Origin of the sequence: Candidatus Nitrotoga sp. M5, assembly GCF_927904885.1 — a bacterium.
GTDB lineage: Bacteria > Pseudomonadota > Gammaproteobacteria > Burkholderiales > Gallionellaceae > Nitrotoga.
The window spans coordinates 1-56,564 of sequence record NZ_CAKMNW010000079.1 but is presented as its reverse complement, the minus strand read 5'-3'; the positions used below and the strand labels follow the sequence as shown (position 1 = coordinate 56,564).

The following is a 56,564-nucleotide window of genomic DNA, read 5'->3' as shown; positions in this document are numbered from 1 at the left end:
ATAATACGATTACAAGCAATAAAGATTCTTATTTATCCCGTATTTTTTTAGCAGCTTACCAAACGCGCGTCGCTCTTTACCCGCTAATTTTGCAGCTTTGGTCACATTACCGTGCATTTTAATCAACATTTCAACAAGATAATTCTTCTCGAATTTTTCAATCTCATGATTTTTAGCTTCATTAAAATCCATGGAAGTCAGGTTTTTTCGGCGACGGTCAATCCCGGTACGCCGCTCTCCGTTTACAAGCGCCGGGGATTCAAAACGAATGACAGTACTATTTTCTAGAAGGTACTCGCGGTAAATCATATTTTCCAACTCACGAACATTGCCTGGCCAACAGTATTGATCAAACCAAGCAAGCGTTGCAGGGTGCAATGTCTTATCTCCACGACTAAATTTCTCTACACAAGCATGCAAAAAGTGAACCGCCAATAATGCCGCATCGCCCTGTCGTTCTCGAAGTGGCGGTAGCTTAAGATTTAAAATCTTGAGACGGAACAGAAGGTCCAGCCGAAATGCGCCCCGCTCCGTCAGCTTGCCCAAGTCCGCATTACTTGCGACAACTATCCGTACATCCGCGCAATGCATCTCACCCGCACCGATTGGTCGATATGAATGATCTTGAAGAAACCGTAGCAGTGTAACTTGTGCTTTTGGAGATAGTGAGTCAACCTCGTCCAGGAAAAGCGTGCCGCGATGCGCTTGCGTGATAAGACCAGAATTAGCTGATTGGGCACCCGTATAAGCACCCTGTGTATGACCGAACAGTTCATTTTCGACCAAGTCATCTGGGATAGCGCCGCAATTAATTGCGACAAATGGATATTCACGTCTGGGACCGCCATAGTGAATAGCACGTGCCACCAGCTCTTTTCCCGTTCCCGTTTCACCCTCAATTAATACCGGCGCATTACAATTAGAAATTCTTTCAACAAGCCCAAGCGTTTCCAGGAAAATTCTCGATTGCCCAATCATATTCCAACACCTTGAAATAAAATTAATTATTTTTATAATCGTTAGGCTAAAACTAGTATATTCCGTTGTGCTTTAAACCCAGAAAATCAACTCATGCACCTAATCCAAAATTGCAAAGAATTGATATATTCATCTACAACGCTTCAAATATCCCAGCCGCTCCCATGCCGTACTTCTATTAATGTATTAATTTAACTGGAAGTATAGTCTCAATCCATTGATTACCGTCAAACTTTATTAATTCCCGCTAAAATTTAGCACAAATTATTCCAGTTCAAAATTATTTTTTAATTTTATACATGAGCTTTTTTCAGGGGGAGCAAAGCCATCTAGCTTATGTCAGTTTTAACGTGGAAGAAGCATTTTTTTTACGGCTAACAAAAAAATGCAGAATTTCGTTTAAACAATTATTTTGTAGCGCTAGCTAAACATGTTCCTGACCAATTCTTTGCAAGCCACGCAATACTAGATTATCCACTCGCACCAACGGTAACTTGAGATACAACTGTATATCATCTGCTGCACCACCGCTTAACAGGCAACGTGCACTCCCTCGCACTGTTAACGCCTCATACTGCAAACGAATAGCGCCAATGGTCGCCCGAATTGAGCCACTGAACGTGGCATCGGCGGTATTGCGCGGAAACTCCTGCCAGACACCCTTTGTCTGTACTAATTGGGCAGCGCCTGCGGCCAAGCTGCTTCGCATCATGCCCACACCAGGCAGGATTAGCCCGCCCAGAAATTCGCCCTCGGCCGAAAGTGCATCCACAGTCGTTGCTGTGCCACAATTTATCACGAGACAAGATGAACGCTCATGGTGCCAGGCCGCAATTAGCGCTGCCCAACGGTCGCTGCCAAGCTGCGCAGGATGTTCATAAGAGTTACGGACTCCACTTAGCGATACTTGGGCCACGATGAATTGGATAGGACAATGCCATGCGGCACAGGCTGCGGAAATCAGTTGCGCCATATTTTCGCCAGCAACATTGGATACGAGGATTCTGTCCGGTGGCGGCAATTCCGAAAATGCCATGCACAATGCTGACGCATTCGTATTCTCAAGCACGTTTTGATGCAACCACATGCCATCTTCTACCGTGGCCCACTTGACACGACTATTGCCGGCATCAATCAGTAACATCTTCATGGCGCGCGTAAACCAATCTCTCCCGCATTAAATATTTGCATTCCACCCACCGTTTCCAGAATAAGCGCGCCATTCTCAGTTACGCCTCGCGCCATTCCAACTTCAGTTCTGCCATCCGGCAGCATTAGTTGTACCGTCTGGTTATGCAAAGCATGATGGCTTTCCCACTCCGCGCGCAGAGCCACAAAACCATAGCTGGCAAATTCATGAAGTATTGCCTGCAACTCACGTAAAATTACCGCGAACAAGTAGTTCCGTTCCGGCACACTAACTCCCGACACGCCAGCCACCATATCTTCCACGCTCGACACTGGCTGATCTATCTGCGGCAATAAGTGTTTAGGTGTTGACAGATTGAGTCCAATACCGATCACTACAACACTCGGCCCCAACATATCACCCTGTGCCTCCAGCAGAATGCCGGCTAGTTTACCTTCGTTATCATCCAGCACATCATTCGGCCATTTTAACCGTGCGCTTGCTATACCAAGCGCACGCAACGCACGGATTAGCGCCACTCCTATTGCCAAGCTCAAGCCCGATAGTGCCGACAAATCAAGTTCAAAGCGCCACAACAGCGAGAACGTAAGCGCGTTGCCCAAGCCTGAATGCCATGTCCGTCCTAATCGCCCACGTCCGCCGCTTTGAAATTCCACCGCCAGCACGTTTCCGCTGGATGCGCCCTGTGCTGCACGCTGCAGCAACAGCGTATTGCTAGAGGGTAAGCTGTCTAATATTTCAATCTGGAATTGTCGCGCCTGCTCACCTAAATGGCGAGCAATGAGTGCAACGTCAAGCCATTGCGGCGGATTACTCAGGCAATAACCACGACCAGGCACGCTGTATAAAACCAAGCCGTAATCATCCACCCCATGCAAGGCATTGCTCACACTGGCGCGTGATATACCCAAACGCTGCGCCAGCATTTCTCCGGAATGAAATTTTCCATCCACCAACAGGCGCAACAGGGAAAAAGTAAGCGGTTTCATCTTGGCGCACGGAGGGAGGTGCCCATGCTGGTCATTTTCATTGCAACGGGCTTTCCACCGTTTCCTCACTCTGATTTATAAAAGCCAGAATTTCTTGCTTTTGTTTCAGTGCATCCTGATATCCCAGCTCAATCATCGCGCGACAAAAGTTTTTTTCGAACAACAGGTAGCTCACCAGATTTGCCCCGCTGCGGCGCATCGCACCTATCCCGCGTAACAGAAAACGGATAGTCCATGGCAAGTGCATGGCATAACGCTGAGCAATTGTTTCAATAGCCTGACTGGGCTCAATTACCAGCACATCGACATGACGCAAATTTAGTTTTTGCTGAGCATCTTTTGTCAACATTCCGATCGAATGATTGATACGCTGCACGCGTTCCAAATCCACTTTGAGACTATCAAGAAAAATGCTATCCATAACATAGCCAGCAATCTGTGCTAGCGAAGGATAGTCACACATCTTGCTACGAATTTGTCCCTTTTCACTATGACGGCCTAAGCCAATGATCAGCAAGCGAGTAGCGCCCAGATGTAGCGCAGAACTAATAGGTGCGATCTGGCGCATCGAGCCATCGCCAAAATATTCACGGTTTACAAGTACAGCTGGAAAGATGAAGGGGATGGCAGACGAGGCCAATAAATGCTTGAGCTCAATCTTAGTTGGAATACCGATACGATGCGCCCGCTTCCAAGGTGGAATATCCTCCACTCCCTGGTAAAAACTCACCGAGCACCCTGAGTCATAGCCCGAGGCAGTGACACTCAACGCGTGCAGAAGTCCTGAATCAATATTTTCCTGGATTTTTTCATAGGGCAGTGCTGCTTCCAGCATTGTCGCCATCGGCGCATTATCCAGCAGCGATACATGGTTCAACTTATTGATCCCCATACTACCCAAGATCAGCCCTGCGAACCAGCGTGCACTGTTTTTTAATACGCCAACGAAATCGGTTCGATAAATATGAGCAACGTGAGCATTTTTCCAGATATTAAGCAGATGTTGCACACCTTTACGAAAGGAACGGGCATTCACTGCAAGCGTAACTGCGTTAAGCGAACCTGACGAGGTTCCGCATATAACTGGAAAGGGATTCTGCGCGTGACGCGGCATAAACTCGGCGATGGCCTTCAGCACGCCCACCTGATAGGCGACGCGCGCACCACCTCCTGACAGAATCAAGCCAAGCTTTTTTGGCGCACTCATTTGGTCGCCCCCATCATGGATCTACAAATCGCCGGGGGCAACCTCAGCATGCACAATTTCCAGTGCATCTTTCAGTGTTTCCTCGGACAGATCATTTACGCACTGCGACAACATCTCTGCCGCTTCAGCCGCTTCCGGCGGCATGTTGCGACCATCGGTATTGGCCACTAGTACAGCGGCGGCTCCTGCCACTTTCAGTAAGCAGGTGCGCTCATTCATCAATATTTCCAGTTCTTCGCGCAGCATCGCTGCTTCTTGAGTATTTAATTTGTCCGGCATATAACCCCCTTACAATGAATTTCAACTCCCCGTTACTGCCAGCGCACTCATATTTACGATACTACGCACAGTGGCATTTGGGGTCAGGATATGAATGGACTTCGCTGCACCAAGCAAAATCGGCCCAATGCTGATGCCTTCGCCCGCAAGCATTTTTAAAAGACCGAAGGAAATGTTCGCCGCCTCCAGATTCGGCATGATGAGCAAATTTGCCTCACCCTTCAAGCGTGAGTTGGGAAAAATCTTCGTCCGTAAACTTTCAGAAATGGCAGCTTCACCATGCATTTCACCTTCCACTTCGAGCTCGGGCGCTAACTGCTCCAGCAATTCGCGCGCCCGACTCATCTTGTGCGCGGACACGTCATCGAAACTGCCGAAATTGGAATGCGACAGCAGCGCCACTTTGGGAACAATGCCAAAACGGCGCACTTCATCTGCCGCCAGCAACGTCATTTCCGCAACTTGTTCAGCGCTGGGATCAAGATTGATCTGCGTGTCGCAGATGAACAATGTGTGATTGGGGAACAGCAAAATATTCATCGCGGTAAATACGCTGACACCGGATCGCAGGCCGATCACATTGTTGATGTGACGCAGGTGGTTGATGGGCTGCGACAAAGTACCACACAGCATGGCATCTGCATCCCCCATGTGTATCAGCATGGTACCTATCAACGTATTGTGGCGACGTATTTCGCGCTTGGCGTCCTCAGGGGTTACGCCTTTGCGATGCATTAATCGGTGGTATTCTGTCCAATAGGCGCGGAAACGCGGGTCATTTTCAGGGTTTACCAGTTCGAAGTGCTCTCCCTCACAGATCCGAAGACCAAGTTTTTGAATTCGCTGCTCCACCACTGACGGGCGACCGATAAGGATGGGTTTGGCCAAGCCTTCGTCCAGCACCATCTGCACTGCATGCAGTACGCTTTCATCCTCGCCTTCAGCATATACCAATCGTTTTCGATTTTTTTTTGCCAAGTCGAATACCGGCTTCATCAACAGACCAGAATGATAAACAAAATTCGACAGATGCTCGCAATAGGACGCCATATCGGCCAATGGTCTTTCCGCTACTCCGCTATCCATGGCAGCTTGAGCTACTGCCGCAGCGATCTTTGTAATCAGGCGTGGGTCGAACGGCTTGGGAATCAGATATTCCGCTCCAAATTTCAGGCTCTCCTCGACATACACTGATGCCACCGCATCGGACTGCTCGGCCTGTGCCAACTCTGCGATGGCAAACACGGCGGCACGCTTCATTTCTTCGTTAATGATAGTGGCGCCGACATCCAGCGCACCGCGAAAAATGTAAGGGAAGCAAAGTGCATTGTTAACCTGGTTGGGATAGTCCGAACGCCCAGTGGCCAGAATGGCATCCGGGCGTACCACCTTCGCCTGTTCTGGCCAGATTTCCGGCGTGGGATTGGCTAGTGCGAAAATCAGAGGATTCGGGGCCATCTGCTCCACCATTTCCGGTTTAAGCACACCGCCTGCAGATAAACCCAGGAATACGTCCGCCCCGACGATCACTTCAGCCAAGGTACGTGCCGAAATATCTACGGCGTAACGGGTCTTGTGGTCACCCATATCCTCTATGCGCCCTCGAAACACCACACCCTTTGAGTCGGTGACGATAATGTTATCCATACGCACACCCAAGCTCACCAGCATATCCAGACAAGCCAGAGCCGCAGCGCCCGCGCCGGATGCCACCAGCTTGATTTGATCAATTTTCTTGCCGACTACTTTAAGTCCATTAAGCAAGGCCGCTCCGACGATGATGGCAGTGCCGTGCTGGTCGTCGTGGAACACTGGGATTTTCATGCGCTCGCGCAAACGCTGCTCTATATAGAAACATTCCGGTGCCTTGATATCTTCCAGATTAATGCCGCCGAAGGTCGGTTCCAGCGCGGCGATGATGTCCACCAGCTTGTCTGAGTCGCGCTCGTTAATCTCCAGGTCAAATACGTCGATACCGGCAAATTTCTTGAACAATACACCCTTACCTTCCATCACAGGCTTGGCTGCCAGTGGGCCGATCGCGCCCAATCCCAGCACCGCTGTGCCGTTGGTAATCACCGCTACCAGATTACTGCGTGCAGTAAGGTTGTGTGCTTCATTTACGTCAGCCACGATGGCTTCGCACGCCGCTGCAACGCCGGGTGAATAGGCCAGTGACAAGTCACGCTGGGTTAACATGGGCTTGCTCGGCACAACGGAAATTTTGCCCGGCATGGGCAAGCGATGGTATTGCAGCGCAACTGCCCGCAATTTTTCGTCAAGCGTGTTATCAGTAACCATAATTGTGCGGATTATACCTGACAGCCCTTTCTTTCCAGATCCCCATTGGGAGGCCTGGAACCAAGGAGAAAATATTTGGCAGCGCTACATCGTCTCCCACAATTTTTCCAGCCGCTTCACTGAAACAATCACGGGCGTTTTCAATTCCTGCGCAAACAACGACACGCGCAATTCCTGCAAAAGCCAACCAAACTCTTCCAGCCGTGTATCGATATTGCCTTGTTGCGCAGTTAATTTGCGTTGCCACGCCTGCTGCAAAGATTGCATTTGCGTGTATTGACGCGCATCACGTGCCGCATCGACGTGCAGTTTTTCCAAGCGCACATTGATCGCTTTAAGATAGCGTGGCAGATGCTGTAAGCGCTCGTAAGGAATGCGTGCAACAAAATCCTTGTGCAACAGCCATTCGTACTGCAGGCGCATATCCTGGATGGCCTGCCCGTGTAGTTTGGTCGCTTGAATTTTTTTATGTAAGAGTTGATATTCACTCAGGATTATGCCGATCAGCCGCGCAATTTCTTGTGCCACTAAGGTCAAACGGCTCTTGGCTTCCTTGCAACGTGCTGTGAATTCGGTTTCATTTGTTGGCCAAGTTTCATTCATGCAGCAGCGATCAAAGGTCACCGCCAAAATCTGACGTCGCAAATCCTGAATGTTGCCGAAGGTCAAGTACTGCATTGCCATTGCTTGCAAGCCAAGATTTTTTTCCAGAAATTTAACCTGATCCTTAAGCGCCAGCATAAACAAGCGTCGTAACCCGACACGATGGGCACTCAGTGCCTCATCGCGCGTATCGAATGTTCGTAAAGAAACCGCATTGTCTTCATCCACCAATGCGTTGAATAGCGTTACAACTTGTCCGGCGCGGTGGATTTCTGAAGTTTCCTTGAATTCACCCAAACCATCGTCATTCATACTCCAACCGGTAAAATGCACTTGCTTTTGTTCTGTTGATGCACCTTTTGCAGCGGTCGGCATAAGCTTGGGCGCAAGCTCGGCACGCAACTGAATAAAATTACGCGACACCCCCAACTGTCTGCCATGCTCGTCTACCACATAAAAATTCATGAGCAAGTGAGCCGGTAACTGCTCTAATCGAAATGCGTCCAATAGCACTTCGAGTTGTTTTTGTTCACGAATATAACGTGCTAATGCCTGTAGCAATGGTATATCCGAGGGGGGCACATCACGACAAAACAAGGCGGCAAATTCCGGCACCGGCACCATATTGCGGCGCAGCTTCTGCGGCAAAGTCTTGATCAATTGCGTCACTTTTTCTGCCAGCAAGCCGGGCACCAAATACTCGCAACGTGGAGCGGACACCTGATTAATCAGTGCCAGCGGCACCGTGAGATTCACACCATCGTCGCTCTTGCCCGGCACAAAATGATAAGCCAGTGCGTAGCTAATATTGTTCATCACCAGTTGCGGTGGGAACTGATCGGTGGTGATCCCTTCTGCCTCGTGGCGCATCAGGTCATCACGTTGAAGATACAACAGGCGTGGACTGACACGTTCCGCCTCCTTGCGCCATGCCTCAAATGCCGCACCATTGTGAATGTGAGGCGGGATAATGCTATCGTAAAAGGCAAAGATCAGTTCGTCATCTACCAACACATCTGGTCGGCGTGACTTATGCTCCAGCGCCTCAATGTCCTGAATTAATTTCTGGTTGTGCGAAAAGAAGGGAGCATGCGTATGAAATTCGCCCTCCAATAAAGCTGTGCGAATAAATATTGCGCGCGATTCTGCCACGTTCATCGGGCCGTAATGCACGCGCTTTTTCGGATTGATAATCAGTCCATACAAGGTGCTGCGTTCAAATGCCACGACCTGTGCCGCTTTCTTCTCCCAGTGCGGGTCAAAATAGTGGCGCTTAATCTGATGCGCACCCACTTCTTCCAGCCATTCCGGTTCGATGCGCGCCACACAACGGGCATACAATTTCGTCGTCTCGGTTAATTCAGCTGCCACGACCCATTTTGGGGTCTTTTTAGCCAGCACCGAATTGGGCACGATGAAAAATTTTATTTCGCGCGCGCCCTGATAATGTGCCTCGCGATCCACGCTCTTGCAGCCGATACTACCCAGCAAACCCGTTAGTAGCCCCTTGTGGATTTCCTCATAGCTGGCAGGCGTTTCATTCAACCGCATGCCCATCTCGACAACTTGCGCGTGCAACTGCTGATACAACTCATGCCAATCACGCAGACGTAGTGGTGACAAGAATTTTTCGCGACATTCATTTGCCCACAAACGTTTGGATTTTTTATGCTTAACCGCCTTTTGAAACCACGCCCATAAATTCACATAGGCCAGAAAATCCGAACGCTCATCATTAAAACGCTGATGCGCGTCATCCGCCGCTTTGCGCCACTCTGTCGGACGATCACGTGGATCCTGCAATGATAGTGCGCTGGCGATAATGAGAATTTCCTGCAGGCAGTGATATTGCTTCCCTGCCAGCAGCAGACGTGCAATTTTTGGGTCGAGCGGGAGCTTTGCCAGCTCGCGTCCCAGCGGTGTCAGCTGCCGCGTTTCGGTTATTGCATTCAATTGCGCCAGCAACTGATAGCCATCGGCAATTGAACGCGATCCGGGCGGCTCAATGAACGGAAATTGTTCTATTTCGCCCAGACCCAGCGCACTCATACGCAAAATTACGGTTGCCAATGACACACGAAAGATTTCCGCATCTGTATATTCTGTGCGCGCCAGGAAATCCGGCTCGTCATACAAGCGCACGCATATCCCGCTCATCACACGCCCGCAACGCCCAGCACGCTGATTGGCGGCGGCACGTGCGATTTTCTCCACGCGCAATTGCTCGACTTTTTGCCGTATGCTGTAACGATTTATGCGAGCCAGCCCGCTGTCGATTACATAGCCGATATTCGGTACGGTTAAAGAAGTCTCCGCAACATTGGTGGCCAGCACAACACGGCGTGTGACGGAAGTTTTGAATACGCGATCCTGCTCAGCCGCAGACAGGCGCGAATACAACGGCAAGATTTCTACGCCCTTGGGATGATGCTTGCGCAAAGCTTCCGCCGTGTCGCGGATTTCGCGTTCGCCCGGCAAGAAAACCAATATGTCGCCGCGTAAGCCCTTAACTGCCAACTCGTCCAGCGCGTCACTCACCCCATGTGGGATATCCTGCATCTCTCCTTCGGCATTCTCTTGCAACGGACGGTAACGCACCTCCACCGGATAACTGCGGCCACTGACCTGAATGACCGGTGCACCGCTGAAATGTTTAGCGAAACGTTCCGCATCCAGCGTAGCAGACGTAATGATGAGCTTGAGATCACGACGACGTGGCAACAACTGCTTGAAATACCCCAACAGGAAATCGATATTCAGGCTGCGCTCATGCGCCTCGTCGATAATGATGGTGTCGTATTTTTTTAGCAGCCGATCGCTTTGGATTTCCGCCAGCAAAATACCATCGGTCATCAGTTTGATGGAGGTATCCGCCGACACCTTGTCATTAAAGCGGATCTTATAGCCAACTAACCCGCCCAACTCGGTTTTCAGTTCAAACGCAATGCGCGCTGCCACAGATCGCGCCGCGACACGGCGGGGCTGGGTGTGGGCAATGACGCCTTGCACACCCCGGCCCAGATTCAAACAAATTTTAGGTAACTGCGTGGTTTTACCAGAACCAGTCTCACCACATACGATAATCACCTGATTGGAAACGATAGCTTGCGCCAATTCCTCATGCCGTAATACTACCGGCAGGTCAAGTGGAAACTCGATTGGAGCAAGCAATTCAATACGTGCGGCACGACGGGCTTGAAGAGATCCAGCGCGAATGGTGTGAGGTAGGCGGTCAGTCATTGCGCAGGATTGTACCCGAAATTAATCGGTGTAGAAAAACTGGTGCGAACAACGAAGTAGCAGGGTTAGAGGATGGTTCATCAGACTATTTTCTGTCCGGTTGCATGTACCTTCCGCAATAGCATAATCTGTCATGATTTTGATGATATAAATCGGATTAGCGATGGAATGTAGGCCGGAGTAAGTTTGACTCGTGTGTTTGAATTTTCTATCCTTCCAAACATTGGCAATTAGCGGCCTGTTGAAAAACTGAAACTGGAATATGGATAAAACAATATCGCCCGATTGGGTAGACTGGATCAAGCTTAATATTCAGCGCGGCTGCGACAAAGATGGTATTTTCAAAATACTGTTAGACGAAGGTTTCAGTCGCGATCAAATTGTTGCAGAGATGAACTATGAGCCAACCGTTGATCCTGCACATATAACGAATCCATTAGCACATCTAAAGCATCAAACCAGCCAGGAAGGAGAGGAATTTTCACAAAAAATTGCGCTAAACAGCGAAAATATTTATTTGCCGAATGCACAAAAAGTGGCTACCGATCTGGCCGAAATTTATCTACTGGATGATTTTCTTAATCAGCAGGAATGTGAACAATTGACGCTGCTGATTCAATCCAGCTTAAGGCCCTCTGAAATCGCGACATCCAACGAGAGTAATATTGATAGCGGCTTTCGGACCAGCCGCACCTGCGACCTGGGTAATTTGAGTAATATATTTACGCAGGAGATTGATTCTAGAATTTGCAAAATGATAGGCATTGACTCTTCTTATTCCGAAGTTATCCAGGGCCAGTATTATGAAGTTGGACAAGAATTTAAAGCACACACTGATTATTTTGAAGCAGACCAGTTTCAACGGTTTGCTGCGGCTCGGGGACAGCGTACCTATACCTTTTTTATCTATTTAAACGATGTTGAAGAAGGTGGCGAAACCGAGTTTTTGAAACTGGGTCTCAAAATAAAACCGCAGCGGGGCCGCGCTGTGATTTGGAATAATCTCACCCCGCAAGGCATACCAAACCCAAATACCATGCATCAGGCACATCCCCTTTTACAGGGTTATAAATGTGTCATTACAAAATGGTTTCGCGCCAAAGGCTCCGGCCCGATGTTCACAAAAGAGCCTAACGAATTTATTCCAAACTTTACCCGAACAGGGTTTAAAAAGTCTCATCTGGACCCAGAGTTATTCAAGAAAGTTGCCGAGTTTTACCGGCAACATCGGCAACACTCGCGCGATGAACATGTTGACGGTGGTTATATCTATGCTGACAATCCGCTCCAGATGGCCAGCACTGTGGTGGAATTGCCGCAGGAAATGCGCACCGAGATACATACTTCACTACAGAGTGAATTGACTGAGTGGAGTGGAATAAACCTGAAGCCAACTTATGTTTATGGTATTCGCACCTATCACCGTGGCGCAATTTTGAAGCCGCATCGAGACCGGCTGGACACCCATATCATAAGCGCCATTATTAATATTGACCAAAAAGCCAACAAACCGTGGCCACTGATCATTGAAGACAATTACTATCGGACTCATCAAGTTTATCTGCAGCCTGGAGAAGTGGTTTACTACGAGGGTGCACGTTTGATTCACGGCCGCCCGGAAGCCTTCGATGGCAAGCGGTTTGCCAATATATTTTGCCATTACATGCCGGCGTGAAGTTGTAATGAATGTACTCGACATGTCGCTATGAACGCAAATGAGGCTATTGCGGTGGCACCAATCAATCCGAGCACCATTCAGCCAAATTCACAGTGAAAAAATATGTACCTCCCGCTGCATCAGCACGTCGGTAGCGATGTATTTATCCACATACTGCTGTGATGTTTGGCTTCATTTCATTCAACCCAACCTTGTATCTTTCTTTTCGTGATGGTTAGCTACCATCACACGAAGCAGAGGAAGCTTGAGCCCAACCTTAAGGCTCGACCTTGTAACGTAGATCAAGCCCTCTGCTTCACCTTTCGCCAGCATAGACACTGAACGGTATCCAAGGGGTGAACCCTGCATGCACAAGGCAAATGGGCGAAGTTGGCAACATTGAAACAGGAGGTCATCATGTTCTATCTCGGTATGGATGTAGCAAAAGCCAAATTAGATTGCTGCCTGTTGCTGGATGAGGCCAGCGGCAAGCGCAAGATCAAAGTAGTGAAAAACACCCAGTCAGGCATCATTGATTTGCTGGCTTGGGTTGCCAAACAAAACGTATCTCCAGAAGCATTGCATATCGTCATGGAAGCTACCGGCGTCTATCACGAACAAGCTGCCATGGCGCTCGCGGATGCTGGTGTAATAGTTTCCATCATCAATCCGGCACAGGTTAAAGATTTTAGCCGTGGGCTGGCCGTGCGCACCAAGACCGATGGCGTGGACAGCGTGGTGCTGGCTCGTTATGGCGCATTACTCAAACCCAAAGCTTGGGTGCCGCTTCCACCGGAAGCACGGGTATTGCAAGCGTTGTTAGTACGCCGAGAAGCGATTGTCCAAGATTTACATCGTGAGCGTAATCGCCAGGAGAAAGCCGACGCCACAGACACGCCAGCGTTGATTCATAAATCACTTGATGAGGGCATTGCTCCAGAGTATTCCAGCAGTTGGCCCGCAAATGGGGAACAATTTACTCTCTGTGATGCACAACCATAATTTTGGTTCGGCTGAACAGTTGGCGGCTTATCTGGGACTCGTTCCGGTGGAACGACAGTCGGGTAGTTCGGTGCTGGGACGCGCGCGTATGTCCAAGGCCGGTCCCGCCAGAATACGCGCCGTGCTATATATGGCGGCCGTCGTGGGAACACGCTGCAACCCACACGTCAAAGCTGTTTATGAACGCCTAGTTGCTCGAGGCAAGTCCAAGATGTCCTCTCTCGGTGCCGCAATGCGCAAGCTGGTGCATTTGTGCTTTGGCGTACTCAAAACTCAACAGCCATATCAATACAATTATCTGAAAAATGTTTGACGTTAAAGACGGTATCTACCAGACTAGCGTTTTAACGTAGCGGGAAACAGATAGCCAAGTTGAGACATGACAATAACATTAAGCTAGACCACATCCATTTTGCACGGCATCGATGCGGCGAACGATATCCTCCCGAGAAACTAATGCGACTAACTCAAATGTCAGGCGGAGGACTGTAGTGCGAACCAGGATTTATCTTGAACTCCGTAAATACAGCGTTGGAATACTCATCCGCTATAGCCAAATCAAGCTTGCGCAAGGTCTGGTAAATTTCCCGCACTTTTTCTCGTTTATCTTGGTAATAATAAGCCACGCCCATATTAAACCAGGCGCCGGCCTTCTCTGGCTCAATACGCACCGCTTCCTCATACGCTAAAATCGCTAAACCGTGTTTTTTAAGGTTGCCGTAACTGATGCCCAAGTTATACCAAGCATCGGCATATTCTGGTCGCAGACGCAGCACTTGCCGATATGCCTCAATTGCCTCTTCGTATTTGTTTTGATTGTCATAGGATATGCCTTGGGCAAACCAAGCGTTAACATAAAAGTTTTCTGCATTCATGTTATCTTCGTCCGAGGCTTTTTCGTTCTTGGTTTTTTCGTTCATGGTTTCTCCTAGATAGTTCTGCGATATGAGTTCGTTGTTTCAGGGCAAACAGATCTAGTCAGTTTGCATATTGCCACCCTTTATATTTCCATCATTCGCAATCAAAAAATAATCCCTATTCAATATGTTATTTTTTATATAAAAATAACTATGTGTTAGCAATAAAAATATTGTGGCATGAGTAGCCAAAGTTAGATTTTTAGCATTTTATATTAAATTTTTAACTGAATTCATCAAAAATTTACCAACCACTCACTACATTTCGCCTAATAAAAATAGCCTACATAGCTAATTCATATATTAGCTACCAACAAACATTACTAATAATGGTGTCTTATTCATGTCATTTCAAGAGGAGACAAACGCGAAGACATATAGTTTGAATAATTGCCGCTAAAGAAGAATGGGGTAAGTATTTACCCATGTGCGTAGTCGTTATAATTGGGTGGTTCATGCATATTGCCAGATGAACAATTATTATCATTTTGGTAGGAAATGACTGATGCTATGCACACGAAAAATAGCTGGATATTGATTGCTTGCCCAGTTTGGCCAGCAGCGTAGATCTGGCAGTGCAACTGGTACCAACATATCACCACATACCAAAAATTAATAACTGAACAATAATTTGTAAGGGTATCGCCATGACACAAATACTTAATGCAATTGTCCGCGCCTTTCGCGACCTGTTCCAGTTTAAGGTGCTGTGGATCGTTATCTGGCCGATGTTGGTAGCGGCTTTCTTGTGGATGATTCTGGGCGTGGTCTTCTGGAGTACTTTTTCAGGATGGATCGCAAGTGGTCTCACTTTTATCGGCATCCAAGAATGGCTGGAAGGGCTGGAGCCTCGCTGGGTGGCTAACGTTATTCAGGTCACCGCGCATTTGATACTGTTCATTCCTCTGGTATTTACTACTGCGCTACTGATCACGGCATTTTTTGCCATGCCAGCACTGATTCGTTTGGTGGCAGATCGTGATTATCCACAACTGAAACGTGAAAATGGTGGCAACAATATCGCCAACCTATTAAACGCAGTACTTGCTATTGGTGTATTTATCGCGATCTGGGTGCTGAGTTTGCCGTTATGGATAATCGGCATTGGCGTGATTGTGCCCTTCGTCGCAGCGGCCTATCTTAACCAGCGTTTGTTTCGATTCGATGCGGTGGCAGAACACGCCACTAGCGAGGAGATGAAGAGCATGTTCTCCACCTATCAGTCATCCTGGTGGGGGTTGGGATTGTTGACCGGATTGTTGCAGTTCGTACCTATTCTAAATCTTTTTGCACCAGTACTCACGGCCTTGGCCTTCATACACTTTGGCCTGGCCAGACTCACCAGTTTGCGCCAAGCTTCCTAGTGCAGCATAGGTGCGACATTTGATTTAAGCTTGCGGTGAGGCCTCATAAATGACTGATAATTAATTTTGAACACAAATAGAGTAAAGAGCAGGCTCTCGCTACGGCCTGCTCTCTTGCTGTTTGGAAACTCATCGCAAGAAGTTGCCACAATACCGATTGCACATGCTTCCAAGGCGCACAGACACCCCCCAGTCAGAACTCCTACCCTTTGGATTTACCTCGGCAATTGCAAACTCTCAGGCCTAACATTCCAATAAACTTTTGCAAAGTTAGACCTGGCACTGCGGGTTCTTCATTGAGCTACGTGGCCACATGTTCGGCACTTCTAGTACCGCATCCTATTGGGATCGAGTATTCAGCCCGTTGACCGCGGGCGGCAAACTGATGTTATCTGGTTATACAGGTGCTAGTCTGGGTTTTCTTGTGGTACTTTGATGCTATTTGCACTGGGCTTTTTGGACGCCCCTCCGGGTGACCCGGCAACGCATGAATGGAGCACTAGCAGCGAACCTGCCCATGGGCAGCCACCATCCACAACTGGAGACTCTTAAATGCTTAATTTAGCCAAGTTGACCCTACTGGTATTGTTATTGTCCTTTCCTGTCTATGGCTTCTCTCAAGCTGCGACAACAGAGCCCGTCGAATCGGAAGCTGCCACGGTGGCCGTTGAACACGACAGCGGTAAAGACGAACGCATAAAGAAAAGAATTGAGGGTATCTTTGGTGAGATGGATTCCCTGGCTGCTGTTCAGATACAAGTCAAAGAGGGTGTGGTGACACTTGCTGGCGAAACCGCTAATCAAGCCGATGCTGCAAAAGCTCAACGGTTATCCAGTCGCCTAGAAGGTGTGGTGGCGGTTGAAGATAAAATCGACCGAACACTCAATTTACGCGAGAACGTCGAACCTGTGATTGACCGTTTTAAGCAGCACTCTAAGACTTTGCTCAAGGCTTTCCCTTTGCTGGTGTTGGCCCTGATAGCTGTAATTCTTTCAACCATGGCCGGTGCATTCTTGAGCCGGCGTAAAACCTTTCTTAACAAAATTACGCCCAATGCTTTTCTCGCAGAATTGCTGGGCCAAGCCCTGCGCATTCTGGGATTTGTGTTAGGTTTAATTTTCGCATTGAATCTGCTTGGTGCCAGCAAGATTGTGGCAACTTTATTAGGCGGTGCAGGGGTGATTGGCCTGGCCATCGGCTTTGCAGTGCGCGACACCATAGAAAACTATATCGCCAGTATTATGCTCAGTTTGCGTCAGCCCTTTCGTGTCAAAGACCATGTTTTTATCAACGAGCATGAGGGCATAGTAGTGCGGCTGACTTCGCGATCTACCTTGCTGATGACGCTGGATGGCAACCACTTGCGCATTCCCAACTCCACTGTTTTCAAGGGCATCATACTCAACTTCAGTACCAATCCAGAGCGCAGATTTCAGTTTGAGTTAGGTGTAGACGCTACGGATGATCCCGTTGCTGCAATGCAAACCGGTCTTAAAACTATCAAATCACTGGACTTTGTGCTGACAGACCCCCCTCCGAGTGCGATCATAGAGACCGTTGGTGACTCCAATATCGTGATCAGTTTCAGAGCGTGGGTGGACCAACGCACAAGCGACTATGGTAAGGCGCGCAGTCTCTGTATCAGAGCCGTAATGCGCGTTTTGGAAGATCAAGGCTTTACCCTGCCAGAACCCATTTATCGTCTGCGTTTTGACCCTGGCCTGGACAGCGCGCTTCAGAAGCGCATTGGGGCGCAGGCTGCACCTGAAGCCGATAGCGCCAAGCCCAAGCCACAAAGAGAAGAAATGCACCCTTTAAAAATTCAACCTACCGTTGATGAATCCTCGTTAGATGTTTCACCCGATACGCATCTGAATGAAAAGGTGGATGAGGAAATTATGGTGCAAGGCGAAAACGACCTGCTCGATGATGAGCGTCCGCGGGAGTAAGATCGAACAGTTAGTAAACATAGTTAAGGGTTTTCTATTCCTCGATCGAATAGGAATACAAAAACTGTCGCCGCCAGAACAAGCTTTTATCCACTTCGCTCAATTCCACAATTTCGTATACCTTGTCCCAAAGCTGTTCAATGACATCGTTGATGCGTGTAAAAATAGCGCGGGCATCGTTTTGTGAAAGCAGAAAGTAATTCGCACTTTGGCGACAAGTTTCAAGTTGGGTAAAGTTGTTGCCCGAGATAAGCATGGCTTGTGAAGTCTCATAGACTGTGCGCCCTTGAGGGTTAATATAATAGGTAAGTGCAAGAGTCAGTTCGCTAACACTCCAGAATGGCGCAAACAGCAAAATCAGGTCTAATAAAATATCAGTCTCACCCGCATCTATTTCCCGAGTCGTATTTCTATACCGTGGTAAACTCACTGCGAAGCTGGCTAGACAGTCGCCGCGCCCACAAATAAGGGCGGGGAGGAAAGTCCGGGCTCCATAGAGCAAGATGCCGGTTAATGGCCGGACACCGTGAGGTGATGACAAGTGCCACAGAGAATAGTCTGCCTAAGTTCCGCAAGGAAACGGCGATGGTGAAACGGCGGGGTAAGAGCCCACCGCGGACGTGGTAACACGGACGGCACGGTAAACTCCATCTGGAGCAAGACCAAATAGGCAGGTAATGACGTGGCTCGCGTCGCCTGCGGGTAGGTTGCTTGAGCGTAAGGTAACGAAACGCCTAGAGGAATGACTGTCCACGACAGAACCCGGCTTATCGGCTGGCTTCACTTTATTCGATAAATATCTAACGTAACGATCCTTCTGGTGGGGACGGTTGTAGCATAGATTGGCATCAACGACATCACTGCCGAAAGCGTAGCTTCTAGCAAGTTTTTGTTTTTTCATTTAAATAAAAATAAAAACAACCACAGCCACCTTATTTAATTTCACATTTCCTCCAGCATCACTCAAATCCTCCGCAAGTCCAATATCCCCCGCAAGCTGCAAAAAAAAACCATAAACAACCTTAGCGTTTTTGTGCAATCCATTCTTTATTAAAGAAATTAATACAACATCAATTTTTAAGCTCTAACTACTTGTCGCGCAAAGAAAAATCTAATTTTATTGCTTGACCCAGCCTGTTTTTTTCAATATAGTGAAGCGAAGTGGGGAAAAGTGGGTTTTTGTGGGTAAACAAGAACAGGATTGCAATGATGTTTCAGGGAGCAGCACAACTCAATTTGGATAGCAAAGGCAGGCTCGCGATACCAGCTCGGCATCGTGACGTATTGCTTGTCCATTGCACAGGTCAGTTAGTGCTAACCGCTGATGCAGATGGTTGCTTGCTCTGCTATCCGCAGCCCGAATGGCAGCCAATACGTGACAAGCTGCTCAAGTTATCCTCCCTTAACCCACGTATCCGCGCGTTACAGCGCCGCCTGGTTGGCTACGCCGAAGATGTCGAAATGGATGCAGCGGGACGCGTACTCATTTCTCCTGCCTTGCGCAGCTACGCGATGCTGGATAAGCGCGTAATGCTGATTGGCCAAGGCAATAAGCTCGAATTATGGGATGAGGCAAAGTGGACAGCGCAGCAGGAATTGGCGTTGTCCTTTGCCGATGGCGAACTTCCCCCAGAGCTGGAGGGGTTCACGTTGTGAGCGGTTGCTTATCTCACGCACCAAATTTGTTTCACGAAACTGTTTTATTACACGAAGCCATTGAAGGATTGCAGATAAAACCGGACGGCGTCTATGTGGACGGCACATTCGGGCGCGGTGGGCACAGTCAGTTGATACTGCAAAAATTGGGCGAGATAGGTCGTTTGGTTGCCTTGGACAAGGATCCTGCGGCGGTTGCTGCGGCGCAGGCAATTAATGATCCGCGCTTTGTCATGGTGCATAGCGGATTCGCGCACTTGGCTGAGGTGTTAAGCAAACTGGCGATTGAAAAAGTGGACGGAGTGTTGCTCGATTTGGGGGTGTCTTCGCCGCAACTGGATGATGAACAACGTGGTTTCAGCTTCCGTTTCGACGCGCCGCTGGATATGCGTATGGATACCAGCAGCGGTCGAACCGCAGCGGAATGGCTTGCTACCGTAGATGAAAAATTGCTTGGAGGAGTAATAAGTGACTATGGCGAGGAACGGTTTGCTACACAGATTGCAAGAGCGCTTGTTGCTGCACGCCAAGAGAAATCTATTGCCACGACACGTCAGCTCAGCGAAATTGTTGCTCAGGCCGTGCGTACCCGTGAGCCAGGGAAAAATCCGGCGACACGCACCTTTCAAGCTATACGGATTTACCTCAACCAAGAACTCGAAGAAATTGCGCGGATTCTCCCGCAATGCGTGGACTGCCTAAGACCAGGAGGGCGTATCGTGGTTATCAGTTTTCATTCGCTGGAAGATCGTATGGTAAAGCACTTCCTGCGCGACATGGCGCAAGGCGACAAGCTGCCGCGTAATTTGCCGATTCGGGCTGCGGACATACCAAAAGGCAGGCTGCGCCTGATTGGCAAAGCGATTCACGCCACCTCACAGGAGGTGGCAATTAACCCACGGGCGCGCAGTGCAGTGATGCGCATAGCCGAACGTGCAGGAGAAGCGGGTGACTAAGCTGCACCTATTGCTCTTGCTTATGGTGATCGTTAGCGCACTGAGCGTTGTGACCTCACAAAACAAGGCGCGCAAATTGTTTACGGCATTACAAACAGAGGATGACCGCGCACAGCAGATGGAAGTGGAATGGGGGCAGCTACAACTTGAGCAAAGTACTTGGGCGATGTCGGCACGGGTGGAGAAAATCGCTGTCAATCAATTGAAAATGCAACAACCGGAAAGTCAACAGATCCAATTTATTTACACCGAAGATCTGAACAAATCATTAACGCAACCATGAATTATTCCAACAAAATACAGGCCGCAAAGCTTACACAATTACCGCAGTGGCGATCACAACTGCTATTTGTGCTGTTGGTACTTGGCATGGCTATATTGGTCGTTCGCGCTATGTATTTGCAAAGCATCCACAATGGTTTCCTGCAACAAGAAGGAGATGCACGTTCCAGCCGCGTCATAGCAATTAACGCGCACCGCGGCATGATTGCCGACCGCAATGGGAAACCGCTCGCGATTAGCACGCCAGTGGAATCTATTAGTGTTAGTCCACAGGATGTGGAAGCGACACAACAACAAGTAAACCAGTTAGCGAAAATTCTGGGCATGAATATAAATGAAGTGAAACGTCGCATATTCGACACTACGCGTAACAACGTTTATCTCAAGCGCCAATTACCACCCGAGCAGGTGGAAAAAATCGTTGAACTGGGCATCCCTGGTATATCGCTACAGCGTGAGTATCGCCGATATTACCCAGGCGGAGACGTGACAGCACACTTGATCGGCTTCACTGACGTGGATGACAACGGTCAAGAAGGACTTGAGCTCGCATTACAAAAACAACTGAGTGGCAAAGCGGGTAGTCAACGCGTAATCAAAGATCTCAGAGGTCATATTGTCGACGACGTTACTAGCATTCGCGCACCCAAGCCTGGCAGCAATCTGACACTTAGCATAGATAGCCAAATTCAATATTTGGCTTACCGGGAACTAAAGCAGGCGGTCAAGCAGCACCACGCCAAAGCCGGTTCTATTGTAGTGCTGGATTCTCAAAGCGGCGAAGTGTTAGCACTAGCCAATTGGCCAAGCTACAACCCTAATAATCGCGCCAAGCCTAACCTTCAGGTGCTGCGAAACCATGCTGTCATTGACCAATTTGAACCGGGCTCCACGCTCAAGCCATTCACCGTGGCAGCGGCACTGGAGGCAGGTAACGTGACGCCACAAACTATTATCAATACCGAGAATGGGGTAATGCAAGTCGGCAGACACAAAATCAATGACACCCATGACGAAGATACACTCACAGTGGCACAAGTAATTCAGAAGTCCAGTAACGTAGGTGCGGCTAAGATTGCGTTATCGTTGCCACCGGAAACAATGTGGCAAGGCCTGAACGAAAGTGGCTTTGGTACGGAAACCGGCAGTGGCTTCCCCGGTGAGGCGGTCGGAAAATTGCGCGATTACGATATGTGGCGACCTATTGAGCAGGCCACCCTTTCCTATGGCCACGGCATTTCCGTCAGCCTGTTACAACTGGCGCGCGCCTATACCATATTTGCAAACAATGGTGAATTGAAGCCAGTGTCATTGCTTAAGTTGGATGCACCCGTATACGGCAAGAAAATATATTCGGATGCCACCGCACGCGAAATACGTGACATGCTGGAACTGGCGACCCTGCCAGGCGGCACTGCCCCTTTGGCACAGATCAATGGCTACCGTGTAGCTGGCAAGACTGGCACAGCGCATAAGCTAGCGAAGGGGCGCTATATCAATCGTTATATTTCTTCATTTGTCGGATTGGCACCCGCGTCCAACCCACGATTGATCGTGGCAGTAATGATAAACGAGCCCAACAACGGTCAATATTACGGCGGTTTGGTCGCAGCACCTGTATTTAGTAACGTGATGGGCGCGGCACTACGCCTGCTCAACGTGCCTAACGATACACAGTTCGGCAATATATTAATGCCGAACTCTCTCGATGCTGTGAAGGAGGAAGTGTGAACCTTCATTCAGACCTGATTGCATCCCTAGGTGTTACGGTCACGCGGCTAGTAACAGATAGCCGCGCGGTTGCGCCAGGCGATACATTCGTCGCCTATCCAGGCAGCAAAACGGATGGGCGTCAGTTCATCAAGCAAGCTATAGCAAATGGCGCCAATGCAGTAATCTGGGAGGCCCACGGTTTTAGCTGGAGCGAAGCGTGGCAGCTGCCCAATTTGGCAGTAATCGATCTGCGTCATCATGCCGGAGAGATAGCTGATCATGTCTATGGCAGCCCTTCGCAAAAATTGTGGATGGTCGGTATCACCGGTACCAATGGTAAGACCTCCTGTTGCCACTGGATTGCACAATCATTTTGCGCGCTAGGCAAAAAAACCGCGATGATCGGGACCTTGGGCAACGGTTTCCACCCTGCTTTGCAGCCCACTCTGAACACTACTCCCGATGCCATCCACCTGCATAAATTATTAGCTGATTATCTCGAACAAGGCGCACAAGCTGCGGCAATGGAAGTGTCTTCTCATGCTTTGGAACAGGAACGTGTGAATGGGGTGCAATTCGATGTGGCACTACTTACAAACCTCAGCCAAGATCATCTCGATTACCACGGCGACATGCATGGCTATGCGGCGGCCAAGCGCCGTTTATTCAATAAGCAACAGCTTAAGTACGTTGTACTCAACCTGGATGATGCATTTGGTGTCGAGATTGCCGAGCAACTGCAGGACGAGGAAGTCGAGGTGGTGGGCTACGGTCTGAATGATTCCGCTTTGGCCTTGGCCGAGCGTCTCGGTTTACGCATGGTTTACGGCGGCGCATTACGCATGGATGCGCATGGATTTAGCCTGCCAATACATTCCAGCTGGGGCGGGGGCGAGCTGCATAGCGCACTGATCGGACGATTTAATGTTTCGAATTTGTTGGGCGTTATGGCGGTGTTGCTGGTGAGCGGAGTGACGTTAAGCAAAGCGCTGCACGAATTGTCGCATATCACTGCGGTGCCTGGACGCATGCAGACTTTTGGTGATGACTTTCGCCCAACTGTAGTAGTGGACTATGCACATACCCCAGATGCACTGGAAAAAGTGTTGCAGGCTGTACGTGAAGTGGTTGGCCGGAAAATTGCAGGGACTTACGGCGGCAAACTGATTTGTGTATTCGGTTGTGGTGGCGACCGCGACCGCGGTAAACGGCCGATGATGGGGGCTATCGCCGCCAAATTGGCAGACATCTCTATCATTACCAGCGACAACCCGCGCAGTGAAGCGCCACTCGACATTATCGCAGCCATTGTGTCCGGCATGACATCTGAAAGTGAGAAAGCAAACAGCACATACCAAATCATCGAAGATCGTGCCTCGGCCATCGCACAAGCAGTACTCAACGCGCACGCGACAGATGTCGTGCTGATTGCCGGAAAAGGACACGAATCATATCAGGAAATCAGGGATGTGAAATATCCGTTTAGCGACGCCGAGATTGTACAGCGGGCATTATTGGCGTGGCGCAATGTGGAGCAGCGGGCATGATGCTGCTATCGCAGGTCGCGCACGTGCTGGGCTGCAAGCTTGTCGGCCACGATACATCATTTACCTCCGTCTCCAGCGATAGTCGAGCGATTAAAGCAGGCGATCTTTTTGTAGCATTGCAGGGGGAAAATTTCGACGGTAGCGCATTTGTTGCCGGCGCTACTGAAAGCGGCGCAGTCGCTGCATTGATAAATACTACAAGTTATCGAGAAGCTGCGTCACCGTGCCCACTGCTGCTGGTAGAAGACACGCGCCTGGCATTAGGCCATCTGGCAGCTTATTGGCGTACGCAGCTCAACATCCCCGTGATAGCAATAACCGGCAGCAACGGCAAGACTACGGTAAAGGAAATGTTGGCAAGCATATTGCGTACGGCGACAGATGATGATGACGCAGTGTTAGCAACACTTGGAAATCTCAACAATGACATTGGCGTACCACTTACCTTGCTTAAGTTACGAGCCGCGCATCGTTATGCGGTGATCGAGATGGGTATGAACCATCAGGGAGAAATTGAATACCTGACCCGGATGGCTCGGCCGGATGTCGCTATCGTCAACAATGCGGGCAGTGCACATTTGGCTGGACTGGGTTCGGTGGCCGCGGTGGCACGCGCTAAAGGAGAAATTTTCACAGGATTGTCGCCTCAAGGCACTGCGATTATTAATGCCGATGACGTTTATGCACCACTTTGGCGCGAGTTGGCAGACGACCATAAGATTATTGAATTCAGTCTGGAAAAAAATGCTGCGGTACATGCGCAATGGCAAGTAAAGGATAAGGGCATGTATATAGAAGTGAGCACGCCGCAGGGTAACTTCAATGCTCAGTTGCAAGTACCGGGTGCGCACAATGTACGCAACGCGCTAGCCGCTACTGCGGCAGCGCTGGCCTTGCACGTGCCCTTGTTAGCGATTGCGACAGGACTGGAAGCTTTTTCTGGCGTAGCCGCTCGCTTGCAGCGAAAAACTGCACTGCATGGTGCGATGTTGATAGATGACAGCTACAACGCCAATCCGACTTCATTGCACGCCGCACTTGAGGTATTGGCGCAGCGCTCCGGCAAAAAAATTCTTGTGCTGGGCGACATGGGAGAGTTGGGAGAAAACGCCGTACGCCTGCATAGCGAAATTGGCACAGAAGCTCAACGTTTGGGGGTAACCCAGCTATTAGCACTGGGCAAATTGACAGTTCATGCGGTACATAAGTTTGGCACAGGCGCTCATCACTTTGAACATATTGAAGATTTATTCGCTGTGCTGGATAAGATTCTGGATAGTGATAGTACGGTATTAGTTAAGGGCTCGCGCTTTATGCGCATGGAAAGAGTGGTGCAGCACTGCACTGGAACAAATGAATTAAAAGAGGAAAAAAGCAGGGAAGATCCCATGCATAAGCGTCACCATCCTTCATTAACCCATCCCTTTTAACCGACCAGCCGAAAGAAACAAAAATGTTACTTCAATTCGCGCAATGGTTATCGCAATATTTCAGCGTATTCAGTGTATTCAATTACATCACGCTGCGCGCTGTGCTGGCAGCAATGACTGCATTGTCTATTTCTTTCCTGGTTGGGCCGATGATGATACGCAAGCTGACCGCCTATAAAATAGGACAAGCTGTAAGAGATGACGGCCCTCAGACACATCTGATAAAAGCTGGCACGCCAACCATGGGGGGCGCGTTAATTCTTACCTCGATAGCCATCACCACGTTATTGTGGGCCGATTTGAATAACCAGTATGTATGGGTGGTGTTGCTCTCCACATTGGGATTTGGTGCAATCGGTTGGGTCGATGATTACCGCAAGGTGGTACACCGCAACCCCAAGGGGCTGTCTGCCAAAGCCAAAATATTCTGGCAATCCATCATTGCGCTGATCGTAGCGGCGTACCTGTGGCAGACCGCCATCCTGCCTGCACATACTGAACTTATCGTGCCCTTCTTCAAGTATCTGGTATTTCCGCTAACTGCATTCACTTTCATTATGCTCACCTACCTCGTTATCGTTGGCACCAGTAACGCAGTCAATTTGACCGATGGTCTGGACGGTTTGGCAATCATGCCCACGGTAATGATTAGCAGTGCACTGGCAATTTTTGCATATGTTGCAGGCCATGCTGTGTTCTCCAAGTATCTTGGAATGCCACACATCCCTGGCGCGAGCGAATTGGCAGTGTTCTGCGGCGCAATTGCGGGCGCGGGGCTCGCTTTCTTGTGGTTTAACGCTTATCCGGCAGAAGTCTTCATGGGCGACGTAGGTGCGTTGGCGTTGGGCGCTGCACTTGGCACGGTGGCGGTGATCGTACGTCAGGAATTTGTACTACTTATCATGGGTGGGGTGTTCGTACTGGAAACGTTGTCAGTGGTCATCCAGGTGGTTTCTTTCAAGCTTACTGGCAAGCGTATTTTTCGCATGGCACCGCTCCATCATCATTTTGAGTTAAAAGGCTGGAAAGAGAATCAAGTGGTTGTTCGGTTTTGGATTATTTCGATGATGTTGGTATTAATTGGATTGACTACACTTAAATTACGATGATCCAAATATCAAATAAATCTGTGCTAGTACTTGGACTCGGAGAGACTGGGCTATCTCTGGTCCGCTGGCTTATTGTGCAGGGCGCGCGCGTGCACGCTGCCGACAGTCGTGACTGCCCTCCCTCTCTGGATGCATTGCGCACTCAATTTCCCGAGATGGAATTGCATTGTGGTACGTTTCGTAACGAATTGCTCAATGGTGTCGATTTGATTGCCATCAGTCCTGGCATACCATTAAGTAGCCAGTTCGTAGTACAGGCTACGGCACGTGGCATTCCAATAGTCGGGGATATTGAATTGTTTGCGCAATCAGTGCCGCAAGATCAGCGCCCGAAAATTATTGCCATCACCGGTGCCAATGGCAAGACCACGGTAGCCAGCATGGTCGGTGCAATGTGCCGAGCGGCAGGTTTGGACACGGAAGTTGCTGGCAATATTTCGCCCACTGTGTTGGATGTGCTATTACAGCGCCAAGGACAACAGCCGGACGTTTGGGTACTTGAACTTTCCAGCTTCCAATTGGAAACCACTTCCTCGCTAAATGCTGATGCAGCAACAGTGCTCAATATCAGCGAAGACCATCTCGATCGTTATCCCGGCATAAACGAATATATAGCCGCCAAGGCGCGTATCTTCCACAACAACGGACAACGAAGCGCGCAAGTACTTAATCGCGATGATGAAATTAGTGCTGGCATGGCGTTATCAGGCTGCATACAAAATACATTTGGATTGAATACCCCGCCTCTCACCGATAGTGACTGGGGTATAGATAGCAGCAGTGAGGGTGCATGGTTAATGCATGGTCAGCGACGTGTCATGAACGCCAATGAGCTGCGAGTGGCGGGATTGCATAATGTGGCTAATGCATTGGCTGCTCTAGCCTTGTGCCATGCAGTGGGTTTGCCGATAGAACCGCTACTGAATGCGTTACGCGCTTTCGAGGGCTTGCCGCACCGCGTGCAACCCATAGCGGAAATCAATGGCATCGTTTATTACGATGACTCAAAAGGAACTAATGTCGGCGCCACTATAGCTGCACTGCAGGGTTTAAGACGGCCTGTCGTTTTAATTGCGGGCGGAGAGGGCAAAGGACAGGACTTTTCGCCGCTCTATCCGGCCGTGACGCAGCATGCGCGTGCTGTAGTACTCATCGGACGCGATGCCGACAAGATTGTAGCGGTACTACAAAATTGCAGTGTGCCTGTGGTTAATGCGCGGGATATGGACGATGCTGTGCGTCAGAGTGCCTCTCTGGCACAACCAGGTGACGCAGTGCTGTTATCACCTGCTTGCGCCAGCTTTGATATGTTCCGTAACTACAGCCACCGTGCTGAAAAATTTATCGACGCAGTGCAGGCATTACAAAGGGATATGGCATGCTCACCGCAAGTCTGACCAGACGCCACAATGCATGGGTTGAATACGACATGATACTGTCGTGGATAACCATCGCGTTGCTGTCGTTCGGGCTAGTAATGGTGTATTCGGCTTCTATCGCCACTGCCGAAGCAAGCAAATATACGGACTTTCAGCCTGCTTATTACTTGATGCTGCATGCCCTGTATATTTTCGTAGGGGTCGTAGCCGGTGCAATGGCGTTCCAAATATCTCTACAGCACTGGCAAAAGCTGGCGCCCTATCTGTTTCTGCTTGGCGTGGCACTTTTGATTCTAGTGCTTATCCCTGGCATTGGGCGCGAAGTTAATGGCAGCCGCCGTTGGCTTTCATTGTTCGTCATTAATCTCCAGCCATCTGAACTCATAAAATTATTTGCCGTCTTATATGCGGCTGATTACACCGTGCGCAAAGGTTTAGTCAAAGATCACTGGGGCCAGGCATTTCTGCCGATGTTTGCAGTGATGGCACTGGTTGGAGGTTTATTGTTGCTAGAGCCAGATATGGGCTCTTTCGTGGTGATTTGTATTGTCTCAATGTGCATTCTGTTTCTTGGCGGGTTTAATATCAAGGTGTTCGCCGGATTGATGATTGCCCTGCCTGTCGCATTTGTTTCTCTTATTTTCTCATCAGAATACCGCACGGCACGTGTATTCGGTTTCTGGGATCCATGGTCTGACCCTTACGGCAAGGGATACCAGTTAAGTCATTCGTTAATCGCATTTGGTCGCGGCGAATGGTTCGGCGTGGGATTGGGTGGCAGCCTCCAAAAATTATTCTATTTGCCTGAAGCACATACGGATTTTTTACTCGCGGTTATTGCTGAAGAGCTTGGCTTCGTTGGTGTATGCATGGTTATCCTGTTATTTGTTGGGCTGATCATTCGCGCCTTCGCCATCGGCCGTCAAGCTGCCAATCTCAATCGCCTGTTTTCCGCACTGGTGGCGCAGGGTATTGCTGCGTGGCTGGGCGTTCAGGCGATGATAAATATTGGCGTAAACACAGGCATATTGCCCACTAAGGGGTTAACCCTGCCCTTTCTAAGTTTTGGCGGTAGCAGCATAGTGGTGAGTTGCATTGCGGCAGCGCTGCTACTTCGTATCGATTGGGAAAACAGACGAATGTTGAGAGGCCTGCCTAAATGACTCGAAATATTCTGATCATGGCTGGTGGAACAGGTGGCCATATATTTCCGGCTTTGGCTGTAGCTGACTACCTGCGCTCAAAAGGTTGGCGCATCATTTGGTTAGGAGCACCTAGAAGCATGGAAGCAGAATTAGTGCCCCAGCATGGCTATGAAATGGCACATGTACGATTTTCCGGGCTGCGCGGGAAGGGGCTGCTACGCAAATTGATGCTACCACTCAATCTGCTGCTGGCATTAGGACAGAGCGGTGCTGCATTGTTACGTCATCGCCCCGACGTAGTGTTAGGCATGGGGGGGTATATCACCTTCCCTGGCGGAATCATGGCTGCATTTATGCGACGTCCATTGTTGATTCACGAACAAAACTCTATTGCCGGACTGAGCAACAAAGTATTGGCGCGATTGGCTGCAAAAGTGCTGAGCGGTTTCCCGTGCGTACTGCCAGCAGCTGAATGGTGCGGCAATCCAGTACGCGATAGCATTACCAAACTATCCGAGCCGGATGTACGCTACGCTGCACGTAGTGGAGTGCTTAACCTATTAGTGCTGGGTGGCAGTTTAGGTGCAAAGGCAATTAATGAATGCGTACCACAGGCATTGGCATTATTACCAGCGGCTACGCGCCACAATGTACTGCACCAAACTGGCAAGCAACATTTGGAAGCAGTACGAACCGCTTATCGGCAGGCGGCAGTCAACGCCGATTCTCAGCCATTCCTGGATGATATGGCGCAGCACTATGCCTGGGCGGACGTAGTGATCTGTCGTGCCGGAGCCTTGACTATCGCCGAACTGGCGGCAGCGGGCGTAGCCAGCATACTGGTGCCATTTCCGTTTGCGGTGGACGATCACCAGACCGGCAATGCACGTTTCCTTAGTGAGCGTGGCGCGGCCACTCTGCTCCCACAGACCGAATTGAAGCCACAATTCTTGGCAAATTTATTACAGGGGATAACCAGAGAACACGCTCTGACCATAGCGCAAAATGCACGCAAACTGGCCAAACCAGAAGCAACACAGTGTGTTGCACAGGCTTGTATGGAGTTGGCCGGATGAAACATAAAGTTAAACACATCCATTTCGTTGGTATAGGTGGATCCGGCATGAGCGGAATAGCCGAAGTATTACTCAACTTGGGTTATCAAGTGAGTGGTTCTGATCTAGCTGACAATGCGATCACACAGCGTATGAAACAACTCGGCGCGACAGTGTATTTGGGACATGCCGATAGTCATTTGGCAAACGCAAATGCAGTGGTAGTGTCTTCCGCAGTGAATCCAGACAACCCGGAAATAATAGCCGCGCGCGCACGCAATATTCCAATAGTGCCGCGCGCAATGATGTTGGCAGAACTGATGCGTTTACGCCAAGGAATCGCGGTGGCAGGCACACATGGAAAGACCACTACCACTAGCCTGACCGCGAGCGTGTTAGCTAAAGGGGGTTTTGATCCAACCTTCGTCATTGGCGGCAAACTTAACAGTAGCGGCACCCACGCCAAACTGGGAACGGGTGAGTTTATCGTAGTGGAAGCTGATGAATCGGATGCTTCGTTTTTGTACTTGCAACCCATCTTGGCTGTCATCACCAACATCGACGCCGATCACATGGAAACATATGAGCATGATTTCTCGAAGCTGAAGCAGGCATTCGTAGATTTCGTCGAACATTTGCCCTTCTATGGCATGGTCATTTTGTGCTTGGACGATGCCAACATACGCGACATTCTGCCCAATATTAGCAAGCAAGTTACTACTTACGGCTTTACTGAAGATGCACAAATACGTGCGGTGAATGTTCGTCACCAAGATGGAAAAATGCGCTTCACTGCGTTATGCCGACAAAACGGACAGCCACGCGATCTGGAAATAATACTCAATCTGCCTGGACAGCATAACGTACTGAATGCACTGGCAGCAATCGCCGTAGGCCTTGAAGTCGGTGTAGCAGATGACGCCATCATTAGCGCACTAGGTGAATTCGAGGGTGTTAGTCGGCGTTTTCAGCGGTATGGTGAGATTCCACTAGTGGGTAGTGGCACCTTCACTCTGATCGATGATTACGGCCATCACCCGATCGAAATACAGGCGACAGTAAATGCCGTGCGTGGGGCATTTCCAGGGCGACGTTTATTGTTGGCGTTTCAGCCCCATCGCTACACCCGTACACGTAATTTATTCGAAGATTTCGTCAAGGTATTAAGCGGGGCGGATGTATTACTTCTAGCTGAAGTATATGCCGCTGGCGAGTCACCCATCGTTGCCGCAGACGGACGAGCAATGGCACACGCGTTACGTATAGCCGGACAAAATGAGGTTTTGTTTGTGGAACATATTCTAGATATGCCACAGGCCATTCTGAACATGGCACAGACCGGTGATGTGGTCGTAACTATGGGAGCAGGCTCTATTGGTGGTGTAGCGAGCGTGCTAAAAAATATAGCCACAAATATTGGCGCACCTACTAAATGAATATGATCGAACCAACACAGTTTATTTCAGAAGAGCTGCGCGGAACGCTACGCCGCAACGTAGCCATGAACCGCCACACCAGTTGGCGTGCTGGTGGCTATGCTGAGAAAGTCTATCAACCCGCTGACTTGGCTGACTTAATGGTTTTCCTGCATACCTTGCCAGCAGATGAGTTAGTAATCGCGGTGGGATTGGGCAGCAATCTATTGGTGCGTGATGGCGGTTTTCACGGCACGGTACTGCTATTACATGCAGCACTTACCGAAATGCATATCGAAGCGGATGGATCGCTCTATGCACAGGCTGGAATATCTGGTGCCAAGCTGGCCCGCTTCGCTGCTAAGCATAACCTGATTGGAGCGGAATTTTTTGCCGGAATTCCCGGCACGTTGGGTGGAATGTTGGCAATGAACGCTGGCTGTTACGGTAGTGAAACTTGGGGGCTGGTAAAAAATGTGCAGACGTTAATGCATAACGGAAAACTATTGGAACGTGAGCCGAATGATTATGAAATTGGTTATCGGCATGTTGCGTTGAAAAAGCAGAGTAAATTCTTAGAAAACAACGACGCCTGCAACTCTATTTCATTACTTATTCACCAAGAGGAGTTTTTTGTCGGCGCGAGACTGCACATGCCCTCTGGTGATGGCGACTTCGCTCGCCGCGAGATTAAATCGCTTCTATCCAAACGCATTACCTCTCAGCCCTTGAACCTGCCGAATGCCGGTTCAGTGTTCCGTAATCCACCTAATGGTTATGCGGCACGTCTGATCGAGCAGTGCGGGTTAAAAAACTTGCAAATTGGCGGCGCGCGCGTCTCTGAACAGCATGCCAACTTTATCGTGAATGTGGGTAGTGCCACAGCGGCAGACATTGAAAATCTGATTAACGAGGTGCAAACCAGCGTGCAACACAAGACAGGTATTTACCTGCATCCGGAAGTGCGCATTATAGGCGAGTACGCAAGCAATCATGAATAAGCAATATATATTTCCACACTCCCGGCCCCCTGCACAACATGGAAAAGTTGCAGTACTGTATGGCGGGTGTTCCGACGAGCGAGAAATCTCGCTCAAGAGCGGTTCAGCCGTACTGACAGCACTACTTAAAAGTGGCGTTAATGCCCAGCCATTTGATCCTGCCGAACAAGATTTGCATAAGCTGCTTGAGTACGGTTTTCAACGCGTATTCATTGCATTGCACGGACGTTTGGGCGAAGACGGCACGGTACAAGGTGCTCTTGAATTGATGAATATCCCATATACCGGTAGCGGCGTATTAGCTTCGGCGTTAGCCATGGATAAGTGGCGCAGCAAATTGGTGTGGCAGGCTGCGGGGCTGCCTATTCCAGCTTACGAAATGCTCGATGCATCCAGCGATTTGGTTGCGATAGCAAATCGACTCGGGTTACCACTTTTCATCAAGCCAGCAAATGAAGGCTCTAGTGTGGGTATCAGTAAAGTTAAAAAGGTCAGTGAACTGCAAGCTGCATATGTAGAAGCAGCAAAGCACGACAAACTGGTAATGGCGGAGACGTTTATCAGCGGGGGCGAATACACCGTCACCATCCTTGGCAGACAGGCACTGCCAGTAATCAAGATAGAACCCGCTAATGAATTTTACGACTACGAGGCAAAATATTTGCGCGACGACACACGTTATCTATGCCCCGCTGGCTTGTCGCAAGAACAAGAATCCGAGATGCAACGTCTGGCAATACAAGGCTTTGAATTGATAGGTGGCACCGGCTGGGGACGCGTAGATTTCTTGATGAGTGCAGCTGAAAAGCCTTATTTGCTAGAAATCAATACCGTACCTGGCATGACCGACCATAGCTTGGTACCAATGGCAGCACTTCAGGCAGGAATGAGTTTCGAACAACTGGTATTAACCATATTGGAGTTATCCCATGTGGAATAAGCCGGAGTTGCTGCACATGATTTCCAGCACGCTGTTCGGCATTTGTTTCGTACTGGTTTTATATGGCGCGTTGCACTATACGTTGCACTTGCCAGTATTTGCGTTACGCGTTGTATCTATTAGCACTGCGCCCCACCAAGTGCTCCCTGCTCAAATTGAAGCAATCGCACGTAATGAATTGAACGGTAATTTTTTCACTATCGATCTGGAAAGCACACGGCAGGCTTTAGAGAGCATCCCCTGGGTACGCAAAGTAAGCATGCGGCGACATTTTCCCTGGCGACTGGAGATAACTCTGGAAGAGCATGTAGCGCTGGCAAATTGGAACGACGCCGGATTAGTGAACACCCACGGTGCAGTGTTCTGGGCAGAAACAAGCCAGCAATTGCCCAATTTCATCGGGCAACCCGATAGTGCAGCCGAAATTACCCAGATGTATGCCGAATTGACTAAGCAGCTTGCACCGCTTAAGCAGGGAATTGCAGAAATCAGTTTGTCTCCGCGCCGTTCCTGGCAGTTGCGCCTGAACAACGGCACGTTGCTGAAATTAGGTCGTGAGCAGTCAAAGCAGCGTCTGGCACGCTTTGTGGCAGTGTACCCATACAGCCTGATGACCATGAAACAAAATGACGAATTTTTTCATGCGGGGAAAGCTCCGCATGAAAATGGACAACAACACAGAGTAGCGTATGTGGATTTACGCTATAGCAATGGATTCGCAGCTTACCTATCAGATACAACAAACGATCTGAGCATGACCGGGAAAAAACGAAATATAGGGCGAAGCTAAAAATCTCATAGAGGGTTTATCTCAAGATGGGACGCGTATCTAGTACCTGCATCGTCCATACAACTAAAAAAAAGTTTTGGCAGTGGAGAAATGCAATGAGTAATAGCAGGGAAAACAAGAATTTAATCGTAGGGTTGGACGTCGGCACTTCCAAAATTGTGACGATCGTCGCTAAGGTCAAGTCCGAAGGAACTATGGAAGTAATCGGCGTTGGAATGTACGAATCCTCCGGCATGAAGAAAGGCATGGTGGTCAATATTGATGCAACCGTGGTAGCCATTCAGCGTGCACTTGGTGATGCCGAATTAATGGCCGATTGCAAAATTCGTGAGATTTACACCGGCATCGCGGGCAGCCATATTAAAAGTGCCAATGCCAATGGCATGGTCAAAATTAAAGATCGAGAAGTTGCGCAGGCTGATATTGACCGAGCAGTTGAAACTGCCAGCTCATTAAGCATGCCTAGTGACCAGCAGATATTGCATATTTTGGAACAGGAATTCAGCATCGATGGACAGCGGGACATCAAGAAACCGCTAGGTATGAGTGGTATGCGCCTTGAGGTCGAGGTGCATATCGTTACTGGCGCAGTAGCAGCGGTACAGAACATCATGAAATGCGTGCACCGTTGCGGACTTGAGGTGCGGGAAATGATTCTGCAACCCTTGGCATCAAGTAAGGCAGTATTGTCGGACGATGAGAGAGATTTGGGCGTGTGCTTAGTGGACATCGGCGGAGGTACAACTGATGTGGCGATTTTTACTGGTGGTGCAATTCGTCATACCGCCGTAATTCCAATTGCAGGCGACCAGATTACAAATGATGTCGCAATGGCTTTGCGCACCCCGACATCGGATGCGGAAGACATCAAGATTAAATATGGCTGCGCTCTGCGTCAGCTCGCTGGTGATGGGCCGATCGGTGTCCCTGGAGTCGGTGAGCGTGATGTCCGTATGTTGTCGCGGCAAACTTTGGCAGAAGTCATTGAGCCACGCGTAGAGGAACTGTATTTGCTGGTTCAGGCTGAGTTGCGCCGTAGTGGATTCGAAAATTTGCTGTCCTCAGGCATCGTTATCACGGGAGGCAGCAGCTCTATGCAGGGCATGGTAGAACTGGGGGAGGAAATATTCCATATGCCGGTGCGTTTAGGTCTGCCACGTTATATAGGGGGGCTAGCTGATGTAGTAAAAACACCTCGTTACTCCACCGGTGTTGGCTTGCTTCTCTATGGATTGGAGCAGTACCAGCACAATCAGGCTACGCGTCAGCATTCGAATTCTTTTAACGATGTGTTGAGCAGTATGAAAGCATGGTTCAAAAGAAATTTTTAGGGGAATAATTTCTGGCTGAACCAGGCCAAGTGGATTATTCAGTGTTTGAGTTTATATTGTAAATATCAAGGGGAAAATAATGTTTGAAATCGAAAATGTACAACTTCAGGACGCAGTAATTAAAGTTATAGGCGTGGGCGGCTGCGGCGGAAATGCAGTGGATCATATGATTGAGAAAGGCGTTCAGGGTGTAGAGTTCATTGTCATTAATACCGATGCCCAAGCACTCAATCGCAACAAATCTCACACTAAATTACAGATAGGTTCCACTATTACCAAGGGGTTAGGTGCGGGCGCAATTCCGGATATTGGACGAGCATCTGCTGAGGAAGATCGCGAGCAAATAGCAGACTTGATCCGAGGAGCCAATATGATATTTATCACTGCGGGAATGGGTGGTGGCACCGGCACGGGCGCGGCACCTATCGTGGCCCAAGTAGCCAAGGAAATGGACATCCTTACCGTGGCCGTGGTAACCAAACCATTTCTGCACGAAGGCAAGCGCATGCGTTTGGCTCACGCTGGTATCGAAGCTCTGTGCGAATCTGTGGATTCACTCATCATTGTGCCAAATGAAAAGCTGATGAGCGTACTGGGCGAAGACACTAGCCTGCTGGATGCGTTCAGCGCTTCTAATAGTGTATTGCAGGGCGCGGTGGCGGGAATTGCGGAGGTAATTAATGTACCCGGCCTGATGAATGTGGATTTTGCAGATGTGCGCACCCTTATGTCTGAAAACGGCATGGCTATGATGGGATCGGCTACCGCTTCTGGATCTGATCGCGCTAAACTTGCAGCAGAACGCGCCATGTCCAGCCCTTTGCTAGAAGACGTAAATTTAGCAGGCGCGCGCGGAGTGCTGATAAATATTAGTTCCAGTAGCAAACTTACCCTGAAAGAATTCAGAGAAATTACCAACAGTGTGCAATTTGCCATTGAAGAAGCAACCGTAATAGTTGGCTCTGTATTTGATGAAAGTATGGGTGACGAACTGCGAGTGACCATTGTGGCAACTGGCTTGGGTTCTCCACTGGAACGCAAGCAAATTAAACCTGAGCTTGTGTATGGGCAACGTACAGGAACACATAACGAACCAATTTTCGCGAACAATTATAAAGAGCTTGAAATGCCTGCTGTGATTCGTAACGGCCGTAACCGTGAAGCAGTCGAAGCAATGAAGCAGTCCGGTATAGACACACTGGACATTCCGTCCTTTCTGCGCAAGCAAGCAGATTAATACCGATCTGAGAGACCGCTCATTCCAACCTTTCAGACCTTTCTGAAAGGAGATTTGATTCAATGAAAGGTGCTTCACCTTAGGTAATTTTCATGAGTATATGATTCATATTAGATATGGAATTAACACGCCACAATATGCAAGCAAATTGTTTAACAGCTCTTCTGTATAGTACTGACATAAACTGGGGCCAGAATGAACTATGTTAATATTTAAAAAAACTTATAAATGTTTTAAAACAGCATGGTTAATCAACGCACATTAAAAAAATCGGTGCATGCTACTGGAGTAGGCCTGCATACTGGTGAGCGGGTTAATCTTACCTTGTCTCCTGCACCAGCAAACAGTGGCATAGTATTCCGACGGGTAGATGCAGTGCCGATGGTGGCGATTCGTGCTGAAGCACATGTAGTGCACGACACACGCTTATCTACCTGCCTGGAAGTAAACGGTACGCGTGTAGCCACTATAGAGCACCTAATGTCAGCCTTTGCCGGACTTGGCGTGGACAATGCTTTTGTTGACCTGAATAGCGCTGAAGTGCCTATTATGGATGGAAGTGCTGGAACATTTATTTTCCTTTTACAATCTGCAGGCATCATCGAACAGTCTACGGCAAAGAAATTCATCCGCATAAAAAAAATTATAGAGGTAAAGGATGATGATAAGTGGGTGCGCTTCGAGCCATTTAACGGTTATAAACTTAACTTTACTATTAGCTTTTCACATCCAGTGTTTGCTTCAACAAAACAGCATGTAACGATAGATCTGGGCGAACATTCTTACATCAAGGAAGTAAGCCGTGCCCGCACCTTCGGATTCATGCACGACGTTGAAAACATGCGAGCGCAGGGATTGGCGCTGGGTGGCAACTTGGATAACGCCATCGTGATGGATGAGTACCGAGTCATCAACCCAGACGGACTAAGATATGAGGACGAGTTTGTCAAGCACAAAGTACTAGATGCAATTGGCGACCTGTATTTGCTTGGACACCCCTTGATCGGTGCTTTCTCTGGTTATAAATCGGGCCATGCTCTGAACAATGCCCTACTACGCGCCTTGCTGGCTGATGAACAAGCTTGGGAATTTGTGACATTCAAAAAGAATGAGGGAGCACCAGCATTCTTGCGCTTACAATTGCAGACCACCTGATCTTCATCAGGCAACAACTCCCAAATCAAGTCTGCGCCGAGTGGATGAGAATTAGGAGAAGTTAAATACAGCTACACAACTGTAAGGATACATACTTTGCTCATAATGCGTCTGCTGCTCATCTTGGCCGCTCTTTTCATTCTTTTTTCAGGCGGAGCGTATTTTGTTACACGTAATCGCCGCTATCTGAATCTAGCTTGGCAGATAGTGCGTTTCATGATGTTTATGCTGTTAGTATTTGTCGTGCTGATTTTACTGGAGCGTTACGCTTTGATAGGCTGGGGAATTTTTGTTTAAAACAGGTCTAATGCAATTTATTATTAGCTTCCGCTGAACAACGAGTTAAGTGGCATATTTATTTTTAATGGGTATATTGCAAAGTTTCAGCCTGTCAAACACAACACCTGCAAAAATAAAACAACTCAAATTTGAGCAAGTATCCCACAGAAATTGAACACTATCGCCTGAATCATTTCTGCTGCCAAGCGAACGATTCAGGTGATGGCCCAAAGCGCCAAACACGTTAGTATTACACTATATCAAAGCTACTTTACTTTCTCATATCGTATCAGAGTAATAATTGCTTCAGATAAGAGGCTGAATAAATAAAATCTAACCGACGCTCAACTCGGCAGATCAGGCTTTACAAAGCTCAATGTATTGAATTTCCAGAATCTTTGTCAAGGTGTTGCACTAACTTCGTAGCAGCCTTAAGCACGTCGTCTAAAGGAATGATAAATGTTAGTTCAACGTCACCCATAAAAACCCGTACTGCACATTCAGTAGGGGTTCGACCCATGGCTAATTCAATATGCTGTGCCGGGAGCGCATTTTTAGGACCAGACCAAGATTCCACTTTTAAACCCGATTCTTTTGACCATTTTGATGCAAGTCCAAGAACCGGATATATAAGAGCATTCAATCCTTCTGGATTAATAATAAACTCTGTTTCAGAGCCATTAGTATCAGTCAAAGCAAGACAAATTACGTTATCTACATCGGTAGGGTATGTACGGACTGAAGCTATTGGTCTTAATGTTTTTTCGTTTGACATGTTTTTCTACGATAGGAGTATTAGTTTAAAATCTGATATTTAGCGGGACAACACCTCACCAAGAACTTAACCTAGAAGTGGTATCATTTTGATGACGGACATATTCCGGCCAGAATTGAATCGTTAATGTAGCCCTCATTAATATTATATTGTGTCTAAGTTAGGCACGCAATGCCTTACTTAGACAAATACCTTGCGCAACGAATACCTTTTAGATACACTCATCGTGAGAGTAATAATGTTTATTCTAAATAACGTTAAAGGAGTATTACCATGGAAGTATTTGTTCCCATAATTATCTTCGGCGCTGGCATTATTATCGCCACAACCTTGGCTGGAATGGGCATTGCACGAATGATAGAGGGCGACAAAAAGAAGTAAATATTACGCAGCTTCTGTTAAAAATTTGCAACGCTCAAAACGATAAAAAATCGTTGTCCAGTTATCCGCGAAAGCACGGTCGTATTACGGCCGTGCTTTCGTTATTGAAGCATCATACACCATACTACTCATGCGTTTAAATAACTCTGAATTTCCACATTTAATTAAGTTTTTTTTAATTTCCACCATTTCATTTTTTGTCGGTGCGATGCACGGCATGTCTCAAGTTATACCATCCATACGAGCTTGGCTGGATTCAATCGGCAGCCCTTACGGTGGCCCTGGGCACATGATAGATCCCTTAGCACATGCACACATAAACTTAATCGGAGGACTAGTGATATTTGCAATGGGAACTATGTATTATTTGCTACCCATTGTTAGTGGAAAGGCGATTTACTCTTTGCGCCTGGTAAACCATTCGTTTTGGTGGACAGCGATCGGGGTGTATTATTTTTATACTACACAAATGGTATTTGGCATCCTGGAAGGAAATTTATTGCTGGACAATAATCTTCAAGCTATGACAGATGTGCATGCCTATTATGGTCCCATCGTCGCCAGCTCTGGAATAATAATGGCGACAGGTTTTTGTATCTATCTTGCAAACGTCGTGCTTACCCTTAAAAACAAAGACCGGAATTCTTAAGCACAACTTATTGCTCAATAGATAAATTTAACGGGAAGCGCAAAACTCCTTCAGCGCCACCATTACGTTTTATTTGTACCTGTAACACGGATCTGGTGCCTGGCGCAACTTGCGCCGCCCTTCGGAAAACGCCTATATCCCCATCTTGTATTGCCTGCACCCAAGGATCTTGGTCGTCAGTGCGTATTGAAACCATAATGTCATGGATCGGCCCACCCTTGCCAGTCACTATCACCAAAAACTCGTTCATCCCAGGTCGTGGTGGGCTGGGTCTGGATTCAACTTGCACCGCCGCATCTTGCCACGTTTGTGGTTGCGTATCAGCAACTCGGTCCCCACCACATGCGGCTAACAGCAGCAAAAAAAACAACTTAATATATTTTAGATTTGCTCTTCTAAATCGGGCAATCGGAGTATGCAAATTATTTATTTGCATTGAGTTCATGAACTTACTCCTTTTTATTCTTATCTGAATCCAGCCTGCCACCCATCGACGATCCATATAAATTTACCATGAAACGAACAAAAGCACTTCCAGCAGCAACATAAAATATAGCGATAATGAACCCCCAGTCAACCCAAGGACGTTCATCACCCGGACGAAGGCCCCAAAAAGGGAAACTCAAACCCACCGCAACCAGTAACACTGCAACTGTCACACCTATAAACCAATAGGGTATATTTTTTTGCGACTCAGGAATGGTTTCTACCAGTTCCCAGTCTTCTAACCCGCGCTTGGACATGCGTTCTTCATCAGAAGCATAACCAAAATGATCATCCGGCATTTCGCCCCAGCTCGGCACATCTATGTTAGATAAAGCTTTTGCTTTAGCTTTATCACCAATCTCATTGGCGATCATAGCTTTCTCCTTTGTTCTGAAAAATGTTGAATAGGGAATCTCCCCGTCCAAATATCACCTGCAGAAACTTCCACCACGATAGAATGCAGTCCTCGTGGCAAATCTTTCACGATAGATAGTATGAGCGACTCTCGCCCGACCGGTGGCAACTCAATATCCTCTGCACTAAGCTGGTAACTGCCCGGCGGCAAACCTAACACACGTACGTTCAGTTTTGCAGGATGATACATTTTATTAGAAAGGGCAATACGATACTCTTGAATCGACTGCCCTTGCTGAATATCCGCATTGCCCACCGCTACATGATAGGGCTGATATGACCATAACCCCCAAATAAACATCACAGCACCCAATACTACGACGGGGGTCGTCCAGCCCATTCTAGCGAGCAATGAAATTGCGATGCCACTAAACCTGTTTACACCTTTACTCGTGCGTTCAAGCATATCAAAACGCAATAACCCAGGGACGCCCTGTTTGTTATGCAATCGATTGCAAGCATCAACACAATCACCACAATTAATACAGCTGTCATATACATCTGTTTTGCGTGGATCCAGATCGATAAAGCAAGAAGTGACGCAATAATTACATTTGGCACACTCATCACTTCGACTAGCATCGTATGCTATATGTAATGTCTGTTTGGTTTTAAACGAATGCATCCAAACTCTGTAAATGCATGCGTAGCGGCACCAAAAATGTCTTATTATCGCAATGTCTATCAGAACGATCACGACACATACCGAGTAAATCCAATGCAGCGATCCAGCTAGTTTGGCATTTTCTTGCAGCGTCACAAAAGACCACACCACACTTGGGTGATAAAAATAAAATAACGGGATTAGCGCAAAAAACATAGCCGCTCCCAAAAAAGCAACTCCGAGCAGCGTCCAATTCAAGATCTTATTCTTGGCACCCGCTACGCGCGGCGCTTCGCCGGTTAAACTTACTTCTGCATGCTTACCTAATAGTTTATAAGTAAGATTGTTAGCCCACTCAGCTATAGTATTTTGAGGGCAAACCCAACCACAAAAAACCGTACCTGCAGTCGAATACAGCAACACCAAACTACTCGCCAAAAAAAGCCATGCTCCGGTTACCAAAGAAAAATCAGCCAGCCATATTTGCCGATCAAGCACAACAAAAGCAGCAGCCCCCGGATCTATACGGAATAGACCGCTAGCAGGAATCAATACTACCAGGATTAGTACCAGTATCTGCATTAACCGCCGCTTCCAGCGGAACTCAGAGTTGACAGACTTCGAACCTACGACCGTGCCGATAACCTTGACCGGAATACTGGAAATGGATTTGTACTTGACGCCGCTGGCCATAATTTTAAGTTAATTCCTCGACATGTTTGCTTCAAGGTCAAGCGGGCTCAACTCCAGCAAGTGCGCACGACTTACTTCCGCACGGGCATCACCTGCCTTACGCTCAATTCGCCACAATGCTCGAACCGCTTCGACATGATATGGATTAAGATGCAAAATTTTCTGTAATGCCTCTTTCTCGCTTAAACCATGCTCCCGCGCTTGCACTAAAGATAAAAACATCATATCAGCCAACGCATAAGCAATCCAGCGATCTTTTGCATTCGCCTTATGAGCCAAGTGCGTCAACTGGTTAGCTTGTTGCGTTGCGCCACGCGCTGCCGCAAGCCAGCTACGCGTAATCAGCTCGCTTCCTATGTAAGCGCGTTCGAAAGCATCTATATCGCTGTCAAGAATTCCCAGAAAATTTGCAGCGACTTCCACTTTCGGCCTCGTATTCAGCAATGTTTGCAATAAATTTGCCACATCTAATTTACCAGCGTAGCGCGCGCGCGGCAGATGAAACTCAATCACTGGTGACCACTCATCTTGAACTTGTCCCCGATTGCCTGGCAAGGGTCCCCAATAGCGTCCTAGCCAAGTCCAGCCACCCTCACTTGCAGTCGCTTCATTCTGTTGCTCTAAGGACATACGCTGCAGATTATGCAGCAGCCCCTGTGCGCCCATAAACTCCTGACGTGGCCCGACAAGAGCTAAATGCATTCCATCGAGAAATAATTGTGCATCAGGAAATGCCAACTTAAAGCTGTTAAAAATCACGTTTAAAGATTTATTGTCGAACTGGTTGAGCGCCAACCACTGAACAAACAGTCCATTTTCACTAAGGCGATTATGCACGCGCTGAAATTGTTGCACTGACAATAAAGAACTTGAGCCTGCCAAATCCGGATGAAATACGTCACCGATTATGACGTCGTATTGATCCCGACTCGCGCTTAGAAAATGCCGTACATCGTCACGCTCCACTTTGGCCTGTCGCAGTGCGTTGCGATTTAATGGAGTAAACCAAGTTCCAGCGGAATTAATCGCACCCTGTGACAATTCAACTGCACTACGATCTAAATCAGGAAACGCTAGAGAACCGGCCACGGAAATTCCTGTACCCAACCCAAGAAATAGAACTGAGCGAGGCTGTTCATGTAGCAGCAATGGCAAGCGAGCTTGATTGGACTGAACAAATACTGCTGTTGGATCTGTTGATGCATCCATTCTCTGTAAGTCAGTCAGCAAGACACGCTGCCCGTTTTGTTGTTCCACTACATGAGTCATCGAAATGGCGTCTTCGTAGAAATACAAATCTCTGCTTCCCGCATGCGCCTGTGGCATTAACGCACTAACTGACGGTAACTTTATAACCGGCCAAGCTGCCATTAAAAAAAACGGTACAGCAAGCCATGCAGCACGCGACTGCGCCCAAGTTAGCCCTAGAATCAACAATACCGATGCTGCCATCACTACTGTACCAGAGCTTCCCCAAACCGGTATGAGCACCACTCCTGCAACGACAGCTCCGAGCGCTGCTCCCAGTGAATTCGCCCCGTACAACCATACCCCACCGCCATTTGAGCGGCTGTTTAACAACGGCAACCAAGCTCCAAGTGCCAGCGTTACTGGCAAAGTTACCAGCGTAAGTAGCAGCCCTTGCATGCTCAATGCTTCAAATAATGAAGTAAACTCAGTTCGCTCAACCCATGCCGAAAGTGCAGGTAGCAACCATAAACTTAGTATGGAGAATCCTCCTGCAGCAATGGGCAAAATTACAAACCACACCTGCCTGTGTTGTCGTGGCGCGATCAAGCTACCTATTCCAATTCCCAGCAGAAATGATGCCAGGATCACTGACAGCACGTACTCTGTGCGCAACATCACCATACCGAACAACCGCGTCCAAGCTATTTGCAAAATCAGGCTTGCCGCACCAATTCCGGCATAGGCGAACAAAAAAGTGAAACGAGGCCGACTTGCACTTACTTTATTCTCAGCAACCTGCACTGTGCCATACCGCGGTGAAAGCAACAGCAGCGCAATAACGCATAAACAGCCAATCGCAGCAACCACTCTGACCGACCAGACCCAACCCAAGGATGGCAGCAACCAAAGTGGTAATAGTGCCCCGCACGCAGCACCCAACGTATTTAAACCGTAAATTTTTCCCAGTCGCTCTGGCATATTTCCGAGTGATGCCAAAATTAATGGAAATCCTGCCCCCATGATAAAAGCTGGGAACAACAACAAGCACAAGGCAACACTAGCAATGAGACCATACCATTGAAATAGTGAAAGTTGTGCCGCCGCATTTTCCATACCCGCAGATGTCATTTGCAGAATAAGTGGCAAGACTAAAGCGAATACAACGATGCCTCCTTCCAAAGCAGCAAGCAATAATAAAGGTCTTTTGATTTGAGAAGCACGACGTGCCGCAAACAAACTTCCCGCTCCCAACCCCCCCATAAAAGCGGCGACGGTCAACACCACCGCAAAAATACTCACTCCGAACTGCAACGAAAGCATGCGCGCCCACAAAACCTCATATGCCACGCTAGTTAGACCGAACAAACCATACAAAAATGCCAGCGGCCAATAACTACGATTTGAGATTAATGATTGTGATTCTTTCACCAACATAAACGAACCTTAATATGCAGCAATATATTTAAAATGAATACAATTATCAGGGCACGACCATTCAATGCAGATTCCGATATTAAAACATAGCACTACATGCATAACTCACAGTAACCTCGCACAATCTACTATATAAATATCGATTGTCGCAGTGGAACAGTATGCGTCGGTTGACTAGGAAATTAAGGCAACTGAGTGTGTTCTCTGAATCCTTTGCATGAAAAAATTGAGGCCCGTAGTAGCAACACATGCAACAACGAGCACTATGAACAAACACAACATGTGCGGTACGCGAACTTACGTGCCTTGATCTAATCGATTACCCAGCGCAGACGCCCCATACACAAAGATACGTTAAACTGCTGCAATGCAGCGATAGCGATAAAAATCAATTAATTCAGCCTTGATGCACCAAACCCGACCAGTATTGAGCTACATGTAAGTGCTCTGGCTATTCCTCAAATTATTTTTTGTGGATGACGATTTTTTTCAGAGTAAGCCGAGTGAGAATGAGTCTACTATCACAGTAAATTTTGCGGAAAACCCGTTAGACTGACAGTGGAAGCGAGGCAGAGACGAAGTTCAAACGCTTATGCTCAACGCTAAAATAGAACTAAAGCATAGAAGCATGAATAGCGTTTCGACTTAGAATGGATAAAACCAGACAACCCCCACAATAGCGTGGGCAAAAGCCAGAGTAATAGTAAGCCCAGCAGAAATCATATGCAGCACAAATACTTGCTTACCATATATTCCCATAGCGATGCCCAGCCCTCCAGTAATTAGAAGCAAGACTAATAATGGAACGCCCAATAAAAACATGGTCAAATGTTTTTGTTGAATTGTTATTGGCCTATCTATTTTATTCTGACTGGCCTGCTGTTCAAACGCCTCCATTACCTTAACGCTATCGCCCTTCTCATCTGTATCATCAGCAGCTCGCGAAATTGGTATAGTACAAAACAAAAGCAGCAACGCTGTAATTAGCCAACTCGCAATCACAGAGGGATAAACGTCACCATTTGTTCTCGCCATTATTTATCACTCTCGACTGAAATTTTCTGCTCCTCTTTCATATCGGTTTTTCTATCCGCGTAGTGCCATGTCAGTACTGCCATCAGAATAAAGGGAACAAAGAGAATAGCCAGCAGGAACAAAAAAATATACCAAAGCGTATCAATATGCACGTGAAGAAAGCGATAACTGTCCACTGCATAGCTCATATTCACCAAGGACAATGAGAGACAAATGACAACGCCCACATTCCTTAATAATTCGAGCACTCTCACTCTCGTTTATCCTCTTCTACGAAATCACTTGCACAACGGAATCCAAAAAAATCGGAGGCAAAATTCGCGAAAGCGAAGTTTCGATGAAAGACAGAAGTCGAAAATGGATCGCCCTTCCATGACCCGCCCCGCAATACCTTGTATCTTCTGCCTGCCGGCACAATTTCAACCTCTTTTTTATTTGTTGCCTGCAATATTTTTCCTTTAAACAAGTCTGGCGGCGCGTCTGTTCCAGGATAAGGCGCAAAATCATCAGCCATCCACTCACTCACATTACCAGCCATATCCATTACTCCATATGGACTAGCTCCATTTAGATAAACATTGACATTTGTTGTCGAACCTACATTGTAATAAGTATTTAATCGATCAGGATCCATCTTGTTTCCCCACGGCCAGCGCCGTCCATCATTTCCACGCGCTGATTTTTCCCATTCAGCTTCAGAGGGTAGCCGCTTGCCTGCCCATTTAGCGTACGCTGATGCATCGTACCAAGACACCATAGTAACGGGGCGCAAAATTTCACCATGAGGAATCTTACCTTCCTTCCAGTTTAACGGAGGACGGTGTGATGTAGCGACTACAAATTTGGCATATTGCGCATTAGTAACTGGATACTTATTTATCCAGAATGCGGGTAAATTAACGGTATGCTGCGGATGATTTTGTACATCTGCTCGTTCTAAATCTGTACCCATTAAAAAAGCACCGTCAGGAATTAATACCATACTCTCAATTTCAAGCCACTCTTCTTTGGAGAGCAAGCTTTCAACCTCAATAGCACTATATCCCACTGCTTTATTTTTTTCTGCCTCATGCCTGCTGTGTAATACTAAATCTTCACCTGCAGCACGAATACGAGAATATTCATCTTTCAAGTCGTACGTAGCACTCGACCGCATGTCGCCCATTCGATCGAACCCTTGACTCACTACGTACAGGGTAATACCAATTGCTAATAAGACAAAGCAAACTACAAAAGTAGCCGATAAATAACGTTTACGTCGAGCGATATCTGCAGCTGGAAGTTCAGATTTTCCGTTATTGGGTATCACAGCCATTTAAACGCCATGCTTACTATTGTCGCCACGTTGCTTATATATAAGATCTTGCGGACTTCTACCATAGGTTTTTTTAACCATGATTTCGCCAATCACCCCACCGAAGCCCGCCGCAGTCATAACGACTGTTACGAACAAAGCCCACATACCGAAAGGCATTAACGATGCCCCTTCCGGCACGCCGGTCAAATAAAGTATCTCCAAGTAACTTATAGATTTAACAATAAGTGGCGGAAAGTAGCACAACCATTTACCGCCAAGTCCAAAAATTACAGCAACCAATATGCCTACAAAAAAAGGTAACACGAACATATCCAAGACCCACAGGCTGTCGTAGTCGAGAATGCCGCGATATAGCTCGATTTTAACTCCTAGCAATCTATCACCAAAGTAGTTCAGTGCACTACCCATAATTAATGCAACCACCCCATTCAAAATTCGGGTAACGGTCAAGGGTGGTAACATATTCATGGTTTGTACTCTTCGCCGGTAAGCTTTTCATGCTCAGCCTTGCGCGTTTCTTCAAGATACCAATCCTGCACCTTCAGACTTGACATATATCGCGCTAAAAGTCGTCGGTCCTTTTCCGGCAGATGCGCATAAGATGGCATTTGATACTCTTTCTTTAAACGGGACTTCAATATTTCTTGCGGGTTGTGAGCTGAAAAATACTGGTATAACCAGTCTTCACTTCTCAACGAACCTATACCGTCCAAAATTGGAGCAGGGACGGCTCGCATAAGATCCCTAACTGTCCACAAGGAATGACAGCTTTTACAATTTTGCTGACGATAGACATCCATAGCAGCGCGCTCCAATGTGTCAGATGCAGTGCTGTAATATGGTATGCCTTTATCAACTTCCTTAGTTGTATTTAGTAGCCATAGATTACGCCCCATAAAGCCAAGCACTACTATTGCAATGATTATGAAAACAATTTTTTCACCTTGCTTCATTGGCCAGATTCTTTTCATCTGCCTGACGCTTTAAAATACGCACACGGCTTTCCATCTGAGTGGCATTCACCTCCCGGCTTTTTGCATATTCTTCAGGCGACATTTTATCTTTATCGCCTTCATCAAATACTAAATATTTGATGTCCTCATCGAATTGTTCATTCTTCATTCCCCACCTGATCCAATAAATTACAGCAATAATAATGAGTCCCCCAACAACAAGCCAAAGATAAATTGACCATCCATCATCCAACGATTGCAAGTAGTTTTCCATGTTTCCTCCATCGATCGTTAGGTAACTGTTTTGTAGATTAGCTAGTAAAGATATCCGCCCAGCAATTGCAATCCGCCGAAAATAACTGCAACAATAACGCCGACAATTATTAGTCCAAACATCACTTTCTCACCAATCCGCATTTTTTTTGGCGCGTGACTTCCAAACATCACCATAAATATAATACCTGAAAATACTAATACTCCCAGCAGCATGAAAAAAAACACACCTGTGCTGAATTGCTGGCTACGCATACCTTCTATGCTTAGGTCTAATTTATGAGAGTTTGTTGCATTAGCTACAACATTTATTACACTGTATAAATTTAACCCATCAAGAAATGAATAAATAATTATCTCCATTCATCTCAAATTACTCCCTTAAATAGATTATGCCGCCCGTGAGGCGGCATACCTTATGCATTTAATTTACAGCTGTATTCTAGCTATTTTTAGACCTAATTTGCGGACTTGTTTTATCATAATCGTCTACAAAAAAACTGTAGATAAAGGGAGCTAAAAAACCAATTAAGACTACACCCGCCATACAAATAGGCCCATAATCCAGATCTATCATCAGACACCTCCGTAATATAATTTATAAGTTAAACATTATTTCGTTTATGAGCGCTCGTTGGTTAATGTCCGTGATGACGTGGCTGCCAGGTATTTTCTGGTAGCCGCTTCATGGTAATTGTCACACCAACAAAAAACATAGTTAGGTAAAATACATCAATAGTGTATCCCTTATCCCAGAAAGGTTGCTGGCGAACTCTTTTACCATTTTCACGATAATTTCCTTCAAAATTCGCAATTTTAACTTCGGGCCCTACAACCGTATAATCCCTGAGGTCTATATTCGGAATCTTCATAAGCTCTTCAATTTGAGGCTTCAGAATTCGCAAATCATCCATAGTAACTGGATGCCTACCTTGCTGAGATTCAAATGCACTGTTTTTATTAAGTTCAACAATACGTTTCATTGCAGCAGCATCACCCTGAGCTCCTTGTATTGCAACAATTTCAGGCGTATCCATCACCTTTATGTAGTCAACATAAATCGCAGCAGTTGGACGTTGCCCCCAGAGAGGAATAGTTGTCAGAAATGCTGTTATGACCGTTAACAATACTAGAACTACAACTGGCACCGGCAACCGGTTGTTGTCTTCAGTCATTCCTCCGAGATCTTCAGCCTCCCACAGCGCTTTGTTTTTTGCTACAGTTTCTGCATGCGTTAAAGTATGCAGCGGTGCGTCAAATACCCAAGTCATATCATCGCCCCCCTAATTTATTTGAGATTCACAATAAAATCAATTAACTTTCTAATTTCGCTATCCTTTGTGTACATAGGTACGTCTGGAGGAGTAGTGATTTTTCCTTCACGGTATTCATCATACTCTGAGCGCCATTTATCATAATCAATTTTATTACCGTCAGCATCAAACTCGCCCCACAAGTAATCAAAACGCGGCATGATTGAATGTGGCTGTACTAAACGTGGATTAAAGAAATGCAGCATCATCCATTCTCTAGATCCATTGCGTGAACCAACATGTAACAAATCTGGGCCTTTACGATCGGATCCAAATGCCGTTGGCGACTCACCATTAAAATCTCCTAGCATAGGTGGAGCGCCAAATATTTGCCAATCTTGTGTTTGCTCAGGCAACAATGTATGGCACCACCAGCAACCCTCTCTTACAAACATTGTTTTCCCGGCACCAGCGTGCAGCACATCTGAGTCTACCGCCTGATTTAAAACTTCATCTGGAGTCCAACCTTTCGTGGCAGTCGCATTTACTATATATGCAAGCGGCTTATCCTCGAAATCCAGCAATTTATTACTCTTATTAATCAGGAATACGGCACCGTCTTCTTTCTTCGCCTCAGTAATACGTCCTTGCTCAACGCTGAGACCTTCAACACCGTGACCTAATATCTGCGGGTGATTCACTCCGTTCGGCAACGACGTTCCTGCAGGATATACGTAAGCATATACTGGCTCCATTGGCTCTCCGGTTTTCGGATCCTTTCTGACTAACACCTTTAATGGCTTGTTCAGACCATCCAAAAATGGATCCTGGAGCTGCCAGCCTGAGTCCCATCCCGAAGCCAGTTGCTTATCCAAGCCAACCTCAGAAACAACTGAGGCCGCCAGATCAAAACTTGGGAATAACAAGGTTATAGTCATTGACAACCCGAACGCCATCCCAAACATTCTGGAACCGACTTTGTACTCTCTAAATTGCATAATTTTCTCCCCAGCTTCTGTCTAATATTTAGGATTAACGTTCGTACGCTAGTTCGTGTGGCATACGTCCGGCAGGAATAGGAGTACCTTCACGCGCTGTCATCCACATGTTATACAACCAAAGGATGGTAGAAGAAAATACCATAGTACCTCCCAGCCAACGAGCAATCATATAAGGATGCTCAGCAATCACGACATCAATGTAAGGCACCTCGTAAATTTTACCAGCGCCCTGAATCAAGCCAGCAATTGTCATCGATACCCAGTATGTACTGAACCCAATCAACAGTAACCAGAAATGCAAGTTTCCTAAAGTCAGTGAGTAAAGCTTGCGCTTCATCAATGTTTGCAGACCCAAGTATACGGCTGCAGCCTCAAGGAACGTCGAGAATCCAAGCAAAGCAAGATGTGCGTGAGCCACCATCCAGCCTGTTCCATGAATGTACCAGTTAATTGAGCGTGTTTGCTGAAAACCACCTTGCATATTGAGCGGTATAGCCAGTAAAACGCCAACTACGGTAAAACGCACCTCAAGATTCTCGACAAACATATTCCACTTGCCCTGCATTGTCAAAAGAATATTAGACACAAATGCAATCGCTGGCACCAGAATCAACACCCCTTCTACTGAAGCGAAAGATTTTAGCCATTCAGGCAACGGAGCCGACATCAAATGATGCGCAGCCGGAGTGGAATAAAATACAACTATAGACCAGAAGTGCAAGTGACCGATCCGGTGAGAATACAATGGATTACCTGTCACCTTTGGAATAACGTAATAAGCAATTGCCGCTGCAACTGGCGTAATCCATAGCCCCAGAACGTTATGAGCAAACCACCACGTCATGTAAGCTTCGGTAAGACCAGTAAGGTGAAAGTACTCAGGAAGATTTCCAACCAAAAATACTATGATCAACATAAATGTCGACGCTGCAAAAAACCAATTGGTCGTATAAATTCCCTGTGTACGACGATTTATTATGGTCATCCACACATTAATCGCCAAAGGAATACTTATGAACACAGCTACAGCAAGATCCAGCGGCCATGGAAAGTCTGAATATTCACGACCAGAAGTCACTCCCATCCACATCAAAGACAACCCTGCGAGTAGACAGACATTCCACATCATACAGTTCCACAAACCAAGCTTCTCTGACCAAAGCCTGGTATTCCCCAGTATCGGAGTGATATACATCATGGCCATTGCAAATGCCATAGATATCCAGCCGAAAATTACAGCCAGCACGTGGACCTGACGCATATGACCGAAAGCAAACATTTCCGTCCCTGTCACAAAATCAGGGAAAGCCAGCTTGGCCGCGTTGAACGAGCCCAACCCAGTTCCGATCATAAACCATACAATGGCCGAAAAACCGAAGAATATCGCCGACGAACCAACCGGGATAGCCTCATTTTTGGCAAACAAATACTTAAGAATCATGCTGCATCTCCTCATTTAGCTCCAGGCAGACTTACTGTATGCCTCAACTAGCGTTAGTCCCACTATAATTTTTAGATGTTATTTTTTTGGTGCTTTATGTTTATGATGCAAGATAGAATCCACTTCTTCCTCAATAATGTCACCCATCTTACCACCAGTCACTTCACCTAGCGCTTCAGTACCATCATCCAATTTAATATGCTTGTGTGGCATTAATACGTACCACGACAACCACATACTAGAAAACGCCAAAAGCATGCAAAACGTTCCCGCTATTATCATAAGCATGTTCACCCTCCTTCTTTAAGGTCGCCATACAGGCAAGCCCATATCTAATTACGAACTCCATTTTCAAGAGCATCATGCCTCTTTAAAGCGAGCGCCAGCATTAAAGTAAATACAAAACCGAACACCAGCATCCAGAATGTCATAAAACCATTGAATGTTGTAGGTATATATGAACCAGCACCCAGCCCACCCCAATCTTCGAATCCAGCACGTCCCACCCAGCACATAAGAGCAGCCCCGAATACACTTCCATTACCCATACCCGTTACAAACCCTGCAATTATAATTATCCAAAAGGAACTAGCTGGTATTGATTTTTTTCGCACTTTGTTTTTCCTCCCCCAGTTTTATCTAAAAAGTTTAGATTTTTTTCTATTTTCTAAGCGAAACTCATAGATGCTCTCAAGTCCGCTTACTCTGCCACCTTATTTCTATGTGGCATGTGATTGGCTTGGAGGCAAGCGTTTACTAAAATTCAGCGTTATAAAAATGCGGTGATATAATAAAACCCTACACTTAACCTTGTCAAGACATAGCGCACTTAAACCAAACAATTATATTTTATGATAAACATTAATTCCTTACTGTCCCGCATTCCTCTTCGTTACTGGGGGTATCTTTCATTGTCTTTATGGGGCGTGCTTATCCTTTTTTTGTTGCGTTCAGACCTTTACAACTTAGATGAGGGCTCTGCCAAATCACTTTTATTGGCATGGTCTATAGCGGATCAGGTGGCCACTTCAGTTGTAACTTTTGGCGCACCTGATTTGCGTGCACTGTTATTTTTACCTGTTGCTTTTCTTTGGACAGGCAAAGTTTTTGCCGCCAAGGTTCTCACTGCTCTTTCATTAGCCTTTGCCATTTGGTTGCTTTATTTATGGAACCGACACAACGTTAATGCGGAAAGCGCTTTAGTTGCCAGTGGCTTACTGATCATATCTCCTTTGATGCTTGAACAAATTGACTCGCTCTCTCCAGGCATTTACATGTTACCGGCATTTGCACTAGGCACATGGTTGAATGCTGAGTATCGTGCTAACCCGCGCCCGGGTGGCGGCTGGTTTTTTACCCAGCTACTTGTCAGCGCTTTCAGCGTCAGCTTACATCCCATTGGCCTAGCTTATCCATTAGCATTACTTTGGTCATGGTACAAAAACCCGCTAGATCAAAAGCAGCAAAAATATTTTTTTGTTGGCGTAAGTTTTGTTTCTCTCTTCACCATAATCATGTTACAGGGCTGGAATTATGTCGAGTGGTTCCAAAACCCTATTGAAAGCCTTGCAATTTCAATACTCGGATCACCTTTAGACGGTGAAATCTCTACTGCCGGATGGATAGTTGGGTTGGCCATGCTTGCTGTACTAGTAATCGTCGTTATCAAACAATATCGAAACCTACGGTCAGACTTTACTGGCAACATCTTTTTTATAGGCTTAACGATTGGTGTTTTAACCAGCGATTTGGCGTGGGCCATTATTGCATTAAGCCTGATTTTGTATTTTGGAACACCTTTATTGTTACATTCAAATAATGCAGGAGCTGGCAAAGGGTTTGTGCATCAACGAGGACTGACGATGCTATTTATTATTATTCTTTCTACAGTATTTATGCGTGCAGATAGGAGTCACTACGAAATTCGACAATCCGGCTTTCTGTCTCAAGAGGATCAGCTAATTCGGTTTCTTGTTGTAGAAGCTGAAAATAACAGAAAAATCAATGAAGAAAACGAAAGCGAAATAAATTCTAATCTTTTGCGGGTGGCCAGCCAATGGCCAAGCCGCACCATGATCGCATGTAAATGCGATACTCTACCTTTACCCCCCGCGGCAGAGAACCCGCAAATTCAGCTTACCATGCTGCAGAGCATTACTCACTTAGTATTCAATCCACGACTAGCCAGCAATTCGAAGCTCGCAAAGAACCTATCTATGCTTGACGGTGGATTTGTAGAAACAATCGTTGTACAACCTGGCGGGGTGCTTTTGCATATGAAAAATACTAATTCACCCACCACAGTTAACAGCGACAAATAGGGCAGATGCATCTGAGCATGCCTTCAGATATACTTCTTGTCTTCTAATGTATATCAGATCTGGAAGGATAACATGATCAAATCGATTTATCCCGTAGCGGAATATAAATATTTTTTAAAATGAATAAGTTAATACTAGAAGCTTTAATATATTTGGTTGTAGCTCTCTGCTCTCTATTTATCATGGGCTATGCTGTACATATGCTTGTTGGTGGCCTGGTCTCCGAGGAGATTGAGAGGCTGCTGATTATAATCACTTGCCTCATTGGCGTAGTGGCCATAGGATTAATGGCTTGGGATGTAATTCAACGCCGCAAGGGCATTAAATAGCAGATTCATACACTGCTATAATTATCAGGACTCTACAAGTAAGGCACCTGTAAAGATAACAAAGGCACGTACCAACAATGTAGCGCGGCCTTGAGCTCCATGATCGATTCGTACACCGTTATCAGAGCGCAACAAACGCAGCCCTGTTTTAACTTGCATTACATATAACGCATACATCATCACTATCATCATTAAATGCATCCACACTATTAATGAAGTTATTTCGCTCTCTATAATTAAGCGACGATACCAGTCCTTGTACATATAGAGATACACCGGCATTCCCAAGTCAAATAAGATTACAGATATCATTATCGGCACATGAAGAGTACGTTGTTTAGCGTAACGAAACGCAACTAACATTAACCCAAACGTCAATAACGCAGCCCACACAGTACCTGCTGTTAGCATTTTATTTGCTTCCCATGCGACTCACTTGCATCTTCCATCAGCGCTTCAACAACTGATTCTAACGGAGCTATATTCATCAGCCATTGATTCACATTATCTTATTTTAATATATCTACCTGATTAAAATGTAATTATGCTTACTATTCAGCAAGAAAAGGTTTGCATATTTTAGACTGTAGCAACTATATTTTCATCATACTCTTTGACGAATGCAACAACTGGCTCATCATCCTAGTTAGCTTCGAAATAAATATTCATAATTATGCCCGCTAATGTATCCGACAATTTAATACATATATTGACGTCTATTACGTATCATATTCGAGCAAATCTTACTTGATTAGCCATTTAACACAGCCAGCGTATTGACATGTCTGAAATAGAACACGATATCCAGATGCCGACGAATAGCAAAATCTGGTTTTGATCAATCCGTGCATTATATTTTTTTCCTTACTGGACAATAAAATTAAGGTTAATCAGAGATGCTATTAATTGAATTTTTGTGAATGTATGCCTAACTAGCTTTATGCTTATCTTGTACTGCTTGGAAATCGTTTATGTTAGGAAACTGCCCTTTATGAAATACAAATTGCAAGCGCTGATCTAATTTATCTAGCCCCGCCAGCCCGAACGAACGACCTGAGTAGTCCGCGTAAATTCGCAAATCTTTTACTAATTCAACATTCTCTCCGTTGCGCATAATAATTCGAGTTATCTGTTTACCGATTTCAATTGCGATTGGTGCGGTAGGCAATAACATTAACCGAGTTTTTAATATGCGGTTGGCACCAGCAATAAAAAAGAAACTGGCCAGAAACGAAAACAAATATGCCAAGCTGACATCACCGGCATACCAGAATTTAGCCACCATAGACAGTAAAGCTACAACTGTAGGAACATACAACAGTAAATCCCATAGCATGCCTTTGCGATCCTGCACTAAACTGAAACGCGTATCGCTCATACTAGATTAACCCGAACCACTTTCTGTTCCTGCTTTGAGAATTTTCTTAATTCCTGCTTCCATTTCACCATACAACATACGTCCCGGCTGCACGCCGCTGACAACGCCTTTGGCATTTATAAAAAATGTCCACGGATCGCCCATTACGCGATATGCCTTGAATGCCTGCGGATTTTGATATTGATCCATATGCAAAAATAGAACCTGACTTTGATATTTTTCCAATAATGCCTTCAGGATTTGCAACTGGCCATCGCACACGGTGCAATGGCCAGGTGTGGCAAACTCCAAGACGATAGGCTTACCAAGAGCTAATGCATCATCTAATGAGTGTTCGTACATGCGTGCATCTGGCTGACGATAAGTCGTCATTTTACTCATGTCCCCACCCACATCTGCCAAAGTTTTCGTGGGCAAGCTAGGCGCAACCATTCCCTTCTGCAGCACCCCTTTTGATGCCCCCCCCCATGAGGAATAATGTTCCCCACAGCCAACAATAAGGCATGATATAACGAGCAGCAATAATATTTTTATATTCACTGAGGCCGGTTCCATCCATTGCAAGTACGATATATATT

The 56,564-nt window shown here is 47.1% G+C and carries 54 protein-coding genes, 1 other RNA gene and 1 pseudogene; 26 read left to right on the top strand and 30 right to left on the bottom strand.

Going from position 1 to position 56,564, the window contains the following annotated elements:
* Positions 1-9 precede the first annotated feature (9 nt).
* The 7 genes from MJ770_RS14475 to hrpA all read right to left on the bottom strand — a co-directional run bounded on the left by MJ770_RS14475 (position 10) and on the right by hrpA (position 10,747).
* Positions 10-978: a sigma 54-interacting transcriptional regulator gene (locus tag MJ770_RS14475; RefSeq protein ID WP_239255826.1), complete on the bottom strand. Its 969-nt coding sequence runs from the start codon at positions 976-978 to the stop codon at positions 10-12.
* 424 nt (positions 979-1,402) lie between these two features.
* Entirely contained in the window at positions 1,403-2,128 is a 726-nt protein-coding gene (locus MJ770_RS14470; protein WP_239255825.1) for a type III pantothenate kinase, read from the bottom strand.
* Positions 2,125-3,117: a biotin--[acetyl-CoA-carboxylase] ligase gene (locus MJ770_RS14465; RefSeq protein ID WP_239255824.1), complete on the bottom strand. Its 993-nt coding sequence runs from the start codon at positions 3,115-3,117 to the stop codon at positions 2,125-2,127. The genes MJ770_RS14470 and MJ770_RS14465 overlap by 4 nt, the downstream gene beginning before the upstream one ends.
* 37 nt (positions 3,118-3,154) lie before the next feature.
* Positions 3,155-4,324, bottom strand: a complete 1,170-nt coding sequence (locus MJ770_RS14460) for a patatin-like phospholipase family protein (RefSeq protein WP_239255823.1) — start codon at positions 4,322-4,324, stop codon at positions 3,155-3,157.
* A 21-nt stretch (positions 4,325-4,345) separates the two neighbouring features.
* Positions 4,346-4,603: a hypothetical protein gene (locus MJ770_RS14455; RefSeq protein WP_239255822.1), complete on the bottom strand. Its 258-nt coding sequence runs from the start codon at positions 4,601-4,603 to the stop codon at positions 4,346-4,348.
* Between the two features lie 21 nt (positions 4,604-4,624).
* Complete coding sequence (locus MJ770_RS14450; RefSeq protein WP_239255820.1) at positions 4,625-6,904, bottom strand: NADP-dependent malic enzyme; 2,280 nt, start codon at positions 6,902-6,904, stop codon at positions 4,625-4,627.
* 84 nt (positions 6,905-6,988) lie between these two features.
* Positions 6,989-10,747 (bottom strand): ATP-dependent RNA helicase HrpA, encoded by a 3,759-nt coding sequence (gene hrpA, locus MJ770_RS14445; RefSeq protein WP_239255818.1) that lies wholly within the window; start codon positions 10,745-10,747, stop codon positions 6,989-6,991.
* 262 nt (positions 10,748-11,009) lie between these two features.
* On the opposite strand from hrpA, the gene MJ770_RS14440 reads away from it, so the two are divergent.
* The 3 genes and pseudogenes from MJ770_RS14440 to MJ770_RS15740 all read left to right on the top strand — a co-directional run.
* A complete protein-coding gene (locus MJ770_RS14440) occupies positions 11,010-12,422 on the top strand; it encodes a prolyl hydroxylase family protein (protein WP_239255816.1) in 1,413 nt (470 codons plus the stop codon).
* A 399-nt stretch (positions 12,423-12,821) separates the two neighbouring features.
* Positions 12,822-13,406 (top strand): IS110 family transposase, encoded by a 585-nt coding sequence (locus tag MJ770_RS14435; protein WP_445083167.1) that lies wholly within the window; start codon positions 12,822-12,824, stop codon positions 13,404-13,406.
* Positions 13,336-13,719 (top strand): annotated as a pseudogene (locus MJ770_RS15740) (transposase); the annotation flags it as partial. The gene MJ770_RS14435 and the pseudogene MJ770_RS15740, both read left to right, overlap by 71 nt.
* Before the next feature lie 154 nt (positions 13,720-13,873).
* Here MJ770_RS15740 and MJ770_RS14430 read toward each other — a convergent pair.
* Positions 13,874-14,326 carry a tetratricopeptide repeat protein gene (locus MJ770_RS14430; protein WP_239255814.1) on the bottom strand — a complete coding sequence of 151 codons (453 nt, stop codon included), beginning with the start codon at positions 14,324-14,326 and terminating at the stop codon, positions 13,874-13,876.
* A 644-nt stretch (positions 14,327-14,970) separates the two neighbouring features.
* On the opposite strand from MJ770_RS14430, the gene MJ770_RS14425 reads away from it, so the two are divergent.
* Positions 14,971-15,687 (top strand): EI24 domain-containing protein, encoded by a 717-nt coding sequence (locus MJ770_RS14425; protein WP_239255812.1) that lies wholly within the window; start codon positions 14,971-14,973, stop codon positions 15,685-15,687.
* 552 nt (positions 15,688-16,239) lie between these two features.
* Positions 16,240-17,637 (top strand): mechanosensitive ion channel family protein, encoded by a 1,398-nt coding sequence (locus MJ770_RS14420; RefSeq protein WP_239255810.1) that lies wholly within the window; start codon positions 16,240-16,242, stop codon positions 17,635-17,637.
* A 34-nt stretch (positions 17,638-17,671) separates the two neighbouring features.
* Here MJ770_RS14420 and MJ770_RS14415 read toward each other — a convergent pair whose 3' ends face one another.
* Positions 17,672-18,067, bottom strand: a complete 396-nt coding sequence (locus MJ770_RS14415; protein WP_239255808.1) for a hypothetical protein — start codon at positions 18,065-18,067, stop codon at positions 17,672-17,674.
* 3 nt (positions 18,068-18,070) lie between these two features.
* Between MJ770_RS14415 and rnpB the strand changes: the two genes are divergently transcribed.
* Positions 18,071-18,423: RNase P RNA component class A (rnpB, locus tag MJ770_RS14410), an RNA gene on the top strand.
* 115 nt (positions 18,424-18,538) lie between these two features.
* On the opposite strand, the gene MJ770_RS14405 is transcribed toward rnpB, so the two are convergent.
* Complete coding sequence (locus MJ770_RS14405; protein WP_239255806.1) at positions 18,539-18,676, bottom strand: hypothetical protein; 138 nt, start codon at positions 18,674-18,676, stop codon at positions 18,539-18,541.
* Positions 18,677-18,846: 170 nt separating this feature from the next.
* Between MJ770_RS14405 and mraZ the strand changes: the two genes are divergently transcribed.
* From mraZ to MJ770_RS14315, 18 genes are all read left to right on the top strand, one after another.
* Positions 18,847-19,293, top strand: coding sequence for a division/cell wall cluster transcriptional repressor MraZ (gene mraZ, locus MJ770_RS14400; protein ID WP_239255827.1), 447 nt, complete (start codon positions 18,847-18,849; stop codon positions 19,291-19,293).
* The gene (gene rsmH, locus MJ770_RS14395) at positions 19,290-20,249 is read left to right on the top strand and encodes a 16S rRNA (cytosine(1402)-N(4))-methyltransferase RsmH (protein ID WP_239255804.1); all 960 of its coding nucleotides are present in this window, start codon (positions 19,290-19,292) and stop codon (positions 20,247-20,249) included. Before mraZ ends, rsmH begins: the two co-directional genes overlap by 4 nt.
* Positions 20,242-20,532 carry a cell division protein FtsL gene (ftsL, locus tag MJ770_RS14390; RefSeq protein WP_239255802.1) on the top strand — a complete coding sequence of 97 codons (291 nt, stop codon included), beginning with the start codon at positions 20,242-20,244 and terminating at the stop codon, positions 20,530-20,532. Before rsmH ends, ftsL begins: the two co-directional genes overlap by 8 nt.
* The gene (locus MJ770_RS14385; protein WP_239255800.1) at positions 20,529-22,262 is read left to right on the top strand and encodes a peptidoglycan D,D-transpeptidase FtsI family protein; all 1,734 of its coding nucleotides are present in this window, start codon (positions 20,529-20,531) and stop codon (positions 22,260-22,262) included. Before ftsL ends, MJ770_RS14385 begins: the two co-directional genes overlap by 4 nt.
* Positions 22,259-23,791, top strand: coding sequence for a UDP-N-acetylmuramoyl-L-alanyl-D-glutamate--2,6-diaminopimelate ligase (locus MJ770_RS14380; protein WP_239255798.1), 1,533 nt, complete (start codon positions 22,259-22,261; stop codon positions 23,789-23,791). Before MJ770_RS14385 ends, MJ770_RS14380 begins: the two co-directional genes overlap by 4 nt.
* Positions 23,788-25,221 (top strand): UDP-N-acetylmuramoyl-tripeptide--D-alanyl-D-alanine ligase, encoded by a 1,434-nt coding sequence (locus tag MJ770_RS14375; protein WP_239255796.1) that lies wholly within the window; start codon positions 23,788-23,790, stop codon positions 25,219-25,221. Before MJ770_RS14380 ends, MJ770_RS14375 begins: the two co-directional genes overlap by 4 nt.
* A gap of 23 nt (positions 25,222-25,244) precedes the next feature.
* Entirely contained in the window at positions 25,245-26,330 is a 1,086-nt protein-coding gene (gene mraY, locus MJ770_RS14370) for a phospho-N-acetylmuramoyl-pentapeptide-transferase (protein ID WP_239255794.1), read from the top strand.
* Entirely contained in the window at positions 26,327-27,727 is a 1,401-nt protein-coding gene (gene murD / locus MJ770_RS14365; RefSeq protein WP_239255792.1) for a UDP-N-acetylmuramoyl-L-alanine--D-glutamate ligase, read from the top strand. The genes mraY and murD overlap by 4 nt, the downstream gene beginning before the upstream one ends.
* On the top strand, positions 27,709-28,872 hold the full coding sequence (gene ftsW, locus MJ770_RS14360; RefSeq protein WP_239255790.1) for a putative lipid II flippase FtsW: 1,164 nt from the start codon (positions 27,709-27,711) through the stop codon (positions 28,870-28,872). The genes murD and ftsW overlap by 19 nt, the downstream gene beginning before the upstream one ends.
* Entirely contained in the window at positions 28,869-29,930 is a 1,062-nt protein-coding gene (gene murG / locus MJ770_RS14355; protein ID WP_239255788.1) for an undecaprenyldiphospho-muramoylpentapeptide beta-N-acetylglucosaminyltransferase, read from the top strand. The genes ftsW and murG overlap by 4 nt, the downstream gene beginning before the upstream one ends.
* Positions 29,927-31,345 carry a UDP-N-acetylmuramate--L-alanine ligase gene (gene murC, locus MJ770_RS14350; protein ID WP_239255786.1) on the top strand — a complete coding sequence of 473 codons (1,419 nt, stop codon included), beginning with the start codon at positions 29,927-29,929 and terminating at the stop codon, positions 31,343-31,345. Before murG ends, murC begins: the two co-directional genes overlap by 4 nt.
* Entirely contained in the window at positions 31,342-32,325 is a 984-nt protein-coding gene (gene murB / locus MJ770_RS14345) for a UDP-N-acetylmuramate dehydrogenase (protein ID WP_239255784.1), read from the top strand. The genes murC and murB overlap by 4 nt, the downstream gene beginning before the upstream one ends.
* Complete coding sequence (locus tag MJ770_RS14340) at positions 32,318-33,265, top strand: D-alanine--D-alanine ligase (protein ID WP_239255782.1); 948 nt, start codon at positions 32,318-32,320, stop codon at positions 33,263-33,265. Before murB ends, MJ770_RS14340 begins: the two co-directional genes overlap by 8 nt.
* The gene (locus tag MJ770_RS14335) at positions 33,255-34,055 is read left to right on the top strand and encodes a cell division protein FtsQ/DivIB (RefSeq protein ID WP_239255780.1); all 801 of its coding nucleotides are present in this window, start codon (positions 33,255-33,257) and stop codon (positions 34,053-34,055) included. The genes MJ770_RS14340 and MJ770_RS14335 overlap by 11 nt, the downstream gene beginning before the upstream one ends.
* A gap of 95 nt (positions 34,056-34,150) precedes the next feature.
* A complete protein-coding gene (ftsA, locus tag MJ770_RS14330; protein WP_239255778.1) occupies positions 34,151-35,386 on the top strand; it encodes a cell division protein FtsA in 1,236 nt (411 codons plus the stop codon).
* A 79-nt stretch (positions 35,387-35,465) separates the two neighbouring features.
* Complete coding sequence (gene ftsZ / locus MJ770_RS14325; RefSeq protein WP_239255776.1) at positions 35,466-36,623, top strand: cell division protein FtsZ; 1,158 nt, start codon at positions 35,466-35,468, stop codon at positions 36,621-36,623.
* Between the two features lie 243 nt (positions 36,624-36,866).
* Positions 36,867-37,778, top strand: coding sequence for a UDP-3-O-acyl-N-acetylglucosamine deacetylase (lpxC, locus tag MJ770_RS14320; RefSeq protein ID WP_239255774.1), 912 nt, complete (start codon positions 36,867-36,869; stop codon positions 37,776-37,778).
* Positions 37,779-37,874: 96 nt separating this feature from the next.
* The gene (locus tag MJ770_RS14315; RefSeq protein WP_239255772.1) at positions 37,875-38,075 is read left to right on the top strand and encodes a hypothetical protein; all 201 of its coding nucleotides are present in this window, start codon (positions 37,875-37,877) and stop codon (positions 38,073-38,075) included.
* A 355-nt stretch (positions 38,076-38,430) separates the two neighbouring features.
* Here the strand turns inward: MJ770_RS14315 and MJ770_RS14310 are convergent, their stop codons facing one another.
* A complete protein-coding gene (locus MJ770_RS14310; RefSeq protein ID WP_239255770.1) occupies positions 38,431-38,832 on the bottom strand; it encodes a hypothetical protein in 402 nt (133 codons plus the stop codon).
* Positions 38,833-39,343: 511 nt separating this feature from the next.
* Between MJ770_RS14310 and MJ770_RS14305 the strand changes: the two genes are divergently transcribed.
* Positions 39,344-39,862, top strand: a complete 519-nt coding sequence (locus MJ770_RS14305; protein WP_239255768.1) for a cbb3-type cytochrome c oxidase subunit I — start codon at positions 39,344-39,346, stop codon at positions 39,860-39,862.
* Positions 39,863-39,869: 7 nt separating this feature from the next.
* Here the strand turns inward: MJ770_RS14305 and MJ770_RS14300 are convergent, their stop codons facing one another.
* The 16 genes from MJ770_RS14300 to MJ770_RS14225 form a co-directional block, all read right to left on the bottom strand.
* Positions 39,870-40,307 carry a hypothetical protein gene (locus MJ770_RS14300; RefSeq protein WP_239255766.1) on the bottom strand — a complete coding sequence of 146 codons (438 nt, stop codon included), beginning with the start codon at positions 40,305-40,307 and terminating at the stop codon, positions 39,870-39,872.
* Between the two features lie 4 nt (positions 40,308-40,311).
* Complete coding sequence (locus tag MJ770_RS14295) at positions 40,312-40,722, bottom strand: hypothetical protein (RefSeq protein WP_239255764.1); 411 nt, start codon at positions 40,720-40,722, stop codon at positions 40,312-40,314.
* On the bottom strand, positions 40,719-42,059 hold the full coding sequence (locus MJ770_RS14290) for a 4Fe-4S binding protein (RefSeq protein ID WP_239255762.1): 1,341 nt from the start codon (positions 42,057-42,059) through the stop codon (positions 40,719-40,721). Before MJ770_RS14290 ends, MJ770_RS14295 begins: the two co-directional genes overlap by 4 nt.
* 9 nt (positions 42,060-42,068) lie before the next feature.
* Positions 42,069-44,684: a fused MFS/spermidine synthase gene (locus MJ770_RS14285; protein ID WP_239255760.1), complete on the bottom strand. Its 2,616-nt coding sequence runs from the start codon at positions 44,682-44,684 to the stop codon at positions 42,069-42,071.
* A 645-nt stretch (positions 44,685-45,329) separates the two neighbouring features.
* Positions 45,330-45,719 carry a hypothetical protein gene (locus MJ770_RS14280; protein ID WP_239255758.1) on the bottom strand — a complete coding sequence of 130 codons (390 nt, stop codon included), beginning with the start codon at positions 45,717-45,719 and terminating at the stop codon, positions 45,330-45,332.
* The gene (locus MJ770_RS14275) at positions 45,719-45,907 is read right to left on the bottom strand and encodes a hypothetical protein (protein WP_239255756.1); all 189 of its coding nucleotides are present in this window, start codon (positions 45,905-45,907) and stop codon (positions 45,719-45,721) included. Before MJ770_RS14275 ends, MJ770_RS14280 begins: the two co-directional genes overlap by 1 nt.
* 62 nt (positions 45,908-45,969) lie before the next feature.
* A complete protein-coding gene (locus MJ770_RS14270; protein ID WP_239255754.1) occupies positions 45,970-47,034 on the bottom strand; it encodes a formylglycine-generating enzyme family protein in 1,065 nt (354 codons plus the stop codon).
* A complete protein-coding gene (locus MJ770_RS14265) occupies positions 47,035-47,505 on the bottom strand; it encodes a hypothetical protein (protein ID WP_239255752.1) in 471 nt (156 codons plus the stop codon).
* The gene (locus MJ770_RS14260; protein WP_239255750.1) at positions 47,502-47,990 is read right to left on the bottom strand and encodes a c-type cytochrome; all 489 of its coding nucleotides are present in this window, start codon (positions 47,988-47,990) and stop codon (positions 47,502-47,504) included. The genes MJ770_RS14265 and MJ770_RS14260 overlap by 4 nt, the downstream gene beginning before the upstream one ends.
* Positions 47,977-48,264 carry a hypothetical protein gene (locus MJ770_RS14255; RefSeq protein ID WP_239255748.1) on the bottom strand — a complete coding sequence of 96 codons (288 nt, stop codon included), beginning with the start codon at positions 48,262-48,264 and terminating at the stop codon, positions 47,977-47,979. The genes MJ770_RS14260 and MJ770_RS14255 overlap by 14 nt, the downstream gene beginning before the upstream one ends.
* A gap of 41 nt (positions 48,265-48,305) precedes the next feature.
* Positions 48,306-48,626 carry a hypothetical protein gene (locus MJ770_RS14250; protein ID WP_239255746.1) on the bottom strand — a complete coding sequence of 107 codons (321 nt, stop codon included), beginning with the start codon at positions 48,624-48,626 and terminating at the stop codon, positions 48,306-48,308.
* Positions 48,627-48,901: 275 nt separating this feature from the next.
* Entirely contained in the window at positions 48,902-49,534 is a 633-nt protein-coding gene (locus MJ770_RS14245) for a hypothetical protein (protein ID WP_239255744.1), read from the bottom strand.
* A 17-nt stretch (positions 49,535-49,551) separates the two neighbouring features.
* Positions 49,552-50,514 carry a cbb3-type cytochrome c oxidase subunit II gene (locus MJ770_RS14240; protein WP_239255742.1) on the bottom strand — a complete coding sequence of 321 codons (963 nt, stop codon included), beginning with the start codon at positions 50,512-50,514 and terminating at the stop codon, positions 49,552-49,554.
* Positions 50,515-50,548: 34 nt separating this feature from the next.
* A complete protein-coding gene (locus MJ770_RS14235) occupies positions 50,549-51,958 on the bottom strand; it encodes a cbb3-type cytochrome c oxidase subunit I (protein WP_239255740.1) in 1,410 nt (469 codons plus the stop codon).
* Positions 51,959-52,036: 78 nt separating this feature from the next.
* Positions 52,037-52,246, bottom strand: coding sequence for a hypothetical protein (locus tag MJ770_RS14230; protein ID WP_239255738.1), 210 nt, complete (start codon positions 52,244-52,246; stop codon positions 52,037-52,039).
* 44 nt (positions 52,247-52,290) lie between these two features.
* Positions 52,291-52,572: a hypothetical protein gene (locus MJ770_RS14225; protein ID WP_239255736.1), complete on the bottom strand. Its 282-nt coding sequence runs from the start codon at positions 52,570-52,572 to the stop codon at positions 52,291-52,293.
* Positions 52,573-52,809: 237 nt separating this feature from the next.
* Between MJ770_RS14225 and MJ770_RS14220 the strand changes: the two genes are divergently transcribed.
* A complete protein-coding gene (locus tag MJ770_RS14220) occupies positions 52,810-54,279 on the top strand; it encodes a hypothetical protein (RefSeq protein ID WP_239255734.1) in 1,470 nt (489 codons plus the stop codon).
* 353 nt (positions 54,280-54,632) lie between these two features.
* On the opposite strand, the gene MJ770_RS14215 is transcribed toward MJ770_RS14220, so the two are convergent.
* The 3 genes from MJ770_RS14215 to MJ770_RS14205 all read right to left on the bottom strand — a co-directional run bounded on the left by MJ770_RS14215 (position 54,633) and on the right by MJ770_RS14205 (position 56,418).
* Positions 54,633-54,920 (bottom strand): hypothetical protein, encoded by a 288-nt coding sequence (locus tag MJ770_RS14215; RefSeq protein ID WP_239255732.1) that lies wholly within the window; start codon positions 54,918-54,920, stop codon positions 54,633-54,635.
* A gap of 616 nt (positions 54,921-55,536) precedes the next feature.
* Positions 55,537-55,986 (bottom strand): hypothetical protein, encoded by a 450-nt coding sequence (locus tag MJ770_RS14210; protein WP_239255730.1) that lies wholly within the window; start codon positions 55,984-55,986, stop codon positions 55,537-55,539.
* Between the two features lie 6 nt (positions 55,987-55,992).
* A complete protein-coding gene (locus MJ770_RS14205) occupies positions 55,993-56,418 on the bottom strand; it encodes a peroxiredoxin family protein (protein ID WP_239255728.1) in 426 nt (141 codons plus the stop codon).
* Positions 56,419-56,564: the final 146 nt, after the last annotated feature.

What these genes read in the sequence shown, in the direction of transcription:
- lpxC (WP_239255774.1), top strand. Translation starts at nt 36,867, where the DNA reads ATGGTTAATCAACGCACATTAAAAAAATCGGTGCATGCTACTGGAGTA.
- MJ770_RS14255 (WP_239255748.1), bottom strand. Translation starts at nt 48,264, where the DNA reads ATGGAAAACTACTTGCAATCGTTGGATGATGGATGGTCAATTTATCTT.
- MJ770_RS14460 (WP_239255823.1), bottom strand. Translation starts at nt 4,324, where the DNA reads ATGAGTGCGCCAAAAAAGCTTGGCTTGATTCTGTCAGGAGGTGGTGCG.
- MJ770_RS14240 (WP_239255742.1), bottom strand. Translation starts at nt 50,514, where the DNA reads ATGCAATTTAGAGAGTACAAAGTCGGTTCCAGAATGTTTGGGATGGCG.
- hrpA (WP_239255818.1), bottom strand. Translation starts at nt 10,747, where the DNA reads ATGACTGACCGCCTACCTCACACCATTCGCGCTGGATCTCTTCAAGCC.
- MJ770_RS14425 (WP_239255812.1), top strand. Translation starts at nt 14,971, where the DNA reads ATGACACAAATACTTAATGCAATTGTCCGCGCCTTTCGCGACCTGTTC.
- MJ770_RS14295 (WP_239255764.1), bottom strand. Translation starts at nt 40,722, where the DNA reads ATGATCGCCAATGAGATTGGTGATAAAGCTAAAGCAAAAGCTTTATCT.
- ftsZ (WP_239255776.1), top strand. Translation starts at nt 35,466, where the DNA reads ATGTTTGAAATCGAAAATGTACAACTTCAGGACGCAGTAATTAAAGTT.
- MJ770_RS14245 (WP_239255744.1), bottom strand. Translation starts at nt 49,534, where the DNA reads ATGACTTGGGTATTTGACGCACCGCTGCATACTTTAACGCATGCAGAA.
- MJ770_RS14435 (WP_445083167.1), top strand. Translation starts at nt 12,822, where the DNA reads ATGTTCTATCTCGGTATGGATGTAGCAAAAGCCAAATTAGATTGCTGC.
- murG (WP_239255788.1), top strand. Translation starts at nt 28,869, where the DNA reads ATGACTCGAAATATTCTGATCATGGCTGGTGGAACAGGTGGCCATATA.
- MJ770_RS14455 (WP_239255822.1), bottom strand. Translation starts at nt 4,603, where the DNA reads ATGCCGGACAAATTAAATACTCAAGAAGCAGCGATGCTGCGCGAAGAA.
- MJ770_RS14470 (WP_239255825.1), bottom strand. Translation starts at nt 2,128, where the DNA reads ATGAAGATGTTACTGATTGATGCCGGCAATAGTCGTGTCAAGTGGGCC.
- MJ770_RS14205 (WP_239255728.1), bottom strand. Translation starts at nt 56,418, where the DNA reads ATGGTTGCGCCTAGCTTGCCCACGAAAACTTTGGCAGATGTGGGTGGG.
- MJ770_RS14290 (WP_239255762.1), bottom strand. Translation starts at nt 42,059, where the DNA reads ATGGCCAGCGGCGTCAAGTACAAATCCATTTCCAGTATTCCGGTCAAG.
- MJ770_RS14300 (WP_239255766.1), bottom strand. Translation starts at nt 40,307, where the DNA reads ATGAACTCAATGCAAATAAATAATTTGCATACTCCGATTGCCCGATTT.
- MJ770_RS14230 (WP_239255738.1), bottom strand. Translation starts at nt 52,246, where the DNA reads ATGCTTATGATAATAGCGGGAACGTTTTGCATGCTTTTGGCGTTTTCT.
- MJ770_RS14430 (WP_239255814.1), bottom strand. Translation starts at nt 14,326, where the DNA reads ATGAACGAAAAAACCAAGAACGAAAAAGCCTCGGACGAAGATAACATG.
- mraZ (WP_239255827.1), top strand. Translation starts at nt 18,847, where the DNA reads ATGTTTCAGGGAGCAGCACAACTCAATTTGGATAGCAAAGGCAGGCTC.
- MJ770_RS14265 (WP_239255752.1), bottom strand. Translation starts at nt 47,505, where the DNA reads ATGAATATGTTACCACCCTTGACCGTTACCCGAATTTTGAATGGGGTG.
- MJ770_RS14475 (WP_239255826.1), bottom strand. Translation starts at nt 978, where the DNA reads ATGATTGGGCAATCGAGAATTTTCCTGGAAACGCTTGGGCTTGTTGAA.
- mraY (WP_239255794.1), top strand. Translation starts at nt 25,245, where the DNA reads ATGTTACTTCAATTCGCGCAATGGTTATCGCAATATTTCAGCGTATTC.
- MJ770_RS14270 (WP_239255754.1), bottom strand. Translation starts at nt 47,034, where the DNA reads ATGGCTGTGATACCCAATAACGGAAAATCTGAACTTCCAGCTGCAGAT.
- MJ770_RS14340 (WP_239255782.1), top strand. Translation starts at nt 32,318, where the DNA reads ATGAATAAGCAATATATATTTCCACACTCCCGGCCCCCTGCACAACAT.
- MJ770_RS14450 (WP_239255820.1), bottom strand. Translation starts at nt 6,904, where the DNA reads ATGGTTACTGATAACACGCTTGACGAAAAATTGCGGGCAGTTGCGCTG.
- MJ770_RS14335 (WP_239255780.1), top strand. Translation starts at nt 33,255, where the DNA reads ATGTGGAATAAGCCGGAGTTGCTGCACATGATTTCCAGCACGCTGTTC.
- MJ770_RS14260 (WP_239255750.1), bottom strand. Translation starts at nt 47,990, where the DNA reads ATGAAGCAAGGTGAAAAAATTGTTTTCATAATCATTGCAATAGTAGTG.
- MJ770_RS14210 (WP_239255730.1), bottom strand. Translation starts at nt 55,986, where the DNA reads ATGAGCGATACGCGTTTCAGTTTAGTGCAGGATCGCAAAGGCATGCTA.
- MJ770_RS14220 (WP_239255734.1), top strand. Translation starts at nt 52,810, where the DNA reads ATGATAAACATTAATTCCTTACTGTCCCGCATTCCTCTTCGTTACTGG.
- MJ770_RS14280 (WP_239255758.1), bottom strand. Translation starts at nt 45,719, where the DNA reads ATGGCGAGAACAAATGGTGACGTTTATCCCTCTGTGATTGCGAGTTGG.
- murD (WP_239255792.1), top strand. Translation starts at nt 26,327, where the DNA reads ATGATCCAAATATCAAATAAATCTGTGCTAGTACTTGGACTCGGAGAG.
- murC (WP_239255786.1), top strand. Translation starts at nt 29,927, where the DNA reads ATGAAACATAAAGTTAAACACATCCATTTCGTTGGTATAGGTGGATCC.
- MJ770_RS14420 (WP_239255810.1), top strand. Translation starts at nt 16,240, where the DNA reads ATGCTTAATTTAGCCAAGTTGACCCTACTGGTATTGTTATTGTCCTTT.
- MJ770_RS14215 (WP_239255732.1), bottom strand. Translation starts at nt 54,920, where the DNA reads ATGATATCTGTAATCTTATTTGACTTGGGAATGCCGGTGTATCTCTAT.
- ftsA (WP_239255778.1), top strand. Translation starts at nt 34,151, where the DNA reads ATGAGTAATAGCAGGGAAAACAAGAATTTAATCGTAGGGTTGGACGTC.
- MJ770_RS14385 (WP_239255800.1), top strand. Translation starts at nt 20,529, where the DNA reads ATGAATTATTCCAACAAAATACAGGCCGCAAAGCTTACACAATTACCG.
- MJ770_RS14275 (WP_239255756.1), bottom strand. Translation starts at nt 45,907, where the DNA reads ATGAGCTATGCAGTGGACAGTTATCGCTTTCTTCACGTGCATATTGAT.
- MJ770_RS14235 (WP_239255740.1), bottom strand. Translation starts at nt 51,958, where the DNA reads ATGATTCTTAAGTATTTGTTTGCCAAAAATGAGGCTATCCCGGTTGGT.
- MJ770_RS14310 (WP_239255770.1), bottom strand. Translation starts at nt 38,832, where the DNA reads ATGTCAAACGAAAAAACATTAAGACCAATAGCTTCAGTCCGTACATAC.
- murB (WP_239255784.1), top strand. Translation starts at nt 31,342, where the DNA reads ATGAATATGATCGAACCAACACAGTTTATTTCAGAAGAGCTGCGCGGA.
- MJ770_RS14285 (WP_239255760.1), bottom strand. Translation starts at nt 44,684, where the DNA reads ATGTTGGTGAAAGAATCACAATCATTAATCTCAAATCGTAGTTATTGG.
- MJ770_RS14440 (WP_239255816.1), top strand. Translation starts at nt 11,010, where the DNA reads ATGGATAAAACAATATCGCCCGATTGGGTAGACTGGATCAAGCTTAAT.
- MJ770_RS14305 (WP_239255768.1), top strand. Translation starts at nt 39,344, where the DNA reads ATGCGTTTAAATAACTCTGAATTTCCACATTTAATTAAGTTTTTTTTA.
- MJ770_RS14465 (WP_239255824.1), bottom strand. Translation starts at nt 3,117, where the DNA reads ATGAAACCGCTTACTTTTTCCCTGTTGCGCCTGTTGGTGGATGGAAAA.
- ftsW (WP_239255790.1), top strand. Translation starts at nt 27,709, where the DNA reads ATGCTCACCGCAAGTCTGACCAGACGCCACAATGCATGGGTTGAATAC.
- MJ770_RS14375 (WP_239255796.1), top strand. Translation starts at nt 23,788, where the DNA reads ATGATGCTGCTATCGCAGGTCGCGCACGTGCTGGGCTGCAAGCTTGTC.
- MJ770_RS14250 (WP_239255746.1), bottom strand. Translation starts at nt 48,626, where the DNA reads ATGGAGATAATTATTTATTCATTTCTTGATGGGTTAAATTTATACAGT.